Origin of the sequence: Pseudomonas kitaguniensis (assembly GCF_009296165.1) — a bacterium.
Classification (GTDB): domain Bacteria; phylum Pseudomonadota; class Gammaproteobacteria; order Pseudomonadales; family Pseudomonadaceae; genus Aquipseudomonas; species Aquipseudomonas kitaguniensis.
Genome location: NZ_VUAZ01000142.1, coordinates 1 through 47,514, shown reverse-complemented (window position 1 = coordinate 47,514; position 47,514 = coordinate 1). Strand labels below are relative to the sequence as shown.

Below are 47,514 nucleotides of genomic sequence, written 5' to 3'. Positions count from 1 at the left end.
GGCTTGCTCCCGATGCGGTGTATCAGTTACAGATGAGCTGACTGACACAGCGCCATCGGGAGCAAACCCCCTCCCACATTTATGTCTCAGTCGTCAGTTGAGATTGTGCAAATTTCTGCAACTCGGGATAGAACACCCGGAAGTCCTCACTCAGCGGCTCATACAACGCCTGCAATTCCTGCATGGCATAGCCCAACGCCTCAGGCTGTGTCAGCCGTCGCGAGATGCCGCGCAACACCGGCGCCATCACCGCAAACTCAGCGTAAGAACCCAGCCAATCATCCGCCGCCATAAACGGTGCAATGTGCGCCAAGCGCCCCGGCAACTCGGGTTCGGCCGCCAGCACGCGGTACACCTGCGCGGTAAAGCGCTCCAAAGGCTGGTCGGCATACAGCGCCCAATCGCGCGCCAGGCAGTGGTCGAAAAACACATCGAGCACAATCCCGGCATAGCGCCTGCGGGTGAGGCTGAAACGTGACAACGCCTGCCCCACCAGCGGGTGGCTGTCGGTGAAACGGTCGATTGAGCGATGCAACTGAATCGCCGACTCGATTTGCGGGCTGAACTGGCCCTGCAAGCGACCTTTGACGAAGTCGCCATACAGGCTGCCGAGCAGTTGGGCAGGGAGTTGGCCACCGAGATGCAGATGTGCGAGATAATTCATGGCGCGCAGTCTATCACTGCCGCCAACGTATCGTTATAACCCGATATACCGATTTAGACGGGCCTAAGAGCAAAATCATATTGGTATATCGGGATACACCGATTTAAAGTTCGCCTCATCGCGATATAACGCTTTACGACACCGAGCAACCGCCATGTCCATTGACCTCGACGAAATAATAAAAGCCCTGGCGCACCCAGTACGGCGAGACATTCTCAACTGGCTGAAAGACCCGAAAGTGCAGTTCCCCGAGCAACTGCACAACCACGAATACGGCATCTGCGCCGGGCAAATCGACCAGCGCTGCGGCTTGTCGCAGTCGACCGTGTCGGCCCATCTGGCGACCTTGCAACGCGCGGGCTTGATCAGCAGCCAGAAAGCCGGGCAGTGGCACTTTTTCAAGCGCAATGAGGAGGTGATCCACGCCTTCCTCGCAGCGTTCATCGCTGAACTTGGCGCCCAAACCAGCACACCGCTGTAACAAGGAAACGCAAATGCCCCTCTCGCTACTCATACTGGCCCTGAGCGCCTTCGCCATCGGCACCACCGAGTTCGTCATCATGGGCTTGCTGCCCGATGTGGCGGCAGACTTGGGCGTGTCGATTCCCGGCGCCGGCTGGCTGGTCACCGGCTACGCCTTGGGCGTGGCCATCGGCGCGCCGTTCATGGCACTGGCCACCGCCAAGCTGCCACGCAAGGCCGCACTGGTGGCGTTGATGGGCATCTTTATTGTCGGCAACCTGCTCTGTGCACTGGCCAGCGACTACAACGTGCTGATGTTTGCACGCGTGGTCACCGCGCTGTGCCACGGCGCGTTCTTCGGTATCGGTTCGGTGGTTGCCGCCAACCTGGTGCCCACCAACAAACGCGCGTCGGCGGTGGCCTTGATGTTCACCGGCTTGACCCTGGCCAATGTGCTCGGCGTGCCACTGGGCACGGCCTTGGGCCAGGAAGCCGGTTGGCGCTCGACGTTCTGGGCAGTCACCGTGATTGGCATCGTGGCGCTGATCGGCCTGATCCGCTTTCTGCCGGCCAAACGTGACGAAGAAAAGCTCGACATGCGCGCCGAACTGGCCGCCCTCAAAGGCGCCGGCATCTGGTTGTCGCTGAGCATGACCGCATTGTTCGCCGCCTCGATGTTCACCCTGTTTACCTACGTCGCGCCATTGCTGGGCGATGTCACTGGCGTATCGCCCACAGGCGTGACCTGGACCCTGCTGCTGATCGGCCTCGGCCTCACCGTGGGCAACATCATCGGCGGCAAGCTGGCGGACAAGCGCCTGGCGGCCACTTTGATCGGCGTGTTTATCAGCATGGCGGTGATCTCCACCGCACTGACCTGGACCAGCGTTGCGCTGATCCCGACAGAAATCACCCTGTTCCTGTGGGCCACCGCCTCGTTCGCCGCCGTACCGGCGCTGCAAATCAACGTGGTGACCTTCGGCAAAGCCGCGCCAAACCTGGTGTCGACCCTGAACATCGGCGCCTTCAACATCGGCAACGCCCTCGGCGCGTGGGTCGGCGGCAGCGTGATCGCCCACGGTTTCGGCCTGACCAGCGTGCCACTGGCAGCCGCGGGCCTGGCAATCCTCGCCCTGCTGGTGACCCTGATTACTTTCCGTCAGAGCGGCGATGCCGACCTGGCCCCTGCGACCAACTGATCAATCCACTTAAAGAGAAGGGTGTTATCCCATGACGACTATTTTCGATCCGATCAAACTGGGCGACCTCGAACTGTCGAACCGCATCATCATGGCGCCGCTGACCCGCTGCCGCGCCGATGCCGGTCGCGTGCCTAACGCGATGATGGCCGAGTACTACGTACAACGCGCGTCCGCTGGCCTGATCCTCAGCGAAGCCACGTCCGTAACCCCACTGGGCGTCGGCTACCCGGACACCCCAGGCATCTGGTCCAACGACCAGGTACGCGGCTGGGCCAATGTCACCAAGGCCGTTCACGGCGCAGGCGGCAAAATCTTCCTGCAACTGTGGCACGTCGGCCGCATCTCCCACGAGTCCTACCTCGACGGCGAAACCCCGGTAGCACCGAGCGCGATCAAAGCCGACGGCCACGTCAGCCTGGTTCGCCCACTGGCCGACTACCCTACCCCGCGCGCCCTGGAAACCGCTGAAATCGCCGACATCGTCGACGCTTACCGCGTAGGCGCTGAAAACGCCAAGGCCGCAGGCTTCGACGGCGTGGAAATCCACGGCGCCAACGGCTACCTGCTCGACCAGTTCCTGCAAACCAGCACCAACCAGCGCACCGACCAGTACGGCGGCTCCCTGGAAAACCGTGCACGCTTGCTGCTGGAGGTCACCGACGCCGCCATCGAAGTCTGGGGCGCCGGCCGCGTCGGTGTGCACCTGGCACCGCGCGCCGATGCACACGACATGGGCGACGCCAACCCGGCGGAAACCTTCACCTACGTCGCCAGCGAACTGGGCAAACGTGGCATCGCGTTCATCTGCTCGCGTGAGAAAGAAGCCGGCGACAGCCTCGGCCCACAACTGAAAAAAGCCTTCGGCGGCCCATACATCGCCAACGAACGCTTCACCAAAGACAGCGCCAACGCCTGGCTCGCTGCCGGCAAGGCTGACGCCGTGGCCTTTGGTGTTCCGTTTATCGCCAACCCGGATTTGCCTGCACGCTTGAAGGCTGATGCACCGTTGAACGAAGCGCACCCGGAAACGTTCTATGCCAAGGGGCCGGTTGGCTATATCGACTACCCGACGCTGGCGCTCTGATTTGTAGTGGTAAGGGGGCGGTAGAGGTAATTTACTGGCCCAGGTGAAAGATGTCCGTGTCGAGAGATACGGGCATTTTTTTGGGGCAGATTTTAGTGAAAGCGCTCAACGAAACTTACCGGCGCAAAGCATTGATCGGTGGATCTTGATAGGTCTCGTCAATTTCGATGCCTGCGGCGCGAGCTTTTTCTTCTAATCGCAAACGTCTTTTCTTCGAAACTTCAAGCTCTCCTGGCAGTAAATCTTTCCAATGCGCCTTGTCTTTATCCTCTGTAAAGCCGGAGACCCAATACTCCCGTTCGGTTGCAAACCCCATAGTAATTAGATACGTGCCTGTTTCAGCAGGATTATCCTTAGAATCATGCCGCCACGCCTTTAAGTTTAAATAAGCGTTATTATTGTAAAAATACCAATCATAAAATGCGCCTATCTTCATCCACTGATTAATGTCGGGTTTGTAGTGTGGGTCAAGCCAAGGGTGGCTTGACACATATTCCCCCAGCACACGCCCGGGAGCATCTACCTTTCGCGCTTCAGCACCCGAAATACGTGGATCACCGGGAAAATAATAACGCTTCCACCCCGACGAGAGTAAATTTTCGATTAGCTGATAAATAAAGTCTATATTTTGCTGGTGAGTGCTGTTATCTGGAAGACCTCTTAAAGAGATATCGACACCTTCAATGTTGTCACCAACCCTATCGTCGATAACTATTGTAACACTGGTAACTTTCGGGATAACGAGAGTGCTATCGGAGTTTTTTATAGTGACGCTTGGAAGGTTTTTATCATTTGCCGACTTTTCAAACTTATACCAGCAGAGGTTAAGATGCTTCATGCATTCCTGTGAAAAAGGCTGAGGACTACTGTCCAAAACTGCCTTTACAGGTGCGTGAAGAGCCACTTCAATGGAAGAGTCATTAGTAGTCATAGATGACTGTTTTTTTTCGCAAGCGACAAGAAAAAATAAAAGAACAATTGTTAAGTATATTTTCATCGGTCGCTTGGCCAAATTGCCATCATCCATATCTTATTTCCTTTTTCCAATGCATCTAAGTGGCCTGCACCGTTCGCCCCTTCATCTAAACTCATTTGCTTAATGCTTGAATGGGTGGATCCTGATAGCTCTCATCAATTTCCATACCGCTGGCGCGGGCCTCGTCTTCAATGACACGACGTGCATCTTTATATTTATTTAATCGTGCAGGCAACAACTCTTTCCAGTTAGCTCTATCGTTATTTCCGCTGAACTCTGATAGCCAGAACTCCCTCTCGGTCTTGAACTCCATAGTAATGAGATAGGTGCCTCTAGTAGCAGGATCATCATTGGAGTTACGGCGCCACGCCTTCAACGTTAAATAATCACCCTCACTGTAAAAATACCAACTATAAAAAGAACTGACTTTACGCCAACGATTCATATCGATTACATAATCAGGATCAAACCAAGGATGGCTTGACACGTAATGCCCCAGCACTTTGCCCGGAGAGTCTATATTGCTGGAATTCGAGCCCGAAATACGCGGATCACCAGGAGAGTAATAGTGCTTCCAGCCAGACGATTTAATATTTTCAATGATTTTATATATAAAGTCTCTATTTTGCTCATGAGTACTATTGTCCGGCAACGCTCTTAAAGTAACATCAATATTTTCAATATCCTTCCCGACCTGATCGTCTACCACGACCGTCACACCGGTCACATTTTGAAAACCAAGCGTACGGTCTGCACTCTTTATAGTGACACTGGGAAGATCTTTTTCATTTGCTGAGCTTCCGATTCTATACCAACATAAACCCAAGTTTACCATGCACTCTTTAGAAAACTTTACCGCACTGGTCTTTATGGTCTCTTGAGCAGGCACGTGGAGGGCTAACTCTACACTTGCGTTATGGACTGCTACTGACGACTCGTCTTGCTTGCATCCGCTTAACACAACGAAGACGACTATTAACCAGAGTGACTTCATTGCGCACTCGCCCATGTAGAGATTTCTCGTATCCCACCCTCCCTATAATCGATTTCAGTCTGCATTAGCAAATACCCTCTCCCATATCCCACAGTTTTTAGTAGCCCAGAACAACTTCGCGGACGGAACCGTTTCAGGTGTTAGCTCTGAACGAGGTAATCAGCAGCATGTGCATTTGGCTTTATTCACGTGTAAACGTCTAATCGCACAGCAGCGCCACCCACTCACGAAACTTATTTGCGCAAAGCGTTAATGGGTGGATCTTGATACGTTTCATCAATCTCAATACCTGCCTCACGGGCTTGTTTTTCGAGTGCCAAACGTAATGCGTGATACTCATCAATTCGTTTTGGCAATAAGGCTTTCCAGTTAGCCCTGTCCTGCTTGTCGGAGATGCCGGCAACCCAGAACTCTCTTTCTGATTTGAACTCCAAAGTAATAAGATAGGTTCCCGTTTTATCCGGATCATCTTTGGAGTCCCGGCGCCAGACCATTAAGTTAAGGTACTCATCGTTATGGTGAAAATACCAATTATACATAGGGCCCGACTTTAACCAATGGTCGATATCAATCTTATAGTCGGGATCTAACCATGGATGATTTAATACCGGGTGGCCCAATACTTCACCAGGAGCGTCTATCTTCGCAGCCTGCGAGCCAGAAATTCGCGGTTCTTCAGGAAGATAGAAACGCTGCCAGCCTGCCGCATTAATATCTTTGATAAGATTAATTATAAAATCTCTATTTTGCTCATGCGTACTATTGTCAGGCAACGCTCGCAAAGTAACACCAATATTTTCAATATACTCCCCAACCTCATCGTCTACTACTACTGTCACACCGGTTGCATGCTTAAAAGCCAGCTTACTGCCTGCGCTCTGTATAGTGACACTGGGAAGATTCTTTTCGTTTGCTGACCTTCTAATTTTATACCAACATAAACCTAGGTTTCCCATGCACTCTTTAGAAAATTTTACTGCACTATTAGCTATAGCTTCTTTGACCGGCGCATGAATAGCCAGCTCCACATCCAAATTATTAACTATCACTTTTGACTCACCGTCGTTACATCCGCTTAAAAAAATTAAGACGATTATAAACCAGAGCGACTTCATCGCGCATTCGCCCACTTAGAGATGGCGCGCATCTCGCCTTCCATGTAATCAGTTTTAGTCTGCATTAAAAAATCATACTGCGCTGCAATATCTGAAATAAAAACCATACGATCACTTTCATCATATAATTCCCCCTCGGTCATTCGAACTTTAAGCTCCGGTTGTTCGACATCGCAAGCAGCACTAAAAGCCGCAACCCTGACAGGGACAAAGGGTGCCCACTCAAATGATGCCTGCATTTCTAACGTCTCCTGAAAGCGTGGATGGTCGTAAATCAGGGGTTGCAAAATCAATCTTTGCTCGTGATCAGCTATAGAAATTAGAGATAAAAATCTCATTTTTAATTGTTGGGGTCCAGAAGGTAGCGTTTCTACTTTTTGAATTTCAATAAAAGCTTGTGTAATAAATTTCGTAACGCGCAAACCCTTCAATATCGGAAGCGCGTCATCCGCCCAAGGCAAACTTTCAACACTTGCCTTGATCTGCCCCTCAAAACTACCCACATCACGTTCCGGTGCGCACTCTTCAAATTGATCCGGGTACTTACGATAAAACCAGTGCCATACAAAAATATCTTGAAATAGCCAGAAGTTACCTTCCCCTAAAAAATTCTTCCCAATACGCAACGCCGGCTGGACCATCAGCGGCGTCATCAACAAATAAGGCTCATTCGGAATAAAATCCAACCCGCACCTCACCTGCTTACTCGCAAACGCCGCCAGCCCCATCCAGTAAAATCGGCCCTTCAGCTCCGGCTTCCCGTCCTCGCCCTGCTCCAGATAAAAACTCGCATAGGCCGCCGCAATCCGCGCGGCGCGCGCGCTGAAGTCGGCGACCAGCTCGTAATTGTTGGACGAGGGAGAGCGCCGGTCACTCAAACGGCGGATGGCTTCTTCCTGGCCCATCGCCCAGAGTTTGTCGCAGCCCAGGACGACTTCGTGCACCGAGCCTTCCTGGGTGTTGGTGTTGAACGTAGTAATCGGTTGAGCGCTCATTTTTTTCTACTTGCCTCGTAGTCATCTGCACCGGCTGGCACGATCAATCCATCCCATAGCAAGTGGGCCTTGACCGGTTCTTCGGCGTCGGTTTTGACTCGCTTGGTCAGGCCGCTGGCGTCGCTTTTGACGAGTTGCGGTGCGGTTTCGGAGGGCAGGATAAGTGCCGTCTTGACGGACTTGATGGGTTTGCCACTGCGGGTGACGAATTTCAGTTGTTCGTTGTAATGCTCGCTGACTCGGGATTTGAGCAAGCCGCCTGCGCGTGCCTGGTCGACGATCACGGGGATCAACGGGCCGAGAATATTCAGGCCTGAGCCAGTACCCGCGCCACCGCCTGAATTAACCAGCACTTGGGCACCACTGACGGTCACCCCACCCGCGTCGACTTTGATAAAACTCCCACCCGCCTTCGCCGTCAGTTCCATGCCTGCATCGAGGACGACTTTTTCACCGGCGTGGTAGTGAATTTCCGTTCCTGCGTCCACAAACAGCGCGGTGCCTGCTTTTATATGCCGGGTTGCGCCGACGGTGAGGTGGTCATCTGCGCGCACTTCGGTCTTGCGATCCAGGGACGTGATGCGGTGTTCCTCGACCTTGAATTCGCTGAACACGTTGGCCTCGACCGTGTCGTGGCGCTCATTGCCCACGCGGATTTTTTGGTCGTGTTCGATGTTTTCATCCCAATCGCGCTGGGCGTGCAGGTAGATTTGCTCGGCGCCTTTTTTATCTTCGATACGCAGTTCGTTGTAGCCCTTGCCACCCGGCGAGCTGAGGGTTTTGAAGGTGCTGCGGGTTTTGTGGGCCGGCAGGTCGTAGGGCACGCGGTTTTCTTTGTGGTAGAGGCAGCCGGTAATCAGCGGTTGGTCGGGGTCGCCTTCAAGGAAGGTGACCAGCACCTCCATGCCGATGCGTGGAATCGCGATGCCGCCGTAGGCGTTGCCGCCCAGCCGGTGGCAACGCGTAGCCAGCAACTGGTGTGGGCGTCGGCCTGGCCTTCGCGGTCCCAGTGAAATTGCACTTTGACGCGGCCGTAGGGGTCGCAGTGGATTTCTTCACCGGCTGGCCCGGTGACAACAGCGGTCTGGCTGGGCATGCCCAGCGGTTTTTTATGCGCCAGCGCCGGGCGATAGTGCGCGTCCCACGGTGTGGCGAGGAAGCTGTTGCGGTAGCCCTGGTGAAAGTCATCCTTGTTATCAGTGACGTCGCTGGTGATGTTTTCGCCCAGCACTTGCGGTTGTTTGCCCTCGTGCAATACCTCCAACAGCAGCCAGAGGTCGTTCCATTCAGTGCGCGGGTGCTCAGCAAGGCTGAGGAAGTGACCACTCACCAAGGTCGGTTCATCAGCTTTGCCTTCAACCAGGATGTAGTCGCTGCGATGGCGCTGCAGTGCGCGCGTCGCTAACTGCTTGCCGCGTGCGCCGTCGGTGAAACGGCCGGGGTAATCGTAGTCTTCAAGTTCCGGCGAGGCGTCGGTGCGGGCTGAGCCTTGAGGCAATTGGCGCGGTTTTTCAAAGTTGTAGTCCAGGCGGCTGACCTGGCTGGTACGGGTTTCCAGGCGCAGGCTGAAGCGTTTGACCACGGGCGTTTCAGCGGCCATGCCGGAGTCTTGCTGGTAATTCACCGGCGCCAGTTTGCGGAACACCGTTTGGTCATCACCGAACACCAGTTGGTGGCCGCTGGCGCTGTGCTGGAAATGAAAGTGAATACCTTCCTCTTCACACAGGCGCTGGATGAAATGCAGGTCGGATTCGTCGTACTGAACGCAGTAATCGCGGTCCGGGTAGGTGGCGCCCAGTTGGAAGCGGTAAGCGTCGGCCAAAATGCCGTGCGCTTCCAACACCTGGGCGATGATCTTCGGCACCGACAGTTGCTGGAAAATTCGCTGGTCTTGGCTGTGCTGCAAGTAGGCGAGTTGCGGCACCAGGCTGATGCTGTAGCGAGTCAGGGTTTTACCCGAATCGCCCTGCTCGATACGGTAGACCAGGCCGTGAATGATGCCTGCCCCGGTTGCGCCGAAGGTCAGGTGGCCGGGCGTGTGCAGCAGTTCTTCAAGTTTCAGGTCGGGGCGCGAGCTGACCAGTTCGATGTCGAAACAGAACGGCTGGTTGAGGGCTTCGCGCCCTACAAACCCGAGGACTTGCAGGTCGTCGGAAACACCCTCAAGGCTGAGAACAATGTGGGTGGCGTTTGCGTCCAGCATGCGTCGGATCCCTTCCTTTGAATAAGCAGGGTCCGATAATGAAGCATTAAACTGCTCACCTCAACGAAGATAGACGGCAACCAGACCTGGCCTACTTTCAGTTGGGAGGCTTCCCACACAGCGCGCATCCGGCGGTTCGTCTCCGTCATTATTTTAGATAGAGACGCCCTGAGTAACATTCCTTCACACCGCTGCAACAAAACTGCTACAAAATACTTAGGCGACTACCTATCAACCGCCCGCCAGCCCGTATAAAGTCAACCCCATCCATCAGGTGAACGGAACATCGACTGTGTCTAGTCTTTACTGCTGACACAAATAGACGCAATTACGCATTTTGTCTCAATTGCGCAGCCCAGGGCTCAGGCGCAGCATGTCCAGCCCTGCGTCCACCCAGCGTTCAGCCTCCTGATGCAGTTGAAAACTCTCGGGTACCAGCAGCCATTGGCCAATCAGCCCGTTGATATAGGCGTGCATGCACACCGCAGCACGGGCTGGGTCGAGATTTTCTGGAAGTTGCCCGCGATGGACCGCGTTACGCAATGTCAGACCGATACGCAGGTTGCATTCCAGGCTGTGAGTTTGGCGCTGGCGACGCATGTCACACATTTCATCGGTGAACTCGCACTTATGAAACAAAATCTCGTTGATGCGCCGGGTTTTCGGGTCCAGAGCAACTTGATGAAACAAATGAATCAGCAGCTTACGCATGCAGCCAAGCGGGTCGACTTCATCCTCGCTCTCACTCGCCCGGGCCAATTCATCCAGGGGTTCGTGCAGCGTGTCGAGCAGTGCCTGCAACAAATCGGACTTATTGCTGAAATGCCAATAAATAGCGCCGCGCGTCACACCGGCCAACGCGGCGATGTCCGCCAGCGTGGTCCGCGCGACCCCGCGGTCATAAAAAGCCTGCTCGGCGGCGTCGAGAATCTGGCTGCGCGTTTCCTGAGCTTCCTCTTTGGTACGACGAACCATGGCAGTAAAACCTCAATCAGGACACTGTGGATGGTGCTGGACCATCATCTGAATAATTGTGGGACGACACCGTCATGGGCGCCGAACTTACTAAAATCGAGGCTTTGGGCATTGCTTTGTCTACATTGCGCAAAACCTGTCAAGAGTTTACAAACAACCATGAACGTAAGTATATTGCGTAGCAAGCTACTTATCCACTCACGGCTTGTTTTTTACCCTTCCACACTTCTTGTGCGCACTCTGCGCGCCTGACCCGAGGATCTTCATGCAACTTAAGCCAGCTGTTACCGCTCTGGTCACTGCCGTCGCCCTGGCATCGCTGCTCAGCGGATGTAAAAAGGAAGAAGCGGCTCCGCCCGCCCAAACCCCTCAGGTCGGCGTGGTCACCATTCAACCGCAAGCCTTCACCCTGACCTCCGAACTGCCGGGGCGCACCACCGCCTACCGCATTGCGGAAGTCCGGCCGCAGGTCAACGGCATCATTCTCAAGCGCCTGTTCAAAGAAGGCGCCGATGTGAAGGAAGGCCAGCAGCTTTATCAGATCGACCCGTCGGTGTATGAAGCGACCCTGAAAAGCTCACAAGCGACGCTGACCCAGACCAAATCGATTACCGACCGCTACAAGCAGTTGGTCGATGAGCAAGCCGTGAGCCGTCAGGAATACGACACCGCCGTCGCAAACCGCATGACCGCCGAAGCCAACGTTCAAACCGCTCAAATCAACGTGCGTTACACCAAGGTGTACGCGCCGATTTCCGGGCGTATTGGCCGTTCGTCGGTCACCGAAGGCGCGCTGGTCAGCAACGGCCAGACCGATTCCATGGCGGTGATCCAGCAACTGGACCCGATCTACGTCGACGTCACGCAGTCCTCCGCTGAAATGCTCAAACTGCGCCGTGACCTGGCAAGCGGCCAACTGGAGAAAGCCGGCGCCAACGCAGCCAAGGTCAAACTGACCCTGGAAGACGGCACGGACTACGGCCAGGACGGCAAGCTGGAGTTCTCTGAAGTGTCGGTCGACCAGACCACTGGCTCCGTGACCCTGCGCGCCGTGTTCCCCAACCCTGACCACACCCTGCTGCCGGGCATGTTCGTGCACGCCCAGTTGCAAGCCGGTGTGAACAGCAAGGCGATCCTGGCGCCGCAACAAGGCGTGACCCGCGACCTCAAGGGCACACCCACGGCGCTGATCGTCAACGCCGACAACAAGGTAGAACAGCGTGAACTGGTGGCCAACCGTACTTACGGCGCCTACTGGCTGGTGGAAAAAGGCTTGAACGCCGGTGACCGTGTGATCACCGAAGGCTTGCAGTACGTCAAGCCTGGCGCCCAGGTCACGGTCAAGGATGCTGCGAACGCCAAGCCTGCCGATACCGCTGCTCCTGCTGCCGCTGCCGCTCCTGGCAAAGGGGAGTAACCCATGTCGAAATTTTTTATCGACCGTCCCATTTTCGCCTGGGTAATTGCCCTGGTGATCATGCTGGTCGGGGCACTCTCGATCCTGAAGCTGCCGATCAACCAATACCCGGCCATTGCGCCAACCGCCATCGACATCCAGGTGACCTACCCAGGCGCGTCCGCACAAACCGTGCAGGACACCGTGGTACAGGTGATCGAGCAACAGCTCAACGGTATTGATAACCTGCGTTATGTTTCCTCGGACAGTAACTCCGACGGCAGCATGACCATCACCGTGACGTTCAACCAGGGTACCAACCCGGACATCGCCCAGGTTCAGGTGCAGAACAAGTTGAACCTGGCGACCCCGCTGCTGCCGCAAGAAGTGCAGCAGCAGGGCATCCGCGTGACCAAGTCGGTGAAGAACTTCCTGATGGTGATTGGTCTGGTGTCGGAAGACGGCAGCATGACCAAGGACGACCTGTCCAACTACATCGTGTCGAACATTCAGGACCCGATCTCGCGGACAGCGGGTGTAGGTGACTTCCAGGTCTTCGGTTCGCAGTACGCCATGCGTATCTGGCTCGACCCGGCCAAGCTGAACAATTACCAGCTGACGCCCGTTGATGTGAGCTCGGCGATCTCCGCGCAGAACGTGCAGGTAGCGACCGGCCAATTGGGCGGTTTGCCTGCCCTGCCCGGCACGCAGTTGAACGCCACTATCATCGGCAAGACCCGCCTGCAAACAGCCGAACAGTTCGGCAACATCCTGATGAAGGTCAATACCGACGGCTCGCAGGTTCGCCTCAAAGACGTCGCGCGTATTGAACTGGGCGGCCAGACCTACAGCATCAGCGCGCAGTTCAACGGCAACCCGGCTTCCGGTATGGCGATCAAGCTGGCCTCCGGTGCCAACGCCTTGGACACCGCCAAAGCCATTCGCGAAACCGTGAAATCGCTGGAACCGTTCTTTCCGCCAGGCATGAAGGCAGTAGTGCCGTATGACACCACGCCGGTGGTCACCGAATCGATCTCTGGTGTAGTGCACACACTGATCGAAGCGATCGTGCTGGTGTTCCTGGTGATGTTCCTGTTCCTGCAGAACTTCCGTGCCACCATCATCACCACCATGACCGTTCCGGTGGTATTGCTGGGTACATTCGGGATTCTGGCCGCGTTCGGCTTCACCATTAACACCCTGACCATGTTCGGCATGATTTTGGCCATCGGCTTGCTGGTGGACGATGCCATCGTGGTGGTGGAAAACGTCGAACGGGTAATGGCTGAGGAACACCTGTCGCCGAAAGAGGCGACGGTCAAATCCATGGGCCAGATTCAGGGCGCCCTGGTGGGTATTGCCCTGGTACTGTCGGCGGTACTGCTGCCGATGGCATTCTTCGGTGGTTCCACCGGTGTGATCTACAAACAGTTCTCCATCACCATCGTTTCGGCCATGGCGCTGTCGGTACTGGTTGCGCTGATCTTCACCCCGGCCTTGTGTGCCACCATGCTCAAGCCGATCGACCCTGAAAAACACGGCCAACCCAAGCGTGGTTTCTTCGGCTGGTTCAACCGTACCTTCGACCGTGGCGTACTCAGCTACGAGCGCGGCGTCGGCAACATGATCAAGCACAAGATCCCGGCGTTTTTGGTGTACCTGCTGATCTTCGCCGGCATGATCTGGCTGTTCATGCGGATCCCGGCGGCGTTCCTGCCCGATGAAGACCAGGGCGTGATTTTTGCCCAGGTGCAGACGCCGGTGGGTTCGACGGCTGAGCGTACGCAAAAAGTCATCGACGACATGCGTATCTACCTGCTCAATGACAAGGAAGGCGAGCCAGGTGAAGGCAAGGGCGTGAAGTCGGTCTTTACCGTGAACGGCTTTAACTTCGCCGGCCGTGGCCAGAGTTCCGGCCTGGCATTCGTGATGCTCAAGTCGTGGGATGAACGTGACGCGTCGACGTCGGTATTCGAGATTGCCAAGCGTGCGCAAGGCTACTTCATGCAGACGTTCAAGGACGCCATGGTGTTTGCCATCGTGCCGCCGTCGGTACTGGAGTTGGGTAACGCCACCGGTTTCGACGTGTTCCTGCAAGACCAGGGCGGTGTCGGCCATGACAAGCTGATGGAAGCACGTAACCAGTTCCTCGGCATGGCGTCGCAGAGCAAAATCCTCGCCGGCGTGCGCCCTAACGGGGTGAACGATGAGCCGCAGTACGAGCTCACCGTCGATGACGAAAAGGCCAGTGCGCAGGGCATTACGCTGTCGAACATCAACCAGACCCTGGCGATTGCCCTGGGTGGCAGCTACGTCAACGACTTCATCGACCGTGGTCGGGTGAAGAAGGTTTACGTGCAGGGCGAAGCCGCCAGCCGCATGTCGCCCGAAGACCTGAACAAATGGTACGTGCGCAGCGACTCCGGGAAGATGGTGCCGTTGTCGGCCATCGCCTCCGGCAAGTGGATCTTCGGCTCGCCCAAGCTCTCGCGGTATAACGGTGTAGCGGCGATGGAAATCCTCGGTACGCCGGCGCCGGGCTACAGTACCGGTGACGCCATGGCCGAAGTCGAACGTCTCGCCAAGCAATTGCCAGCGGGTGTCGGTTACGCCTGGACGGGCCTGTCGTACGAAGAACGTTTGTCCGGTTCTCAGGCGCCTGCGCTGTACGCCTTGTCGCTGTTGGTGGTGTTCCTCTGCCTGGCAGCGCTGTACGAAAGCTGGTCGATCCCGATCGCTGTCGTGTTGGTGGTGCCACTCGGGGTTGTCGGTGCGTTGATCGCTACCAGCATGCGTGGCCTGTCCAACGACGTGTTCTTCCAGGTGGGCTTGTTGGTGACGGTGGGCCTGGCGGCGAAAAACGCCATTCTGATTGTCGAGTTCGCCAAGGAGCTGCATGAGCAAGGCAAAGGCGTCGTCGAGGCGGCCATCGAGGCGTCCCGCATGCGGTTGCGGCCTATCATCATGACCTCCATGGCGTTCATCCTCGGCGTATTGCCACTGGCGATCTCGTCGGGTGCCGGCTCAGGCAGCCAACACGCAATCGGTACTGGCGTGATTGGCGGTATGATCACCGCCACCGTCCTGGCGATCTTCTGGGTGCCACTGTTCTTCGCAACCGTGTCGTCGATTGGCGCGCGTAAAAAGACGGTGACTACTGAAACTCCTAAAGAGGCTGGCCAATGAGCAAGTCGCTACTTTCCCTAGCCGTCACCGCCTTCGTGCTCAGTGGCTGCTCGCTGATACCTGACTATCAGCGCCCCGAGGCGCCGGTGGCTGCCCAGTTCCCGCAGGGGCCGGCGTATTCGTCGGCCCAGGCGCCGGGCCAGGCCGCTGCCGAACAGGGCTGGAAGCAGTTTTTCCATGACCCTGCCCTGCAACAGCTGATCCAGACCGCACTGGTGAACAACCGTGACCTGCGTGTTGCGGCCTTGAACATCGACGCTTACGCGGCGCAATACCAGATCCAGCGCGCCGACCTGTTCCCGCAGTCTCGGCCACCGGCAGCGGCACCCGTTCGCGCACCCCGGCCAGGCTGTCGCAGACCGGCGAAGCAACTATCGGTAGCCAATATTCGGCCGGTTTGGGGATCAGCTCGTATGAGCTGGACCTGTTCGGCCGCGTGCGCAGCCTGAGTGAAGAAGCGCTGCAAAAGTACTTCGCCACTGAAGAAGCGCGTCGCAGCACCCAGATCAGCCTGGTGGCCAGTGTGGCCAACGCCTACCTGACCTGGCAGGCCGACAAGGAACTGCTCAAGCTGACCCAAGACACCTTGGGCGCCTACGAGCAGAGCTTCAAACTGACCTCGCGCAGCAACGAAGTCGGCGTGGCCTCGGCCCTCGACCTCAGCCAGGCGCGTACCTCGGTAGAAAACGCCCGCGTGGCACTGGCGCGTTATACGCGCCAGGTGGCGCAGGACGAAAACAGCCTGACGCTGCTGCTGGGTACCGGCCTGCCGGCGAATATCGCCAGCAAGCCGCTGGCCGATGACCTGCTCAGCGAAGTCCCTGCCGGGTTGCCTTCGGACCTGCTGCAACGTCGTCCCGACATTGTGCAGGCCGAGTACAACCTCAAAGCCGCCAACGCCAATATCGGCGCAGCGCGTGCAGCGTTCTTCCCGAGCATCAGCCTGACTGCCAGCGCCGGTACTGCCAGCCCAAACCTGGGCGGCCTGTTCAAAGGCGGTTCGGGTACCTGGTCGTTTGCTCCGCAGATCAACATCCCGATCTTCAATGCCGGTAGCCTGCGCGCAAGCCTGGACTACTCGAAGATCCAGAAAGAGATCAACGTGGCGAACTACGAGAAGGCGATCCAGACCGGCTTCCAGGAAGTTTCCGACGGTCTCGCCGCGCGTGAAACCTACAAGCAGCAGCTGGACGCCCAGCGCGGCTTCGTCGCAGCCAACCAGGATTACTACCGCCTGGCCGAGCGCCGCTACCGCATTGGTGTCGACAGCAACCTGACGTTCCTCGACGCCCAGCGCCAACTGTTCAGTGCCCAGCAATCGCTGATCACCGACCGCCTGGCGCAGTTGACCGCAGAGGTCAACCTGTACAAGGCCCTCGGCGGTGGCTGGAACGAGCAGACCACGCAGCACGAGCCGTTGAAAGAACAGGCTCCGCCGCTGAAGTTGTTCTGATCGCAAGCCTGTAAAACAAACCGCTTCCCTCACCGGAAGCGGTTTTTTTATGCGCGCTGATTACCGAAACACCTGAAGCTGTTGGGCCGAGCGCAGCACAAATTCGTTCGATCATCGCCCACAACCCGCCCTGCCCCACTTTCATCGCGCCTGCAGCGCCGCGCACCATGGCCCGCACCTGCATAACCCCAATAACAATAGGTTCAACGCCATGAACACCTTGCACCCGCGCCAACTGTTGCTGGCCACCGCCGTCGCCAGTTTTGCCTTGCCCGTCATTGCCGAAGAACACGGCTTTCTCGAAGACGCCAGCGCCACTCTCAACCTGCGCAATTTCTTCTTCAACCGCAATTACACCAACCCGACCAAGGCCCAGGGCGGCGCGCAGGAGTGGACGCAAAGTTTCATCCTGGATGCCAAGTCCGGTTTTACTCAGGGCACGCTAGGGTTCGGTGTGGATGTGCTGGGCCTGTATTCGTTGAAGCTCGATGGCGGGCGCGGCACGGGCGGTACACAGTTACTGCCGCTGGACCACGACGGCCGCCCTGCCGATGAGTTCGGGCGCTTGGGCGTGGCGTTCAAGGCGCGTATTTCCAAGACCGAAGTCAAGGTCGGCGAATGGATGCCGGTGCTGCCCATTCTGCGTTCGGACGATGGCCGCTCCTTGCCGCAAACCCTGCGCGGCGGGCAAATCACCTCCAGGGAAATTGCCGGCCTGACCCTTTATGGCGGTCAGTTTCGCGCCAACAGCCCACGCGACGACAGCAGCATGAACGAGCTGTCGATGTTCGGTAAACCCGCGTTTACCTCCGACCGCTTTAACTTCCAGGGTGGCGAATACGCGTTCAACGACAAGCGCACCCAAATCGGCTTGTGGAATGCCCAGCTCAAGGACATCTACCGCCAGCAGTTCGTCAACCTGATCCACAGCCAGCCCGCGGGCGACTGGACCTTGGGTGCCAACCTCGGGTTCTTCTACGGCAAGGACGACGGCAGCGCCCGCGCCAGCAGCCTGGACAACAAGACCTGGTCCGGCCTGTTTTCCGCCAAATACGGCGGCAACACCTTCTATGTCGGCCTGCAAAAGCTCACCGGCAACAGCGCGTGGATGCGCGTTAATGGCACCAGCGGCGGCACCTTGGCCAACGACAGTTACAATTCCAGCTACGACAACGCCGAGGAAAAATCCTGGCAAGTGCGCCACGACTACAACTTTGCCGCACTGGGCATCCCCGGCCTGACGCTGATGAACCGCTATATCAGCGGCAGCAACGTGCACACGGGCACCGTCACCGACGGCAAGGAATGGGGCCGCGAGAGTGAATTGGGCTACACGGTGCAGAGCGGCGCGCTGAAGAATTTAACCGTGCGCTTGCGCAATTCGAGCATGCGCCGCGACTACAGCAACAATGAATTCGATGAAAACCGCTTGATCCTCAGCTACCCCGTCAGCCTGCTGTAAACGGCCAGATCAACAGCGCTTTTGTGGCAGCGGGCTTGCTCGCGATGGCATCAACCCGGTGTGCCTGATGGGCCAAGGTGCCCGCATCGCGAGCACGCCCGCTGCCACAGTTGAACGCGTTCGGTTTGGGATAAAGCCCAGCAACAAACCTAAACCTGCGCCTTTAAGACTATCGGCACGTTTTAGCCGTGAAGGCGGGCACGATCATGCTGTATTGTTCTCGCGCCTTTCGGTCGGCGCAGGGAGCTCATCGACGCGGATCAACCTTTCTTAGCCCAGGCCGCCATGAACTACCTCATTGTCATTCTGTCGATCCTGCTCAGCGGCTGCATCGGCGCGCCCATCGCCCTGACAGCGCAGACCGAACAACGCCTGCAGGCCCAAGCGCCGATCCGGTTTCTATTGACCTTCGATGACGGCCCCAGCGCGTCAGGCTACAACAACCCAACACGTTCGGTGGTCGCCGACCTGGCGCACAACCCGGTATTGCCGGGCATCAAGGCGGTGTTCTTCGTGCAGACTGAAGGCTCGCGTTCCGGCGGCAGCCCTCGCGGCCAAAAGACCCTGCAGCGTGAATACGCCGCTGGCCATATCCTCGCCTTCCACACCGCCACGGCGTTTCACACCAACCACCGCTGGCTGAATGACGCCGAGCTGGAACGCACGCTCACCGTGGGTGCAGCGCATATTGCCGCGATCACCGGCACCTCGCCTGTGCTGGTGCGCCCACCCTTCTGGAACTACGACAAGCGCACCTTCGCCGCTTACCGGCGCCACGGCATGCAGGTGCTGCTCACCGACCTGAGTGCGAATGACGGCAAAATCTGGGGTTTCAACGGCAGCCCGCGGCGCCGCGCCAATTTGTATCGGCAACTGTCGGTGGTCCGCGAGCACATCGCGCTGGGCGAGTTGCCGACGGTGGATGGCGTGATACCGGTGGTGGTGACCTTCCACGACATCAACCGCTACACCGCGCGGCATTTACAGGAATACCTGCAAATCCTGATGGACAGCGCCCGCATCAACGGCATTAAAACCGCCACCGAACCGTTCTACACCGACCACGCCGCACTGGAGCGCGCGCGCTGGCGCGCACGGTGAAGGATGTGAATGAGCCGGTGCATCTGCCGGGTGTGTGGAACTGGGTGTGGGATGCCGATTCGCGCTAAGCCCTATTCGCGAGACTCAACACCCAGCTCATCCCACACTGACTCGGCGAGGTGAAACGTCGCGTTCGCCGCCGGAATCCCGCAGTAAATCGCGCTTTGCATCAGCACTTCCTTGATCTCGGCGCGGGTTACGCCATTGCTGGCGGCCGCACGCAGGTGCAGCTTGAGTTCTTCGCTGCGGTTCATCCCGATCAGCATGGCGATGGTGATCAGGCTGCGGGTATGCCGAGGCAGGCCGGGGCGGGTCCAGATGTCACCCCAGGCGTGGCGGGTGATCATTTCCTGAAACTCGCTATTGAACTCGGTCAGGGCATTCAGGCTGCGGTCGACATGCGCGTCGCCCAGCACTTCGCGGCGCACTTGCAGGCCGTCGGCATAACGTTGTTTCTCGTCCACAAAAACTCCTTAACAAACCGGGCAACAAAAAAACCGGAACAACCTTGTGGCGAGCAAGCCCCTCGCCACAGGTTCAGGCGGGTCAACGCGCCAGCAAAAATTCCAGCACGCGCTGGCTGAACGCAGCGCCGGCCTGGACGCTCGACAAGTGCGCCGCATAAAACTCAGCGTACTCGGCGCCCTGCACTTGAGCCTGAATAAGGTGGCTACCGGCGGGCGGCGTGACCGCGTCTTCACTGCCGGCGATCACCAGGGTCGGCGCTTTGATCGATGACAATTGCTCGCGGAAATCCGCGTCGCGTACCGCTGCGCAGTTGGCCGCATAGCCTTGGGGATTTGTGGCCGCGAGCATGTCGGTAATCTGCTTGGCCTGATGCGGATTCGCCGCAGCGAAATCGGCGGTAAACCAGCGCGCAATCGACGCATCGCGCAGGGCGACCATGGCGGCCGCGCCGTCGCGCAACACCGTTTCAATGCGTGGGTTCCAGACCTCGGGCGTGCCGATTTTGGCAGCGCTGTTGCAGATCACCAGCCGGTGCAGGCGCTCACCCGCGTTGATGCCCAGCCATTGGCCGATCAAGCCGCCCATGGACAGCCCGCAAAAATGCGCACGCTGAATGCCCAAGGCATCCAACAGCGCGATCACGTCATGCCCGAGTTGCTCAATGCTGTACGGCCCCTCGGTCACCAAGGATTTGCCGTGGCCACGGGTGTCGAACCGCAGCACGCGAAAATGCTCGGTGAAGGCCGGGATCTGGATGTCCCACATATGCAAGTCAGTGCCCAACGAGTTGGACAGCACCAACACTGGCGCATCCACAGGCCCATTCAGTTGGTAGTGCAGTTCGCCCTCGGCGAGTTGTATAAATGCCACAGCGGTCTCCTTTTGGCGTCAGGCAGTCAGGCGGTCAATGCAAAGTGTTCGGCCACCGCGCGAGTGACCCACGTACGCGCCTGGCCCAAATAGTGGGCCGGGTCCAGCAGGCGGTCCAGGTCAGCCGGCGACAGCTCGGCACACACCTGCGGCTCGTCCGCCAGTACCGCGCGCAGATGCCGCCCTTCTGCGACCGCACGCTTGCAGCACTGTTCCAACAGATGGTGCGCGGTTTCGCGGCCCAGGCGTTGGGCAAGCACGATGCTGACGGCTTCGGCCTGCACCAGGCCTTGGGTCAAATCAAGGTTGTGTGCCATGCGCTCGGGGTCGACTTCCAGGCCTTCACTCACCAGCAACGCCTGGTGCAAGGCGCCGGACACCAGCCGGCAAATCTGCGGCAGGGTTTCCCATTCGGCATGCCACAGGCCCAGGCTGCGCTCGTGCTCCTGGGGCATGGCGCTGAACATCGTGGCGACCAGGCCCGGCACACGCGTGGCGGCGCTGATCAACACGGCGGCGCCCACCGGGTTGCGTTTGTGCGGCATGGTCGAGGAACCGCCTTTGCCCGGTGCTGACGGCTCAAAGACTTCCGCCGCTTCGGTCTGCATCAGCAGGCTTATATCGCGGCCGACTTTGCCCAAGCTGCCGGCGATCAAGCCAAGCACGCTGGCGAACTCCACCAACCGATCACGCTGGGTGTGCCAGGGTTGCTCGGGCATACCCAGTTGCAGCTCCGCCGCCAGCGCCTCAGCCACCCGCATCGCCTGTTCGCCGAGCGCTGCGAGGGTTCCGGACGCACCGCCAAATTGCACGACCAGCACGCGTGGCTTCAGCTCGGCCAGGCGCTGGCGGCTGCGCGTCACGGCCCCCAGCCAACCGGCGATTTTCATCCCCAAGGTGACCGGCGTGGCGTGCTGCAACCACGTGCGACCAGCCAGTGGCACGCTCGCATAACGCTGGGCCTGCGCCGCAAGTACGTCGCCCAATTGCGCCAGGTCAGTGTCGATCAGTTCAATCGCGCGCCGCAGTTGCAGAACAAGGCCAGTGTCCATCACATCCTGGCTGGTGGCGCCCACATGCACGTAGCGCTCGGCGTCGACGTCTTCACTGGCAATCAGCTTGCCGAGCGCCTTCACCAGTGGAATCGCCGAGTTGCCGGCCGTGGCAATCGCCTCGCCAAGCGCATCCACGTCGTACAAAGACGCAAGGCAGGCTTGGGCGATCGGTGCGACGGAGGCCTGCGGGATCAACCCGACCTTGGCCTCGGCACGCGCCAGCGCGGCCTCGAAATCCAGCATGCCCTGCAGGCGCCCTTGGTCGCAGAACACTTCGGCCATGCTGTCAGCCGTGAAGTAAGCGTCGAACAGCTGATTGCTCGTGCGCAGCGTCATAACTCATCCCTTACAGATCGTGGTGCAAATAAGCCGCCTGCTTGGGCAGGCGCAAACTGAACAGGAACGCCACCGCCATCATCGCCGTGACGTACCAGTAAAAGGTGTTTTCCATGCCCAGGGATTTAAGGCCCAACGCCACATATTCCGCCGAGCCGCCAAAAATCGCATTGGCCACCGCGTACGCCAGGCCCACACCGAGTGCGCGCACTTGCGGCGGGAACATTTCCGCCTTCACCAAGCCGCTGATCGAGGTGTAGAAACTGACGATGGCCAACGCCAGGGTGATCAGCACAAAGGCCAGGAACGGGCTGCTGACGGTTTTCAGGCTGAGCAAAATCGGCACCGTGCACAGGGTGCCCAGCGCGCCGAACCACAGCATCGAGTTACGTCGGCCGATCTTGTCCGCCAGCATGCCGAACAGCGGTTGCATGCACATGTAGAGGAACAGCGCGCCGGTCATGATGTAGCTGGCGGTCTTGGCGTGCATCCCGGCGGTGTTCACCAGGTATTTCTGCATGTAGGTGGTAAACGTGTAAAAAATCAGCGAGCCGCCGGCGGTGTAGCCGAGCACGGTGATGAACGCTGTCTTGTGGTCACGGAACAGCGCGGCAATGCTGCCGGCGTCCTTGTCCTGGCGCGTTTCCTTGCTGGTGGTTTCCTTCAGGGTACGGCGCAGCAACAGCGAGATCACCGCCGCAATCGCACCGATCACGAACGGAATCCGCCAGCCCCAGGCGCGCAGTTCGTCTTCGCTGAGAAACTGTTGCAGGATCACGACCACCAGCACCGCCAGCAACTGGCCGCCGATCAGGGTGACGTATTGGAACGAGGCGAAGAAGCCGCGCTGGCCCTTGAGCGCGACTTCGCTCATGTAGGTGGCGGTGGTGCCGTATTCGCCGCCCACCGACAGGCCTTGGAACAAGCGCGCGGCCAGCAGCAAGGCCGGTGCCCAGGCGCCAATGTCTTTGTAGGTTGGCAAAAAGGCGATGACCAGGGACCCGGCGCACATCATCAGCACCGAGATCATCATCGAGTTTTTGCGCCCGTGCTTGTCGGCCACCCGGCCAAACAGCCAGCCGCCGATAGGCCGCATCAAGAAACCGGCGGCGAACACACCGGCGGTGTTGAGCAGTTGCACCGTAGGGTTGTCCGACGGGAAAAATGCCGGGGCGAAGTAAATCGCGCAGAACGCGTAGACGTAGAAGTCGAACCATTCGACGAGGTTGCCGGAGGACGCACCGACAATCGCAAAAATTCGTTTTCGGCGCTCTTCTCCGGTGTAGTGACTGGTTGTTGTTGTCATTTTTTTTACTCTGAGGGAACGGTTATAGCCTAGACATACTTTGCAACAACCACGTTCCGCAAGCAGACTTTTGGCTATGGGTTGCCTGAGAGGGCCTCATCGGGAGCAAGCCCCCTCCCACATTTTGACCTGCTCACATTCACCAGGCCTTCCTGCGTGTGGAGCTGGGAATGCATTCAAATGTGGGAGGGGGCTTGCTCCCGATGCGATCTCAAGCCAACTCAATAGTCGAAAAACACGGTCTCCTCGTCTGTGCCCTGCAACACCACATCCCACTGGTGCACACCTGCCGCATCCTGCCGGGCAATCAAGGTGCTGCGCCGCGCTGCCGGTACACACGCCAGCAATGGGTCATCACCATTCAACGCCTCACCGTCGAAATAAATCCGCGTCAGCAAGTGTTTCACCAGCCCACGGGCAAACACCAACACCACCAGGTGCGGCGCCTGAGTCGTGCCTTTCAAACCCGGCACGCTGCCCGGCTTGATCGTGGTAAAGCGAAAACGCCCTTCGGCGTCCACCGGCACCCGGCCGAAGCCTTCGAAGTTCGGGTCACAGGCTTTGTCTTGCTCGTCTTCAGGGTGGTCGTACTTGCCGGCGGCATTCGCCTGCCAGACTTCGAGCATCGCGTCGTTGACGACATCACCGTTGCCGTCGCGCACTTGCCCGCTGATCGCTACGCGCTCACCGAGGGTCGCCGGTACGGTCAGGTCTTCGCGGTTCAGCCAGGTCAGGCCGATGTGGTAATACGGCCCAACGGTGTGGGACGTGGTCGCATTAAGGGTCATCTCACTTCTCCATCGGCGTGGCGTCGCGGCCGCGCAGGACGATGTCCCAGCGGTAGCCGAGGGCATAGGAAGGAATGGTTTTTTCCAGGTCGAAGCGCGCGATCAGGCGCTGCTTGGCCGAGGTGTCCGGTACGCAGTTATAGATCGGGTCGTATTCCAGCAGCGGGTCGCCGGGAAAATACATCTGCGTGACCAAGCGCGTCAGCACACTCGGGCCGAACAGCGAAAAATGGATATGCGCCGGGCGCCACGCGTTGTGGTGGTTGCCCCACGGGTAGGCGCCGGGCTTGATGGTCTGGAATTGATACCAACCGTCGGCGTCGGTGACGGTGCGGCCGGTGCCGGTAAAATTCGGGTCCAGCGGCGCATCGTGCAGGTCGCGCTGGTGGTTGTAGCGACCGGCGGCGTTGGCCTGCCAGATCTCCACCAGAATACCCGGCAGCGGCAGGCCGTTTTCATCCAGCACACGACCATGAATGATGATGCGCTCGCCCTGCGGCTCGCCTTCGTGCTGGGCCGTCAGGTCGTTGTCTTTATCGGCAATCCGCTCGGCGCCGATGCTCGGGCCGGTGATTTCCGACAACGAATGCGGCAGAAACACCAACGGCTGGGACGGCGAACGCAGGTTCGTCGACTGGTAGGCCGGGTGCAGGTAATCAGGTTGAGTGCCCGCTTGCGGGCGCCGGTATCCGGGCTTGTCACTCATGCAGCAATCCTCTCTTGTTAGATCCGTTCAATCGCCAAGGCCAAGCCTTGGCCGACGCCCACACACATCGTCGCCAGGCCTTTGCGGCCGCCGGTTTTTTCCAACTGATGCAGAGCTGTCAACACCAGCCTCGCGCCGCTCATGCCCAACGGATGGCCGAGGGCGATAGCACCGCCGTTCGGATTGACCTGCGGCGCATCATCGGCGATGCCCAGCTCGCGCAGCACCGCCAGGCCTTGGCTGGCGAATGCTTCGTTGAGTTCGATCACATCAAAGTCACTGATCGCCAAGCCCAGGCGCTCCACCAATTTGCGTACCGCCGGCACCGGGCCAATCCCCATTACCCGCGGTGCGACAGCGGCGCTGGCCATGCCCAACACGCGGGCGCGGGCGGTCAGGCCATGTTTTTTTACCGCGTCGGCAGACGCCAGAATCAACGCCGCCGCGCCGTCGTTCACACCGGAGGCATTGCCGGCGGTCACCGTTTTGTCCGCGCCGTTCACCGGTTTGAGTTTGCTCAGGGCCTCCAGTGTGGTGTCTCTTGGGTGCTCATCCTGATCGACCAGTGTTTCGCCTTTTTTATGCGCCACCCGTACCGGCACGATCTCTTCGGCGAAGAACCCGGCGGCTTGCGCAGCGGCGGTGCGTTGCTGGCTGCGCAGGGCAAAAGCGTCCTGGTCGGCGCGCGACACCTTGAAGTCATCGGCGACGTTATCGGCGGTCTGCGGCATGGCGTCCACACCGTATTGGGCTTTCATCAACGGGTTGATAAAACGCCAGCCGATGGTGGTGTCTTCCAGCTTCATGTTGCGTGAAAACGCCGCGTCGGCTTTGCCCATAACGAACGGCGCGCGGGACATCGACTCGACGCCACCGGCAATCGCCAGCTCCATTTCGCCGCTGGCGATGGCGCGAAACGCAGTGCCGATGGCGTCCATGCCCGAAGCGCACAAACGGTTGAGGGTCACACCCGGCACGCTTTCCGGCAGGCCGGCGAGCAACAGCGCCATGCGTGCGACGTTGCGGTTGTCTTCACCGGCCTGGTTGGCGCAGCCGAGGAACACTTCGTCGACTGCCTGCCAATCCACCGAGGGGTTGCGCTCGATCAATGCCTTGATCGGCAGGGCCGCCAAGTCATCGGCGCGTACGCTGCAGAGGCCACCGCCAAAGCGGCCGATGGGCGTGCGAATCGCATCACAGATAAATACCTCGCGCATCAGGCTTCTCCGGGGGCTTGGCCATGGGCGGCGGCAGTGCGTGCTTCAAGATCACGCAGGGCCGTCAGTTCGATGTCGGTGGGCTCGGCCGTGGTGGTCAGTTGCTCGGCAAAACGAATCGCCCAACCGGTGGCCGCCACCACTTGCTCGCGTGTAACGCCTGGGTGCAGCGCGGTGACGACGAACTCATGAGTGCCCTCTTCCGGCTCCATGATGCACAGGTCGGTAATAATCCCTACGGGACCTGCACCCGGCAGGCCCAGGCGTTTGCGTGAATCGCCGCCTTCGCCGTGGCCGACGGAGGTGATGAAGTCCAGCTTGTCGACAAACGAGCGCGACGATTGCTTGAGAATAATCAGCACGCTCTTGGCGGAACCGGCGATCTCCGGTGCGCCGCCGGCACCCGGCAAGCGCACTTTAGGCTGGTGATAATCGCCGACCACGGTGGTGTTGATATTGCCGAAACGGTCGACTTGAGCGGCGCCGAGAAACCCCACATCGATGCGCCCGCCTTGCAGCCAGTAGCGAAAAATCTCGCCGGTGGGCACGACGGTGTCAGCGGTTTCCGCCAATTCGCCGTCGCCGATGGACAGCGGCAGCACCGAGGGCTTGGCGCCAATCGGGCCAGACTCGTAGATCAACACCACGTCCGGCGACGAGGTCAGGCGCGCGAGGTTGGCGGCTTTGGACGGCAGGCCGATGCCGACGAAGCACACCGCGCCGTTTTTGAGGCGGCGCGCGGCGGCCACGGTCATCATTTCATTGGTCGAATAAGCCATTACTGGGCCTCCTGCGCGGCGGCCAGCTTGGCCTGGAATTCACTGAAGTCGGCGGTGCCGTGGATGTACTCGTCGATCCAGGCGGTAAAGGTCTCACGGTCACGAGCGATCGGGTCCCACGCCTGGTAGAAGCGGTTATCGCGCTCGTTGTAACCGTGTGCGTAGGACGGGTGCGCGCCGCCGGGCACATGGCACACCGCAGTCAAGGCCCACGTCGGCAGCACGCAACTGTTCATCGGCGCGTTGAGGTCGTCGACGATTTCTTCGACGGTGACGATGCAACGCTTGGCGGCCAATGCCGCTTCCTTCTGCACCCCCAGAATGCCCCAGAGCAACACGTTGCCCTTGCGGTCGGCCTTTTGCGCGTGGATCACGCTGATGTCCGGGCGCACCGAGGGCACCGCCGCGAGCACTTCGCCGGTGAACGGGCAGGTCACGGTTTTGATCAGCGGGTTGACCTTCGGCAGGTCGGAGCCTGCGTAGGCCCGCAGCACCGCGAATGGCAGGCCCGAAGCGCCGGCGACGTAGGCATTGGCAAGGTCGGCGTGGCTGTGTTCTTCGATTTCCAGCGGCTGCGGCCACTGCTTCTCGACCGCGTCGCGCAGGCGATGCAAGGAGCCGACGCCCGGGTTGCCGCCCCACGAGAAAATCAGCTTGCGGGCGCACCCGGCACCGATCAACTGGTCGTAGATCAGGTCAGGCGTCATACGCACCAGCGTCAGGTCTTTCTTGCCCTGACGAATGATTTCATGACCCGCTGCCGTAGGGATCAAATGGGTGAAGCCTTCGAGTGCGACGGTATCGCCGTCGTTCACCAATTGCTTCACCGCGTCACGCAGCGCAAGAATTTCAGCCATGGGGTTCGGGCTCCCGGTGTGGATCGAAAAAGGCGCTGAGGTGGCGCCGAAGTGAACCAAGGTTAAGCCGGGCAAATGGGCCAAACAATCCGATAATCGACTCAGCGTTCGATTATCGAACGGATAATCCTCGGTGCGAATCTGGTTTAAATGCGCGAGGGAGCAAGCCCTCTCCCGCACCAGCCCTCAGGTGGCGTCGGCGTGGCTGACCATGCCTTTGATCACAACCGCTGCAGTGGCCAGCGCTGCCGGCACCACCAGCGCGGTCAGCACCTGTTCAAAGTTCCAGCCGAGGCCAAGCAAGGTCGCGCCCATCCAGGCGCCGAGGATGGCGCCGAAGCGGCCGATGCCGAGCATCCACGACACGCCAGTGGCGCGGCCCTGGGTCGGGTAAAAACGCGCAGCAAGGGACGGCATCGCCGACTGCGCACCGTTGACGCACATGCCGGCGATCAGCACCAGCGTCGCGAGCACGGTGATATTGCCCAGGCTCTGCCCGACCGCGTAGGCAAATACCCCGGCCAACAGGTAAAAAGTGCCGATGACCTTGTGCGGATTGAAACGGTCCATGGCCCAGCCCACGCCGACGGCGCTTAACACGCCGCCCAACTGGAACAATGCGCCGATAAACGCGGCCTGCTGCATGCTCGCGCCGCTGTCACGCATCAGGGTCGGCAGCCAACTGGTCAGCAGGTAAACAATCACCAGGCCCATGAAATAGGTGAGCCACAACAACAAGGTGCCGGCGCTGTAGGTGCCGGAGAAAATCACCGCGAACACGTTGCGCGCCTTGACGGTCGTTTGCTCGGGCACGCTGAAACTGCTGGCTTGGGCAACGCTGACGGGCTCGATGGGCGACAGCGCATTGCGCACTTTGTCGGTGCCACGATTGCGCACCACCAGGTAACGCGCCGACTCCGGCAACCACACCAGCAATACCACCGCCAGCATCAACGGCAGAATGCCGCCGATCAGCAGCAAGCTATGCCAGCCGAACGCCGGGATCAGCTTGGCCGAGATAAACCCGCCACCGGCCATGCCCAGGTTGAAGCCGCAGAACATGCTGGTCACCAGCAACGACTTGTGGCGCTCAGGGGTGTATTCGGACAGCAGTGTGGTGGCGTTGGGCATACCGGCGCCCAGGCCCAGCCCGGTGAGGAAGCGCAACACCAGCAACTGGTCAACATTAGCGCTGTAGGCCGACGCCAGGCTGAAGGCACCAAACACCAGCACCGCGCCCACCAACACCACTTTGCGACCGAACCGGTCGGCCAGCGGGCCAGAGCCGAGTGCGCCGAAAACCATGCCGATCAACGCGGCGCTCATCACCGGGCCGAGGCTGGCGCGATCGATGCCCCAATCCTGCGACAGCGCGGGCGCGATAAAGCCCATGGCAGCGGTGTCGAGGCCATCGAGAAAAACGATCAGGAAACACAGAATAACCACGCGCCACTGGTAGCGTGACAGCGGCTGGGCATTGATAAAGGACTGTACGTCCAGGTTAGTACCGACAGAGGGCTGACTCATTATTGTTATTTCCACACCGATGGGCGGGCCAACGACTTGAAGTCGTCATTATTATTGGGGCAACGCTGATAGCGCTGCCGCACCTTAATAAGCCAGGCGGAACATCGTCAATTGATCACGCGTGGATCTGTGCGGTCACCGAACAGCTTAGGCAAACAGTTGCGCACTCAGCTCGCGACTGGCACTGAGCATGCTCGGCAGGAAACGTTGCTCCAATTCGCTGCGGCTGACCCTGGCGGCGTGAGTGCTGACGTTGAGCGCGGCGAGCACTTGGCCGGAGGCGTCGTACACCGGCACCGCGATGGAACGCAGGCCTTGTTCGAGTTCCTGATCGACCACGCACCAGCCCTGCTGACGCACTTGTTGCAGGCACTCGAACAGCGCTTGGGGCGTGGTCAACGTGCGGCTGGTCTTGGTCGGCAGGTCAGCGTGGTCAAGGTAGTCCTGCAGCGAGGCGTCATCCAGCGCCGCCAGCAGGATACGGCCCATGGACGTGCAATACGCCGGCAACCGCCCGCCTACCGACAAGTCCACCGAAATCAGGCGCTGGGTGGTGGCTGAACGGGCGATATACAAGATGTCATCGCCCTCCAGGGTCGCCATGTTGCAGGCTTCGTGCAGTTGCTCACTCATGCGGTCCAGATACGGCTGGGCCGATACGGCCAATGGCGTGGACGATAAATAGGCGTGCCCCAGCGTCAGCACCTTGGGCAACAACGAATAGGTGCGCCCGTCGGTGGTTGCGTAGCCGAGTTTGATCAAGGTATGCAGGCAACGTCGTACGGCGGCGCGGGGGATTTCGGTGCGGTGGCTGATCTGCGCGATGGTCAGGTGCCGCTTGCGTTCCTGGAACGCCTGCACCACGGCCAGGCCACGCGCCAGAGAAGTCATGAAGTCCGGGTCACCGGTAAACGCCTGGATGCGCTTGGCCGGTGACGCCACGATCGGCGGCGCTACTGACGCGAAGGAGTTGCGCAATTGATCGTTCATTCAGGGGTTCCTTTCTCTTGTTTTCAACCGCCGGGAGGGTTGGCCGCTATTACAAGCCGCGCAGGTCGGGATGTACAAGGCGCGGGCCTGCGACATTGGGCGATTATCGGACGATCAGTCGATTATCGCAATTTACCGCCCACAGCCAAGTTTTAGAATTGCCTGATGGCGCTATAAACTTTATGCACTCACGCGCACATTTAGAAAGTCGACGGAACTTGTGCCAGCGCTCTGCGTAACTACTTGCTTCTGTATGTAACAAAACCCTCACGCGAGATTGACGTTTTTTAAGTTAATCATGATAGTGTTATTCAAATGCGCCGCTATAATGCAGCGTGTGCAGAGGTCAGCCCGGTATGATTATCGGGAGTGGAGCTCGCCAGACGTGCAAACGGCCGGCATGTCAGTCACAAGCATTCGATTAAACGACATGACCTTTTGGCCCTGCTTCCAAACTTGAACGGCTACAGCGTTCAACTTGAAATGCCCCGAGGGCGACTTTCAGGCATGACGCTGCACATCAAATACACTCAACTGAATTAGGTAATACTGTGACGAAAGACGAACTGCGCGCGGAACTTGAGCGCCAGGAGCAACGTTACAAGGACGTTTACGGCGGGGAAGTCACCACCTACGCCGCTCAGCCAGAGCCCGAGCGCAAGCCTTGGCGCAAGCGAGCCAGCTTGCTCGACCAGGCCTTTGCCCAGGAAATCCAAAAAATCGAGCAGGAACTCAAGACCGACTAATCCTCAACACGCGGGTTCGGCATGCGGTTTTGCAACCACTGCTGGCGCGTTGCCAGCAGGGTTCTCTAAACACCCTACCGCCCCAAGCGAAATTTCGTACAAATGTTTCAAACGTCACAATTGCGTCATAAAACCTCGCCTTTCTGGCGCTGTGCTTTATAAATCAAAGACTTGCCAACCCCCCGAAAACGTTGGGATGCGGCCCTTTTGTCACGTTTTTTTCAGTGAAGATTGTTACCGATGAGCAGCTAGTGCATCGATTACCGAGGTTTTCTGGCATAATCGCGCCCCCTTACGACCGGGTCAGAAAACCTTCATGATCGATTTATTCAGCGGACTGGATGCGTGGGTTCTAGTGAGCCTGTTGCTCGCCCTGGCCTTTGTCCTCGCCTTCGAGTTCATCAATGGCTTTCATGACACCGCTAACGCGGTGGCCACAGTCATCTATACCAAAGCCATGCCGCCGCACCTGGCCGTGTTCTTCTCCGGGGTATTCAACTTCCTCGGCGTGTTGCTCGGTGGTGTCGGTGTCGCCTACGCCATCGTGCATTTGCTGCCGGTTGAGTTGCTGATCAATGTGAACACCGGCCATGGTTTGGCTATGGTCTTCTCATTATTGGCAGCGGCGATCACCTGGAACCTGGGCACCTGGTACTTCGGTATTCCGGCCTCCAGTTCTCACACGCTGATCGGCTCGATCCTCGGTGTTGGCCTGGCGAATGCCCTGATCAACGACATTCCGCTGGCTGACGGTGTTAACTGGCAGAAAGCCGTCGATATCGGTGCGTCCCTGGTGTTCTCGCCGATGGCCGGTTTCCTGGTCGCGGCCCTGGTGCTGCTCGCCCTGAAATGGTGGCGACCGCTGTCGAAGATGCACAAGACGCCGGACCAGCGCCGCAAGCTTGACGACAAGAAGCACCCGCCGTTCTGGAACCGCTTGGTACTGGTGATTTCGGCGATGGCGGTCAGCTTCGTGCACGGCTCCAACGATGGTCAAAAAGGCATCGGCCTGATCATGCTGGTGCTGATCGGTATTGTGCCCGCGCAGTTCGTACTCGACCTGGGCACCACCACCTACCAGATCGAACGTACCCGCGACGCTACCGTGCACTTGAGTCAGTTCTATGAGCGTAACAACGCAAGCCTCGGCGAGTTTCTGGCGCTGGGCAAAAGCGTGAAAGACGACTTGCCGGGCAAGTTCCGCTGCAATCCGCAGCAGACCGAGCCGACCATCAATGCACTGGTCGACACGTTGAAAGGCGTCTCCGACTACCATTCCCTGACGTCGGATCAGCGCATCGAAGTGCGTCGTTACCTGCTCTGCCTGGACGACACCGCGAAAAAAGTCAGCAAGCTGCCGGGCCTGGATGCGCGTGACAAGGCTGACCTCGACAAGCTGCGTAAAGACCTGACCGCCACCACTGAATACGCACCGTTCTGGGTGATCCTTGCCGTTGCACTGGCCTTGGGCCTGGGCACCATGGTCGGCTGGAAGCGTGTGGTACTGACCATTGGCGAGAAGATCGGCAAGCAGGGCATGACCTATGCGCAGGGCATGTCGGCGCAGATCACGACCGCAAGCATGATTGGCCTGGCCAACATCTTCAGCCTGCCGGTGTCCACGACGCACGTGCTGTCGTCGGGTGTTGCCGGGACCATGGTGGCCAACAAGAGCGGGCTGCAAGGTGGCACCGTGAAGACAATTCTGATGGCGTGGGTGTTGACCCTGCCGGCAACCGTTGGCCTGTCGGCCGGGTTGTTCTGGCTGGCGTCCAAGGCATTGGGCAGTTGACAGACTACGGCTGAAAAACAAGGTGCGACCTCAATGAGGATCGCGCCTTTTTTTTGCCTGTCAGTTAAGCGCCTGGCCATACCCGACTAAAAAACAGGCAAAAAAAAGGGCAACCGAAGTTGCCCAAAATGCCTTGCGTGCTCACATACCAGAAAGACTTACGGTTGTTTGCGCTTGTTAGCGTCCTTCCAGATAAAAACTCCAAACCCTACAAAAAACATCAGCATGAGGCTGACAGTCAGTACCCCGGCAAATACCACGTTATCGAAGAACATGACCGGCCTCCTGCTCGTGCCCTGTTGCGATAGGGCTAAGTTAATGGAGAACGCAGATTGAAAAATTGACGGGGATCAATGTCGCCCGCAACGGGGCGTAAAGAAGGGCGATAACTGACCTGCATCAACAGATGCAGGTTGTTTCAACGCTTTTTCGGCTTTTTCTTCGACTTTTTCTTAACGCTGCCAAGCGGCATCGCATGCTCAAACGCTTGGCGCACCTCGTTCAGGCGCTTGTCATTCAGGTCATGCACACGTTTGGCACGTTCGGCATTCAGGTCGATCAGCTTGTCGTCATCACTCATGGCTTGGCTTAGTTTGTGGCGGGAATAACTCAATAATGCGGCCTGCCCCGCCCAACGGCAAATGCGCGGGTAAAAATCCTCGACCGTAGAGGCGCCTCAGAGCGGTTAAACCTCGACGTCCACCCACAAGCCCTGGCGCGGCGCATCTTCGATCAGCGGCACCACCGGCACGGTGTTATCGGCGTTTAGCACATCGCCGGGAATCGCCAAGTGCTGCTCGGGATCTTCTTCGGCTTCGCGACGGCGTTTCTGCTGTTCTTGCTGGCGGCGTTGTTCTTCGCGAAGAAGATACGTCGACTGCTCGGCGTCGCCATTTTTCAAGTCGATGGTACTTTCGTTGGAGCCTGGTTGTACTGGCACCACGGGCGGGATATCCGGCTTCTGGCGCACCGGGTCAAGTTGCGACGTGACCGGTACAACACTGACGGGCAGCATGGGTGGCAGCATAATAATTACTCTCCTGATCAACAGGCTGTCGGCGGTTAACTGGGCGACTTGAGCACAGAGTCGCCAAGCTGTGACCGAGTCGACACTCGTCAGTGCCCGCCACCCGTCGATCCAGCTTACGAACTGCCGTACAAACAGGGTAGTTTTTGTCAGAGTCCTTTGGCTACGGGTCTTGTTCCGTTAAGATAGTCGGCTTTTTCACGGCGGGAGTCAGGCAGCATGGCGCAGCAGTATCAACCGGGGCAACGCTGGATTAGTGACAGCGAAGCAGAGCTGGGGTTAGGCACCGTTCTGGCACAGGACGGCCGCTTGTTGACCGTGCTCTATCCGGCCACTGGCGACACTCGCCAGTATGCGCTACGGAATGCGCCCCTCACTCGCGTGAGGTTTTCGCCGGGTGACAGCATCACCCATTTCGAAGGCTGGAAAATGACCGTACAGGAAGTCGACGACGTCGACGGCTTGCTGGTTTACCACGGCCTCAATGGGCAGAACGAGCAGGTCACGCTGCCGGAAACCCAACTCTCCAACTTCATCCAGTTCCGCTTGGCCAGCGACCGCCTGTTCGCCGGGCAAATCGACCCGCTGGCCTGGTTCTCGCTGCGTTACCACACACTGGAACATACCAGCCGCCAGTTGCAGTCCGCGCTGTGGGGCTTGGGTGGCGTGCGTGCACAACCGATTGCGCACCAATTGCACATCGCCCGCGAAGTCGCTGACCGTATCGCACCGCGGGTGTTGCTGGCTGACGAAGTGGGCCTGGGCAAGACCATTGAAGCCGGCTTGGTGATCCATCGCCAGTTGCTCTCGGGCCGCGCCAACCGCGTGCTGATACTGGTGCCGGAAAACCTGCAGCACCAGTGGCTGGTTGAGATGCGCCGCCGCTTCAACCTGCAAGTGGCGCTGTTCGACGAAGAACGTTTTATCGAAAGCGATGCCACCAACCCGTTCGAAGACACCCAGCTCGCCCTGGTGGCGCTGGAGTGGCTGGTCGACGACGAAAAAGCCCAGGACGCGCTGTTTGCCGCCGGTTGGGACTTGCTGGTGGTCGATGAAGCCCACCATTTGGTGTGGCACGAAGAAAAAGCCAGCGCGGAATATTCGCTGGTCGAACAACTCGCCGAAGTCATCCCGGGCGTGCTGCTGCTGACCGCCACCCCGGAACAACTCGGCCAGGACAGCCACTTCGCGCGCCTGCGCCTGCTCGACCCGAACCGCTTCCATGACGTAAAAGCCTTCCGCGCCGAAAGCGAAAATTATCGCCCGGTGGCCGAAGCCGTGCAGGAGCTGCTGGACAAGGGCCGCCTGTCACCGACCGCACACAAAACCATCCAGGGTTTCCTGGGTGATGAGGGTGAAGCATTGCTCACCGCCGTCAACGATGGCGACACCGAAGCCAGCGCGCGCCTGGTGCGTGAGCTGCTCGACCGCCACGGCACGGCCGCGTGCTGTTTCGCAACACCCGCGCCGCCGTGCAAGGCTTCCCGGAGCGCAAGCTGCACGCCTATCCGCTGCCGAACCCGGACGAATACCTCGAATTGCCGCTGGGTGAACACGCCGAGCTGTACCCGGAAGTCAGCTTTCAGGCGCAGCCGGACGTCGACGAAGAAAACCGCTGGTGGCGCTTCGACCCACGGGTTGAGTGGCTGATCGACCAGCTTAAAATGCTCAAGCGCACCAAAGTACTGGTGATCTGCGCCCACGCCGAAACCGCCATGGACCTGGAAGACGCCTTGCGCGTGCGCTCGGGCATCCCGGCCACGGTGTTCCACGAGGGTATGAATATCCTTGAGCGTGACCGCGCCGCCGCGTACTTTGCCGATGAAGAATTTGGCGCCCAAGTGCTGATCTGCTCGGAAATCGGCAGTGAAGGCCGCAACTTCCAGTTCTCCCACCATTTGGTGCTGTTCGACCTGCCGTCCCACCCCGACCTGCTGGAACAGCGCATCGGTCGTCTGGACCGGATCGGCCAGAAACATGTGATCGAATTGCACGTGCCTTACCTGGAAACCAGCCCGCAAGAGCGTCTGTTCCAGTGGTATCACGAAGCGCTGAACGCGTTCCTCAACACCTGCCCGACCGGCAACGCCTTGCAGCACACGTTTGGCCCGCGCCTGCTGCCGCTGCTCGAAAATGCCGACGACGGCGAGTGGCAAGCCCTGATCGACGAGGCCCGTGCCGAGCGCGAGCGCCTGGAACAGGAGCTGCACACCGGCCGCGACCGCCTGCTGGAACTCAATTCCGGCGGCGCGGGCGAAGGTGATGCACTGGTTGAAGACATCCTTGAGCAAGACGATCAATTCGCCCTGCCGATCTACATGGAAACCCTGTTCGACGCGTTCGGCATCGACAGCGAAGACCATTCGGAAAACGCGCTGATCCTCAAGCCGAGCGAAAAAATGCTCGACGCCAGCTTCCCGCTGGGCGACGACGAAGGGGTGACCATCACCTACGACCGTAACCAGGCGCTGTCGCGCGAAGACATGCAGTTCATCACCTGGGAACACCCGATGGTGCAGGGCGGCATGGACCTGGTGCTGTCCGGTTCGATGGGCAACACCGCCGTGGCGCTGATCAAAAACAAGGCGCTCAAGCCGGGCACTGTGTTGCTGGAACTGCTTTACGTCAGCGAAGTGGTCGCACCGCGTTCGCTGCAACTGGGCCGTTACCTGCCGCCAGCCGCCTTGCGCTGCCTGCTGGATACGAATGGCAATGACCTGTCGGGCCGTGTGTCGTTTGAAACCCTCAACGATCAGCTCGAAAGCGTGCCGCGCGCCAGCGCCAACAAGTTTATCCAGGCCCAGCGCGATCAACTGACGCCGCGCATCAATGCCGGCGAAGAGAAGATCGCCCCGCGCCATGCCGAGCGTGTGGCCGAGGCCAAGCGCCGTCTGGCGGCAGACACCGACGAAGAGCTGGCGCGCTTGACCGCGCTGCAAGCGGTCAACCCGACCGTGCGCGACAGCGAACTGGTTGCCCTGCGCCAGCAACGCGAGCAAGGCCTGGCCATGCTCGACAAGGCGGCGCTGCGTCTGGAAGCAATTCGGGTGCTGGTGGCGGGTTGATCACCGCCCTGCCCGGCTAAAAACAAGGCCCGCGTACTGCGGGCCTTTTTTATGCTCTTGGGAAGTGTGGTGTCTTTGATGGCCCCATCGGGAGCAAGCCCCCTCCCACATCTGAACCTGGCTGGGTCATTTGTGGGAGGGGGCTTGCTCCCGATGGGGTCAACCCGGATTCAAGCAATCGCCGCAGAACCCGGCACCTGCACCGTTCCCAACCCATCCTTCATTCTCTTGGCATCGCGCACGAAACACCGCGATGCCTGGAACAGGAACAGCAGGGTCAAAAACAGCGCCACGGGAATCAGGTACATGGCGTCGTGCAGCCCCACCGCCTTATACGCTTCGGTCATCTGCGCAGCCCCATCGGCATACATCGCCGCGTGGGCAAAGTGATCCGACAGGCCGCCCACCACAATTGGCCCCATGCCACCGCCCAGCAAGTACAGCCCGGCAAAAAACAGCGCCATTGCCGTGGCCCGCAAGCGCGGCTCGACCACGTCCTGAATCGCCGTGTACACGCAGGTGTAGAAGTTATAGGCAAACAGCCAGCCGACACTGAACAGCGCGACAAACACACCAATCTCGATGCGCCCGGCATGCAAGGCCCACGCGGTAGTCACGGTGGAGATGATCAGGCTGCACGCCGCAAACAACAGCCGACCATTGGCCACCCGCTGATGGATTTTGTCGGCAACCCAGCCGCCCAGCGTCAGGCCCACCAGGCCGGTCAAGCCGACGATTACCCCAGTGGCAACCGCCGCGTCCTGCAATGGCATCAAAAAGTAACGCTGCAGCATCGGCACCAGGAACGAGTTGCAGGCGTAGGTGGCGAAGTTGAAACACAAACCGGCGAGTACCAGCCAAAGGAAGGTCGGCACCGCCAGTACGCGGCGGATCGGGCGGTCGACACGTGTCTGTGAAACTTGCACGGTTTCCGCCGCGCCGCGCTTGGGCTCCTTGATATAAAACATGAACACCGCAAGGATCATCCCCGGCACGGCGGCGATGAAGAAGGGGGCGCGCCAACTGTCGAACGCCTTGACCATCCAGCCAATGGTGAAGAACGCCAGCAACAGGCCCAACGGCAACCCCAGCATGAAAATGCCCATCGCCCGGCGCGCCGGTGTGCGGGAAACAGGTCGCCGATCAGCGAGTTGGCCGCCGGTGCGTAACTCGCCTCGCCAATCCCGATACCCATGCGCACCAGCAAAAAGGTCCAGAAACTGCCGACCAGTCCGTTGACGGCGGTTAACCCGCTCCAGGCAAACAGCCCCCAGCCCATCAACTTGCTGCGCGAGCCGGTATCGGCGAGGCGCCCGAGGGGCAAGCCGGCAATGGCGTAGACGAGCGTGAAGGCGGTGCCGATGATGCCGAGCTGGAAGTCGCTCAGGTGCCACTCCATGCGGATTGGCTCGATGATGATCGCAGGAATGGTGCGGTCGAAAAAATTGAACAGGTTGGCGAGGAACAGCAGGAACAGAATGCGCCAGGCATTCGCCGCTTGGGTCGAGTTCTGCATGGGTCCGTCTCTTTTATTGTTATGAGAGCTGTGATGCCCGCTGCATCCTGCTCAGGTACCTGCAACATAGTCAGGCGGGGTCCGCTTGTCTGTAATGATTCGTAAAGCTGATAGGGCGTAATTTCACCCGTCACAATCGGACTTAGCCTACGCAAAATATAAGTGCTTGCCCCTCTTCCCAAGCGCCATGGCACGGATAGAATGGCGAGCCTTCCCGCAGTCCCCCCATCCTGCTTTTCTTATCGATGACGCCCATGTCCGAAGTCAGTCCGTGTCTGAGTTGCGGTGCCTGCTGTTCATACTTTCGTGTGTCTTTCTTCTGGGGAGAGTGCGCCTCATCGGGCGGCACCGTGCCGGATGACCTGGTGGTGCAGATCAACCCCACGCGTGTGGCGATGATCGGTACCGACCAGAAACCCGCGCGTTGCTGCAGCCTTGAAGGTGAAGTCGGCAAGGGCACCCGTTGCACGATCTATGAACAACGCTCCAGCCCGTGCCGCGAGTTTGATGCGTCGTGGAGCCAGGGTGAGCAGAACACCGACTGCGATGCCGCACGCGCCGCCTTTGGCTTGCCGCCGTTGGACGCGCCGTTCGAATTGATCTTGCCCATCAGCGCTTAGTACAAAATGCTATGCCATACATGCCAAAATCATTCTGAGCGAAGTGCCATTACCGCTGACAAATCCGGTGAGGTCTCTATACTCGAACTCGTAGGTCATTGCTGCAGGCGGTGACGCAACCTCGGGACATGCTATGGAATGGCTGGGTCTGCATTTTTTTACCGACCTGCCGGAAAGCGGGCAATTGTTACTCAATTGCACTCATAACCCCTTTCTGGTGTTGCTTGCCTACCTGGTTGCCTGTGCAGCCGGGTTTGGCACACTGGACATGGCTGAGCGCGTCGGCCATGTCGAAGACCCTACCGCACGGCGCCACTGGCGGTGGCTGGGTGCCGGTTGCCTGGCGGGCGGTATCTGGTCAACTCACTTCATCAGCATGCTGGCCTTTCAGGCGCCTATCGCGATTCACTACGAACTGATCATGACGTTCGCCTCGCTGATGATCGCCCTGATTGCCTCGCTGTTCGCCATGAAAACCCTCAGTCACGCCCACTTGCGGTTAGACAAGTACGTATTGGCGTCGGTATGGATGGGGCTGGGCATCGCATTGATGCACTACGTTGGCATGTCGGCCATGCGTTCGCAGGCCCAGGTGTATTTCGAGTCGGGGCTGTTCCTGGCCTCGATCGGCATTGCCATCGGCGCCAGCCTGGCGGCGTTGTTGCTGTCGTGCTACCTGCGCAACGGTGCCGGCGTGTTTCATCAATTGCTCAAATACGCCGCCAGCCTGGTGCTCGGCGCCGGCATCCTGAGCATGCACTTCACCGGCATGGCCAGCATGCAAATGCTGGTGCCTGCGGGCGCCGACTTTGGCTTGCCGGTGGACAATAACCCGATTCAACTTGGCCTGTCGGTGGCGGTCATTACCTTGCTGGTGATCGGCAGCAGCATCAGCGCGGCACTCGCAGACAAAAAACTGCAGCATAAAGAGCGCGACTTGCGCCGGGTCAACGCGCTGCTTAACGAGCTGGACCAAGCGCGCGCCTCGTTGCAACAGGTGGCGCATTACGACGCGCTGACCAGCTTGCTCAACCGTCGCGGCTTCAACCAGGTGTTTGCCGAAAAAGTCGCAGAAAAAGCCAAAAGCAACGGCATGATGGCGGTGATTTTCCTCGACATCGACCATTTCAAGCGCATCAATGACAGCCTCGGGCATGATGCCGGCGACCAGTTGCTCACGGTGCTGGCCGGGCATATCAAGGGCTCGGTACGCAGCCATGAGGATGTGGTCGCGCGGTTTGGCGGGGATGAATTCTGCATCCTGATCAGCATTCATCACCGCGACGAAGCGCGCCACTTGGCGCAACGCATCATGCAAAAAATGAAAGAGCCGATCGAGTTGGCCGGCCGACGCATGGTGATGACCACCAGCATCGGCATCAGCCTGTTTCCCGACGACGGCCTGACCTGCGAAGAACTGCTGAAAACCGCCGACCTGGCGTTGTATCAGTCCAAGGACTGCGGGCGTAACAGCCTGAACTTCTTCAGCTCCAACCTGAAAACCCGCGCCTTCCTCGAGCTGCAACTCGAAGAGGACCTGCGCGCCGCCCTGCGCGCCAACGATGAGCTGGTGTTGTTTTACCAGCCGATCTTCGACATGAAGCTCGGCAAGGTCACCCGGCTTGAAGCCTTGGTGCGCTGGCAGCACCCGCGGCACGGGCTGCTGACCCCGGACCGGTTTATCGGCATCGCCGAGAGCAACGGGTTAATTGCCGAACTGGACAGTTGGGTACTGCGCCAGGCCTGCCACGATTTGAGCCTGCTGTCGGACCGGGGCTACACGGAGCTGACCATGGCGGTGAACTGCTCGGCCCTGAACATGGCCCGTGACGAACTGGCGGATGAGATCGAAGATGCGTTGCGCTTCGCCTCGATTGCGCCCCACCGCCTCGAACTGGAAGTCACCGAAAATGCGCTGATGGGCAATATCAGCAGCACCCTCGCGCTGTTGCGGCAAATTCGCGCCTTGGGTGTATCACTGGCGATTGATGACTTCGGCACCGGCTATTCGTCGCTGGCCTACCTGAAGCGACTGCCGCTTAACACTTTGAAAGTCGACCGCTCGTTTATTCAGGACATCCCCAAGTCCACTGCTGACATCGAGATTGTCCAGGCGATTATCGGCATGGCGCACACGCTGCACTTGCAAGTTGTCACCGAAGGCGTCGAAACCCAGGTGCAATTTGAAATGCTGCTCAAGCTCGGCTGTGATTTTATTCAAGGCTACTTGCTAAGCCCGGCAGTACAAGTCAGCGAAATCATTGGCGTGATTCAGGGCATCCAGATGCGCAACCCGCTTCACGCGCTCAGCGCCGACAGCAACAACAAGGAAATGCCCGCGCCGAAAGAAGTGGCGCCAACCCGCAGCGCCTCGCCCTCTATCGTCAGGCCCATTCGTTAGCCCATGCTTGGCCGGCTGATTAGAGCCCGGCCAAATACACAGCTAGAAACAATTGCGCGCGCCTTCGCGCCGAACCTGAAACTGTGCCGCTGACGCACACGTCACCCTTGGCTGTGACCTTTCTCTACGGCGAGATGCCATCATCGCATCAGCGGTTACTCCGCTACCCACTTTAACCCGGCAAAACACGCACCTTTTTCGTGCGGTAATTTCCTAGGCCGCCCTTTCCTGGATCAGAATCCAGGGCGAAACCACCACTGCCCATAAGCTCGGATCGCGCGCCAGCCAGTCCAATGCCCGCGTCGCAGACACTTCCCCAAGGCTGCCCGCAGCCAGCCACCCCGCTACTTTGTCGCGGTTATCCTCGGCCATTGCTTCAGCCGCTTCGATCAAATCCAGCCCGGCGTCGACCCACAATAGGGCACCCTTGGCAAAGAACGGCTCAAGCTCCTTCCAGGAAATTTCGGCGGTTTCACCGAGCAGCTTGGCATAGAGGGTGCTAGGTTCTTGCGTCATGGGAATTCGCCTGAGTAAAAGTGGCGCAATCATAACGTCGAGTCTTTCGTATAAAAAGGCAGGCTGAAAAACCCAGTTGCAAATGAGTCATCGATTGAAAGTGTCAGCAACGCCAAGGATTGCCCGAAACTCTGGCATCACCCCGCCGCAATTCTGTCTCTTTCTTTCATTTAAGCGACACCCCCGGGTTTTGCCCCTGGCAGCCAGCTTTTCAAGCGATCAACCGGCGCTCTACACTGTACCGGTACAGTTGCCAAAGCACTGCCGGGGGGATGTCCGATCTATCTGATCCGGTTCTGCAGCTCACAAGGCCGCTGGAACTATAAAAAATACAACAGCATGAGTGGAGCATTATGAATAAGGCTACTAAGCAGATTTCCAAATTGTTTGCCGCTATGGTCCTGGCTGGGGTTGCCGGCCATTCGTTCGCAGCCGACACCATCAAGATCGGCATTGCCGGACCTAAAACCGGTCCTGTAACGCAATACGGCGACATGCAGTTCATGGGTGCCAAGCAAGCAATCGCCGACATCAACGCCAAGGGCGGCGTGGATGGCAAAATGCTCGAAGCCAAGGAATACGACGACGCTTGCGACCCTAAACAAGCCGTGGCCGTGGCCAACAAAGTGGTCAACGACGGCGTCAAGTTCGTGGTCGGTCACCTCTGCTCCAGCTCCACTCAGCCAGCGTCGGACATCTACGAAGACGAAGGCATCATCATGATTACCCCGGCAGCCACCAGCCCGGAAATCACCGCCCGTGGCTACAAGCTGATCTTCCGCACCATCGGCCTCGACAGCGCCCAAGGCCCAGCCGCCGGCAACTACATCGCCGACCACGTGAAGCCGAAGATCGTCGCGGTACTGCACGACAAACAGCAATACGGTGAAGGCATCGCCACCGCCGTTAAACAGACCCTTGAGAAGAAAGGCGTGAAAGTTGCCGTCTTCGAAGGTCTGAACGCGGGCGACAAGGACTTCTCCTCGGTCATTCAGAAGCTCAAGCAAGCCAACGTCGACTTCGTTTACTACGGCGGCTACCACCCAGAGCTGGGCCTGATCCTGCGTCAATCCAAAGAAAAAGGCCTGAATGCGAAGTTCATGGGCCCGGAAGGCGTCGGCAACGACTCCATCTCGCAAATCGCCCAAGGCGCTTCCGAAGGCTTGCTGGTCACCCTGCCGAAGTCGTTCGACACCGAACCCGCCAACAAAGCCATCGTTGAAGAGTTCGCCAAGAACAAGCAGGACCCAACCGGTCCGTTCGTGTTCCCGGCCTACTCGGCTGTTGAAGTCATCGCCGCCGGTATCACGGCAGCGAAGTCTGAAGACACCGCCAAAGTTGCCGCCGCCATCCACGCAGGCACTTTCAGCACCCCTACCGGCGAACTCAGCTTCGACGCCAAGGGCGACCTGAAAGACTTTAAGTTCGTGGTCTACGAATGGCACTTCGGCAAGCCAAAAACCGAAGTTTCCCCTCAGTAAGCCAGGCGTTACTGGTCAACAAGCCCACTGCGAGAGCAGTGGGCTTTGTTTTACGAGGTTTATGGGCCTGACACCCGCGATCCGGGCGCTGGCTCACCTGAAAATCTTAAAACCGTCACCAGCGGTTCGCTGGCCAACGCTTTGTGCAACCTGCTCACAGAACAGGGCACCGAGCCGGAAATGACTCCACCAGTGAAATGCGTATCGGGTTTTTAGGAGCGCTGTAATGCCTGAGATCTATCATTTTTTCCAACAGCTGGTTAATGGCCTGACCATTGGCAGCACCTATGCCTTAATAGCCATCGGCTACACCATGGTGTACGGCATCATTGGAATGATTAACTTCGCCCATGGCGAGGTGTACATGATTGGTTCCTACGTGGCCTTCATCGCCCTTGCCGGGCTGGCCATGCTGGGTATCCATTCCCTGCCGCTGTTAATGACCGCCGCGTTTATCGCGTCGATCGTTGTAACCAGTGCCTACGGCTACAGTATCGAGCGGGTTGCCTACCGTCCCTTGCGTGGCAGCAACCGTTTGATCCCGCTGATTTCCGCTATCGGCATGTCGATTTTCCTGCAGAACACTGTACTGCTGTCCCAGGACTCCAAGGACAAGTCCATTCCCAACCTGATTCCGGGGAGCATCTCCTTCGGCCCAGGCGGCGCACAAGAAGTGCTGATTTCGTACATGCAGATTCTGGTCTTCGTGGTCACCCTGGTGGCCATGCTTGGCTTGACCCTGTTTATCTCGCGCTCCCGTCTGGGGCGTGCCTGCCGGGCCTGCGCCGAAGACATCAAGATGGCCAACCTGCTGGGCATCAACACCAACAACATCATCGCCCTGACCTTCGTGATCGGCGCTGCGCTGGCAGCCGTTGCGGCGGTATTGCTGAGCATGCAATACGGCGTGATCAACCCCAACGCCGGTTTCCTGGTAGGCCTCAAGGCCTTTACCGCAGCGGTTTTGGGCGGTATCGGAAGTATTCCGGGCGCCATGCTCGGTGGGCTGGTGCTGGGTGTGGCCGAAGCCTTTGGTGCCGATATTTTCGGCGACCAGTACAAGGACGTCGTGGCGTTCGGCCTGTTGGTTCTGGTGCTGTTATTCCGTCCGACCGGCATTCTGGGCCGTCCGGAGGTTGAGAAAGTATGAGCAAGTATCTTAAATCGGCGTTATTCAGCGCCTTGCTGGTGTGGGCCGTGGCCTTCCCGGTACTCGGCCTCAAGCTGAGCATTGTCGGCATCAACCTGGAAGTGCATGGCACCGGTCCCGTGACCCTGACCATCATTGCCCTGTGCTCGGTGCTGATGTTCCTGCGCGTGCTGTTCACCCAGCAAGTCGGTGCCCTGTTCAAAGGCAACCGTGCGCCGTTGGTGTCGCCCAAGGTCAGCCAATTTTTGACCCTGCCGCGCACCCAGCGCTACATCATCATCGGCCTGATCGTGGCCGCGCTGATCTGGCCGTTCTTCGGTTCGCGCGGCGCCGTCGACATCGCCACCTTGATATTGATCTACGTGTTGCTGGGCCTTGGCCTGAACATCGTGGTGGGCCTGGCCGGCTTGCTCGACCTCGGTTACGTGGGCTTCTACGCCGTGGGTGCCTACACCTACGCGCTGCTCTCGCACTACCTCGGTTGGAGCTTCTGGATTTGCCTGCCGCTGGCGGGCATGGCGGCGGCCACGTTCGGCTTCCTGTTGGGCTTTCCGGTGCTGCGCTTGCGCGGTGACTATTTGGCGATCGTGACGCTGGGCTTCGGTGAAATCATCCGTCTGTTCCTGCGTAACCTTACCGACATCACCGGCGGCCCCAACGGCATAAGCAGCATCCCCAAGCCTACGTTCTTCGGGCTGTCGTTCGACCGCACTGCGGCCGAAGGCATGCAGACCTTCCACGAGTACTTCGGGATCGACTACAACCCGGTGAGCAAAGTGGTGTTCCTGTACCTGGTGGCGCTGTTGCTGGCGCTGGCGGCGCTGTTCGTGATCAACCGTTTGCTGCGCATGCCGATCGGCCGTGCGTGGGAAGCGTTGCGCGAAGATGAAATCGCCTGCCGGGCGCTGGGCCTCAACCCGACCATCATCAAGCTGTCTGCATTCACCCTGGGCGCTGCGTTTGCCGGTTTTGCCGGTAGCTTCTTTGCCGCTCGCCAAGGCCTGGTGACCCCGGAGTCGTTTACCTTTATCGAGTCGGCGATCATTCTCGCCATCGTCGTACTGGGCGGCATGGGCTCGCAGTTGGGCGTGATTTTGGCGGCGATCGTGATGATCCTGTTGCCGGAAATGATGCGTGAGTTCAGCGAATACCGCATGTTGATGTTCGGCGCCATGATGGTGCTGATGATGATCTGGCGTCCTCAAGGCCTGCTGCCCATGCAACGTCCCCACATGGAGCTGCGCAAATGAGCCGCGAGATCCTGAAAGTCGACAATTTGAGCATGCGTTTCGGCGGCTTGCTCGCGGTCAACGGCGTGGCCCTGACCGTCAAAGAGAAACAGGTTGTGGCATTGATCGGCCCTAACGGCGCCGGCAAGACCACAGTGTTCAACTGCCTCACCGGTTTCTACAAGCCGAGCGGCGGCAGCATCCTGCTGGATGGCCAGCCGATTCAGGGCCTGGCCGGCCACGAGATCGCCCGCAAGGGCGTGGTGCGCACCTTCCAGAACGTGCGCCTGTTCAAGGACATGACGGCGGTCGAGAACCTGCTGATCGCGCAGCACCGTCACCTCAACACCAACTTCTTTGCAGGTCTGTTCAAGACCCCGGCGTTTCGCAAAAGCGAGCGCGAAGCCATGGAATATGCGGAGTACTGGCTGGACAAGGTCAACCTGACCGAGTTCGCCAACCGCCCCGCCGGCACCCTGGCCTACGGTCAGCAACGCCGCCTGGAAATCGCCCGCTGCATGATGACCCGCCCGCGGATTCTGATGCTCGACGAACCGGCTGCCGGTTTGAACCCCAGGGAAACTGAAGACCTCAAGGCGCTGATCAGCGTGTTGCGTGAAGAAAACAACGCCACGGTGCTGTTGATCGAACACGACATGAAACTGGTCATGAGCATTTCCGACCACATCGTGGTGATCAATCAGGGCACGCCGCTGGCGAACGGAACGCCGGAGCAGATCCGCGACAATCCAGAAGTGATCAAAGCCTATTTGGGGGAAGCGTAAATGCTGCAATTCGAAAACGTTTCCACTTTCTACGGCAAGATCCAGGCGCTGCACAGCGTCAACGTGGAAGTGCGCCAAGGTGAAATCGTCACGCTGATCGGCGCCAACGGCGCGGGCAAGTCGACCTTGCTGATGACCCTGTGCGGTTCGCCGCAGGCGCACACCGGCAGCATCCGCTACATGGGTGAAGAACTGGTGGGCCAGCAGTCTTCCGAGATCATGCGCAAGAGCATTGCCGTGGTGCCGGAAGGTCGTCGGGTGTTTGCGCGCCTGACCGTGGAAGAGAACCTCGCGATGGGCGGGTTCTTCACCGACAAGGGCGACTACCAAGAGCAGATGGACAAGGTGCTGCACCTGTTTCCACGGCTCAAGGAACGCTTCAGCCAGCGCGGCGGCACCATGTCCGGCGCGAGCAGCAAATGCTCGCCATCGGCCGGGCGCTGATGAGCAAACCCAAGTTGCTGTTGCTGGACGAACCGTCGCTGGGCCTGGCACCGATCATCATCCAGCAGATCTTCGACATCATCGAACAACTGCGCAAGGACGGTGTAACGGTGTTCCTGGTGGAGCAAAACGCCAACCAGGCGCTGAAAATCGCCGACCGCGCCTACGTGCTGGAAAACGGCCGGGTGGTGATGCAAGGCACTGGCGCGCAGCTGTTGACCGACCCCAAAGTGCGTGAGGCGTACTTGGGCGGTTAAACATCAGTTCCGGGCTGCGGGCTTTAGGGGTATGGCTGGGGTTTTGGGAGCATATCCGCCCGAAAGCCGACCCATCCCTCAAGCCAAATTCGGTCAATTGTGGGAGCGGGCTTGCTCGCGATTGCAGTGTGTCAGATAAGTATTTTTTAACTGACACACCGCAATCGCGAGCAAGCCCGCTCCCACAGAAAGCAAATCTTGCTGTGTATGTAAAACCCGCTGACGCGCAGTGGCGTGCTTTATTTAGCCGCGGCCATCAGCTTGTTGCACTTCGCTGCGCACCATGTTGGAGAACTCCGGCGGTGACATTCCGTCAAG

General features: G+C 58.9%; 35 protein-coding genes and 6 pseudogenes. 18 read left to right on the top strand and 23 right to left on the bottom strand.

Annotated elements, in window-relative coordinates:
* Nucleotides 1–79: 79 nt before the first annotated feature.
* Nucleotides 80–664 (bottom strand): acyl carrier protein phosphodiesterase, encoded by a 585-nt coding sequence (locus F0169_RS22685; RefSeq protein ID WP_152747668.1) that lies wholly within the window; start codon nucleotides 662–664, stop codon nucleotides 80–82.
* 154 nt (nucleotides 665–818) lie between these two features.
* On the opposite strand from F0169_RS22685, the gene F0169_RS22680 reads away from it, so the two are divergent.
* From F0169_RS22680 to F0169_RS22670, 3 genes are read left to right on the top strand one after another with little or no spacing between them, the layout of a single operon-like run.
* Nucleotides 819–1,145, top strand: coding sequence for an ArsR/SmtB family transcription factor (locus F0169_RS22680; protein WP_152747667.1), 327 nt, complete (start codon nucleotides 819–821; stop codon nucleotides 1,143–1,145).
* 13 nt (nucleotides 1,146–1,158) lie between these two features.
* The gene (locus F0169_RS22675) at nucleotides 1,159–2,325 is read left to right on the top strand and encodes an MFS transporter (protein ID WP_152747666.1); all 1,167 of its coding nucleotides are present in this window, start codon (nucleotides 1,159–1,161) and stop codon (nucleotides 2,323–2,325) included.
* A 31-nt stretch (nucleotides 2,326–2,356) separates the two neighbouring features.
* Complete coding sequence (locus tag F0169_RS22670) at nucleotides 2,357–3,412, top strand: alkene reductase (protein ID WP_058413580.1); 1,056 nt, start codon at nucleotides 2,357–2,359, stop codon at nucleotides 3,410–3,412.
* A gap of 115 nt (nucleotides 3,413–3,527) precedes the next feature.
* Here the strand turns inward: F0169_RS22670 and F0169_RS22665 are convergent, their stop codons facing one another.
* The 6 genes and pseudogenes from F0169_RS22665 to F0169_RS22640 form a co-directional block, all read right to left on the bottom strand.
* Nucleotides 3,528–4,439: a hypothetical protein gene (locus tag F0169_RS22665; RefSeq protein WP_241679160.1), complete on the bottom strand. Its 912-nt coding sequence runs from the start codon at nucleotides 4,437–4,439 to the stop codon at nucleotides 3,528–3,530.
* Nucleotides 4,440–4,500: 61 nt separating this feature from the next.
* Nucleotides 4,501–5,382, bottom strand: coding sequence for a hypothetical protein (locus tag F0169_RS22660; protein WP_152747665.1), 882 nt, complete (start codon nucleotides 5,380–5,382; stop codon nucleotides 4,501–4,503).
* Between the two features lie 233 nt (nucleotides 5,383–5,615).
* Nucleotides 5,616–6,497, bottom strand: coding sequence for a hypothetical protein (locus F0169_RS22655; protein WP_152747664.1), 882 nt, complete (start codon nucleotides 6,495–6,497; stop codon nucleotides 5,616–5,618).
* Entirely contained in the window at nucleotides 6,494–7,492 is a 999-nt protein-coding gene (locus F0169_RS22650) for a DUF2515 family protein (RefSeq protein WP_152747663.1), read from the bottom strand. The genes F0169_RS22655 and F0169_RS22650 overlap by 4 nt, the downstream gene beginning before the upstream one ends.
* Nucleotides 7,489–9,695, bottom strand: a pseudogene (locus tag F0169_RS22645) (type VI secretion system Vgr family protein). The gene F0169_RS22650 and the pseudogene F0169_RS22645 overlap by 4 nt, the downstream one beginning before the upstream one ends.
* 342 nt (nucleotides 9,696–10,037) lie before the next feature.
* Nucleotides 10,038–10,670, bottom strand: coding sequence for a TetR family transcriptional regulator (locus F0169_RS22640; protein WP_122250529.1), 633 nt, complete (start codon nucleotides 10,668–10,670; stop codon nucleotides 10,038–10,040).
* A gap of 265 nt (nucleotides 10,671–10,935) precedes the next feature.
* Here F0169_RS22640 and F0169_RS22635 point away from each other — a divergent pair, with 265 nt between their 5' ends.
* From F0169_RS22635 to F0169_RS22610, 5 genes and pseudogenes are all read left to right on the top strand, one after another.
* Entirely contained in the window at nucleotides 10,936–12,087 is a 1,152-nt protein-coding gene (locus F0169_RS22635; protein ID WP_058413586.1) for an efflux RND transporter periplasmic adaptor subunit, read from the top strand.
* Between the two features lie 3 nt (nucleotides 12,088–12,090).
* Entirely contained in the window at nucleotides 12,091–15,252 is a 3,162-nt protein-coding gene (locus F0169_RS22630; RefSeq protein WP_058413587.1) for an efflux RND transporter permease subunit, read from the top strand.
* Nucleotides 15,249–16,705 (top strand): annotated as a pseudogene (adeC, locus tag F0169_RS22625) (AdeC/AdeK/OprM family multidrug efflux complex outer membrane factor). The gene F0169_RS22630 and the pseudogene adeC overlap by 4 nt, the downstream one beginning before the upstream one ends.
* A gap of 211 nt (nucleotides 16,706–16,916) precedes the next feature.
* Nucleotides 16,917–18,167 (top strand): OprD family porin, encoded by a 1,251-nt coding sequence (locus tag F0169_RS22615; RefSeq protein WP_152747661.1) that lies wholly within the window; start codon nucleotides 16,917–16,919, stop codon nucleotides 18,165–18,167.
* 285 nt (nucleotides 18,168–18,452) lie between these two features.
* A pseudogene (locus tag F0169_RS22610) lies at nucleotides 18,453–19,336 on the top strand (polysaccharide deacetylase family protein).
* A gap of 3 nt (nucleotides 19,337–19,339) precedes the next feature.
* On the opposite strand, the gene pcaC reads toward F0169_RS22610, so the two are convergent.
* From pcaC to pcaR, 11 genes are all read right to left on the bottom strand, one after another.
* A complete protein-coding gene (gene pcaC / locus F0169_RS22605) occupies nucleotides 19,340–19,732 on the bottom strand; it encodes a 4-carboxymuconolactone decarboxylase (RefSeq protein WP_024073913.1) in 393 nt (130 codons plus the stop codon).
* 82 nt (nucleotides 19,733–19,814) lie between these two features.
* Nucleotides 19,815–20,606, bottom strand: a complete 792-nt coding sequence (gene pcaD, locus F0169_RS22600; RefSeq protein ID WP_172979521.1) for a 3-oxoadipate enol-lactonase — start codon at nucleotides 20,604–20,606, stop codon at nucleotides 19,815–19,817.
* A gap of 26 nt (nucleotides 20,607–20,632) precedes the next feature.
* On the bottom strand, nucleotides 20,633–21,997 hold the full coding sequence (locus F0169_RS22595) for a 3-carboxy-cis,cis-muconate cycloisomerase (RefSeq protein WP_152747660.1): 1,365 nt from the start codon (nucleotides 21,995–21,997) through the stop codon (nucleotides 20,633–20,635).
* Between the two features lie 10 nt (nucleotides 21,998–22,007).
* Nucleotides 22,008–23,303 (bottom strand): MFS family transporter, encoded by a 1,296-nt coding sequence (locus F0169_RS22590; protein WP_099238535.1) that lies wholly within the window; start codon nucleotides 23,301–23,303, stop codon nucleotides 22,008–22,010.
* A 221-nt stretch (nucleotides 23,304–23,524) separates the two neighbouring features.
* Complete coding sequence (pcaG, locus tag F0169_RS22585; RefSeq protein ID WP_152747659.1) at nucleotides 23,525–24,091, bottom strand: protocatechuate 3,4-dioxygenase subunit alpha; 567 nt, start codon at nucleotides 24,089–24,091, stop codon at nucleotides 23,525–23,527.
* Between the two features lies 1 nt (nucleotide 24,092).
* Nucleotides 24,093–24,797 carry a protocatechuate 3,4-dioxygenase subunit beta gene (pcaH, locus tag F0169_RS22580; RefSeq protein WP_058413595.1) on the bottom strand — a complete coding sequence of 235 codons (705 nt, stop codon included), beginning with the start codon at nucleotides 24,795–24,797 and terminating at the stop codon, nucleotides 24,093–24,095.
* Nucleotides 24,798–24,814: 17 nt separating this feature from the next.
* Nucleotides 24,815–26,017, bottom strand: a complete 1,203-nt coding sequence (pcaF, locus tag F0169_RS22575) for a 3-oxoadipyl-CoA thiolase (protein ID WP_172979523.1) — start codon at nucleotides 26,015–26,017, stop codon at nucleotides 24,815–24,817.
* Nucleotides 26,014–26,793 (bottom strand): CoA-transferase subunit beta, encoded by a 780-nt coding sequence (locus F0169_RS22570; protein ID WP_122250522.1) that lies wholly within the window; start codon nucleotides 26,791–26,793, stop codon nucleotides 26,014–26,016. Before F0169_RS22570 ends, pcaF begins: the two co-directional genes overlap by 4 nt.
* Complete coding sequence (locus F0169_RS22565; RefSeq protein WP_058413598.1) at nucleotides 26,793–27,650, bottom strand: CoA transferase subunit A; 858 nt, start codon at nucleotides 27,648–27,650, stop codon at nucleotides 26,793–26,795. The genes F0169_RS22570 and F0169_RS22565 overlap by 1 nt, the downstream gene beginning before the upstream one ends.
* A 186-nt stretch (nucleotides 27,651–27,836) precedes the next feature.
* Nucleotides 27,837–29,177, bottom strand: a complete 1,341-nt coding sequence (gene pcaK / locus F0169_RS22560; protein WP_152747657.1) for a 4-hydroxybenzoate transporter PcaK — start codon at nucleotides 29,175–29,177, stop codon at nucleotides 27,837–27,839.
* Nucleotides 29,178–29,324: 147 nt separating this feature from the next.
* A complete protein-coding gene (gene pcaR, locus F0169_RS22555) occupies nucleotides 29,325–30,167 on the bottom strand; it encodes a pca regulon transcriptional regulator PcaR (RefSeq protein ID WP_058413600.1) in 843 nt (280 codons plus the stop codon).
* 551 nt (nucleotides 30,168–30,718) lie between these two features.
* On the opposite strand from pcaR, the gene F0169_RS22550 reads away from it, so the two are divergent.
* Both F0169_RS22550 and F0169_RS22545 read left to right on the top strand, forming a co-directional pair.
* Nucleotides 30,719–30,913: a hypothetical protein gene (locus F0169_RS22550; RefSeq protein WP_058413601.1), complete on the top strand. Its 195-nt coding sequence runs from the start codon at nucleotides 30,719–30,721 to the stop codon at nucleotides 30,911–30,913.
* 316 nt (nucleotides 30,914–31,229) lie between these two features.
* Nucleotides 31,230–32,705, top strand: a complete 1,476-nt coding sequence (locus F0169_RS22545; protein WP_058413602.1) for an inorganic phosphate transporter — start codon at nucleotides 31,230–31,232, stop codon at nucleotides 32,703–32,705.
* A gap of 158 nt (nucleotides 32,706–32,863) precedes the next feature.
* Here F0169_RS22545 and ccoM read toward each other — a convergent pair whose 3' ends face one another.
* The 3 genes from ccoM to F0169_RS22540 all read right to left on the bottom strand — a co-directional run bounded on the left by ccoM (nucleotide 32,864) and on the right by F0169_RS22540 (nucleotide 33,732).
* On the bottom strand, nucleotides 32,864–32,980 hold the full coding sequence (gene ccoM / locus F0169_RS28080) for a cytochrome c oxidase subunit CcoM (RefSeq protein WP_058413603.1): 117 nt from the start codon (nucleotides 32,978–32,980) through the stop codon (nucleotides 32,864–32,866).
* A gap of 143 nt (nucleotides 32,981–33,123) precedes the next feature.
* On the bottom strand, nucleotides 33,124–33,285 hold the full coding sequence (locus F0169_RS27465) for a hypothetical protein (RefSeq protein WP_172979520.1): 162 nt from the start codon (nucleotides 33,283–33,285) through the stop codon (nucleotides 33,124–33,126).
* Between the two features lie 105 nt (nucleotides 33,286–33,390).
* Nucleotides 33,391–33,732: a hypothetical protein gene (locus F0169_RS22540; protein WP_058413604.1), complete on the bottom strand. Its 342-nt coding sequence runs from the start codon at nucleotides 33,730–33,732 to the stop codon at nucleotides 33,391–33,393.
* A gap of 219 nt (nucleotides 33,733–33,951) precedes the next feature.
* On the opposite strand from F0169_RS22540, the pseudogene rapA reads away from it, so the two are divergent.
* Nucleotides 33,952–36,731 (top strand): annotated as a pseudogene (rapA, locus tag F0169_RS22535) (RNA polymerase-associated protein RapA); the annotation flags it as partial.
* A gap of 236 nt (nucleotides 36,732–36,967) precedes the next feature.
* On the opposite strand, the pseudogene F0169_RS22530 reads toward rapA, so the two are convergent.
* Nucleotides 36,968–38,313 (bottom strand): annotated as a pseudogene (locus tag F0169_RS22530) (spinster family MFS transporter).
* 254 nt (nucleotides 38,314–38,567) lie between these two features.
* Here F0169_RS22530 and F0169_RS22520 point away from each other — a divergent pair.
* Together F0169_RS22520 and F0169_RS22515 are read left to right on the top strand one after the other, a co-directional pair.
* Nucleotides 38,568–38,933: a YkgJ family cysteine cluster protein gene (locus tag F0169_RS22520; RefSeq protein ID WP_152747656.1), complete on the top strand. Its 366-nt coding sequence runs from the start codon at nucleotides 38,568–38,570 to the stop codon at nucleotides 38,931–38,933.
* 133 nt (nucleotides 38,934–39,066) lie between these two features.
* Nucleotides 39,067–41,334 carry a putative bifunctional diguanylate cyclase/phosphodiesterase gene (locus F0169_RS22515; RefSeq protein ID WP_152747655.1) on the top strand — a complete coding sequence of 756 codons (2,268 nt, stop codon included), beginning with the start codon at nucleotides 39,067–39,069 and terminating at the stop codon, nucleotides 41,332–41,334.
* 213 nt (nucleotides 41,335–41,547) lie between these two features.
* Here the strand turns inward: F0169_RS22515 and F0169_RS22510 are convergent, their stop codons facing one another.
* The gene (locus F0169_RS22510; protein ID WP_152747654.1) at nucleotides 41,548–41,850 is read right to left on the bottom strand and encodes a DUF2288 domain-containing protein; all 303 of its coding nucleotides are present in this window, start codon (nucleotides 41,848–41,850) and stop codon (nucleotides 41,548–41,550) included.
* A gap of 353 nt (nucleotides 41,851–42,203) precedes the next feature.
* On the opposite strand from F0169_RS22510, the gene F0169_RS22505 reads away from it, so the two are divergent.
* The 5 genes and pseudogenes from F0169_RS22505 to F0169_RS22485 all read left to right on the top strand — a co-directional run bounded on the left by F0169_RS22505 (nucleotide 42,204) and on the right by F0169_RS22485 (nucleotide 47,196).
* A complete protein-coding gene (locus F0169_RS22505; RefSeq protein WP_058413610.1) occupies nucleotides 42,204–43,331 on the top strand; it encodes a branched-chain amino acid ABC transporter substrate-binding protein in 1,128 nt (375 codons plus the stop codon).
* Between the two features lie 226 nt (nucleotides 43,332–43,557).
* Complete coding sequence (gene livH, locus F0169_RS22500; RefSeq protein ID WP_016970385.1) at nucleotides 43,558–44,481, top strand: high-affinity branched-chain amino acid ABC transporter permease LivH; 924 nt, start codon at nucleotides 43,558–43,560, stop codon at nucleotides 44,479–44,481.
* The gene (locus F0169_RS22495; protein WP_058413611.1) at nucleotides 44,478–45,731 is read left to right on the top strand and encodes a high-affinity branched-chain amino acid ABC transporter permease LivM; all 1,254 of its coding nucleotides are present in this window, start codon (nucleotides 44,478–44,480) and stop codon (nucleotides 45,729–45,731) included. The genes livH and F0169_RS22495 overlap by 4 nt, the downstream gene beginning before the upstream one ends.
* Complete coding sequence (gene livG / locus F0169_RS22490) at nucleotides 45,728–46,495, top strand: high-affinity branched-chain amino acid ABC transporter ATP-binding protein LivG (RefSeq protein ID WP_058413612.1); 768 nt, start codon at nucleotides 45,728–45,730, stop codon at nucleotides 46,493–46,495. The genes F0169_RS22495 and livG overlap by 4 nt, the downstream gene beginning before the upstream one ends.
* Nucleotides 46,496–47,196 (top strand): annotated as a pseudogene (locus F0169_RS22485) (ABC transporter ATP-binding protein).
* Nucleotides 47,197–47,514 lie beyond the last annotated feature (318 nt).

What these genes read in the sequence shown, in the direction of transcription:
- F0169_RS22640 (WP_122250529.1), bottom strand. Translation starts at nt 10,670, where the DNA reads ATGGTTCGTCGTACCAAAGAGGAAGCTCAGGAAACGCGCAGCCAGATT.
- F0169_RS22570 (WP_122250522.1), bottom strand. Translation starts at nt 26,793, where the DNA reads ATGGCTTATTCGACCAATGAAATGATGACCGTGGCCGCCGCGCGCCGC.
- livG (WP_058413612.1), top strand. Translation starts at nt 45,728, where the DNA reads ATGAGCCGCGAGATCCTGAAAGTCGACAATTTGAGCATGCGTTTCGGC.
- F0169_RS22515 (WP_152747655.1), top strand. Translation starts at nt 39,067, where the DNA reads ATGGAATGGCTGGGTCTGCATTTTTTTACCGACCTGCCGGAAAGCGGG.
- F0169_RS22595 (WP_152747660.1), bottom strand. Translation starts at nt 21,997, where the DNA reads ATGACGCTGCGCACGAGCAATCAGCTGTTCGACGCTTACTTCACGGCT.
- F0169_RS22590 (WP_099238535.1), bottom strand. Translation starts at nt 23,303, where the DNA reads ATGACAACAACAACCAGTCACTACACCGGAGAAGAGCGCCGAAAACGA.
- livH (WP_016970385.1), top strand. Translation starts at nt 43,558, where the DNA reads ATGCCTGAGATCTATCATTTTTTCCAACAGCTGGTTAATGGCCTGACC.
- F0169_RS22680 (WP_152747667.1), top strand. Translation starts at nt 819, where the DNA reads ATGTCCATTGACCTCGACGAAATAATAAAAGCCCTGGCGCACCCAGTA.
- F0169_RS22540 (WP_058413604.1), bottom strand. Translation starts at nt 33,732, where the DNA reads ATGCTGCCACCCATGCTGCCCGTCAGTGTTGTACCGGTCACGTCGCAA.
- pcaR (WP_058413600.1), bottom strand. Translation starts at nt 30,167, where the DNA reads ATGAACGATCAATTGCGCAACTCCTTCGCGTCAGTAGCGCCGCCGATC.
- F0169_RS22635 (WP_058413586.1), top strand. Translation starts at nt 10,936, where the DNA reads ATGCAACTTAAGCCAGCTGTTACCGCTCTGGTCACTGCCGTCGCCCTG.
- pcaG (WP_152747659.1), bottom strand. Translation starts at nt 24,091, where the DNA reads ATGACCCTTAATGCGACCACGTCCCACACCGTTGGGCCGTATTACCAC.
- F0169_RS22670 (WP_058413580.1), top strand. Translation starts at nt 2,357, where the DNA reads ATGACGACTATTTTCGATCCGATCAAACTGGGCGACCTCGAACTGTCG.
- F0169_RS22505 (WP_058413610.1), top strand. Translation starts at nt 42,204, where the DNA reads ATGAATAAGGCTACTAAGCAGATTTCCAAATTGTTTGCCGCTATGGTC.
- F0169_RS22545 (WP_058413602.1), top strand. Translation starts at nt 31,230, where the DNA reads ATGATCGATTTATTCAGCGGACTGGATGCGTGGGTTCTAGTGAGCCTG.
- F0169_RS22565 (WP_058413598.1), bottom strand. Translation starts at nt 27,650, where the DNA reads ATGGCTGAAATTCTTGCGCTGCGTGACGCGGTGAAGCAATTGGTGAAC.
- F0169_RS22630 (WP_058413587.1), top strand. Translation starts at nt 12,091, where the DNA reads ATGTCGAAATTTTTTATCGACCGTCCCATTTTCGCCTGGGTAATTGCC.
- F0169_RS22495 (WP_058413611.1), top strand. Translation starts at nt 44,478, where the DNA reads ATGAGCAAGTATCTTAAATCGGCGTTATTCAGCGCCTTGCTGGTGTGG.
- F0169_RS27465 (WP_172979520.1), bottom strand. Translation starts at nt 33,285, where the DNA reads ATGAGTGATGACGACAAGCTGATCGACCTGAATGCCGAACGTGCCAAA.
- F0169_RS22520 (WP_152747656.1), top strand. Translation starts at nt 38,568, where the DNA reads ATGTCCGAAGTCAGTCCGTGTCTGAGTTGCGGTGCCTGCTGTTCATAC.
- pcaH (WP_058413595.1), bottom strand. Translation starts at nt 24,797, where the DNA reads ATGAGTGACAAGCCCGGATACCGGCGCCCGCAAGCGGGCACTCAACCT.
- F0169_RS22675 (WP_152747666.1), top strand. Translation starts at nt 1,159, where the DNA reads ATGCCCCTCTCGCTACTCATACTGGCCCTGAGCGCCTTCGCCATCGGC.
- F0169_RS22660 (WP_152747665.1), bottom strand. Translation starts at nt 5,382, where the DNA reads ATGAAGTCACTCTGGTTAATAGTCGTCTTCGTTGTGTTAAGCGGATGC.
- F0169_RS22650 (WP_152747663.1), bottom strand. Translation starts at nt 7,492, where the DNA reads ATGAGCGCTCAACCGATTACTACGTTCAACACCAACACCCAGGAAGGC.
- F0169_RS22615 (WP_152747661.1), top strand. Translation starts at nt 16,917, where the DNA reads ATGAACACCTTGCACCCGCGCCAACTGTTGCTGGCCACCGCCGTCGCC.
- F0169_RS22655 (WP_152747664.1), bottom strand. Translation starts at nt 6,497, where the DNA reads ATGAAGTCGCTCTGGTTTATAATCGTCTTAATTTTTTTAAGCGGATGT.
- F0169_RS22510 (WP_152747654.1), bottom strand. Translation starts at nt 41,850, where the DNA reads ATGACGCAAGAACCTAGCACCCTCTATGCCAAGCTGCTCGGTGAAACC.
- F0169_RS22665 (WP_241679160.1), bottom strand. Translation starts at nt 4,439, where the DNA reads ATGGATGATGGCAATTTGGCCAAGCGACCGATGAAAATATACTTAACA.
- ccoM (WP_058413603.1), bottom strand. Translation starts at nt 32,980, where the DNA reads ATGTTCTTCGATAACGTGGTATTTGCCGGGGTACTGACTGTCAGCCTC.
- pcaK (WP_152747657.1), bottom strand. Translation starts at nt 29,177, where the DNA reads ATGAGTCAGCCCTCTGTCGGTACTAACCTGGACGTACAGTCCTTTATC.
- F0169_RS22685 (WP_152747668.1), bottom strand. Translation starts at nt 664, where the DNA reads ATGAATTATCTCGCACATCTGCATCTCGGTGGCCAACTCCCTGCCCAA.